We start from the raw sequence: 56481 nt of genomic DNA, 5'->3' as shown, positions 1-56481 counted from the left end.
GATCTGCCCGCCCGCGCCGAGGAGCGCGCGCGCGCCGCCCTCGACCTTGTCGTCGTCGATCACGCGGTACACCGAGCACTTGATGCTCGACGACCCCGCGTTGACGACGAGCACGACGTGGCCTTCTGCGGCGTGATGCGCCTCGTGGGCGCCGGGCGATGTGCTCACAGTGTCTCCGTGGTCTTGCGCGCGCGCCGCGCATGGGCGACGAGCACGGCGATCGCGCAACTGCCGATGCGCGAGCGCACGGTGTCGGCGCGGCTCGTGAGGATGATGGGCACGCGCGCGCCGAGGACGATGCCGGCCGCCTCCGCGCCCGCGAGGAAGGTGAGCTGCTTGGCGAGCATGTTGCCCGCCTCGAGGTCGGGCACGAGCAGGATGTCGGGGTCGCCCGCCACGGGCGAGACGATGCCCTTGATGCGCGCCGCCTCGGTGCTGATCGCGTTGTCGAACGCAAGCGGGCCGTCCAGCAGGCCGCCCGCGATCTGGCCGCGGTCGGCCATCTTGCAGAGCGCGGCGGCGTCGATGGTCGAGGGCATCTTGTCGGAGACCGTTTCCACCGCCGCGAGGATCGCCACCTTCGGGCGCTCGATGCCGAGCGCCTGCACGAGCTCGATCGCGTTGCGCACGATGTCGGCCTTGTCGGGCAGCTTCGGGTAGATGTTGACGGCCGCGTCGGTGATGAAGAGCGGCTTGTGATACGAGGGCACGTCCATCGCGAAGACGTGGGAAAGGCGCCGCTCGGTGCGCAGTCCCGTCGTGCCGGAGGCCACTTCGTGCAGCAGTTCGTCGGTGTGCAGGCTGCCCTTCATGAGCAGCTCCGCTTCGCCCGAGCGCACCGCGAGCACCGCGCGCGCGGCGGATGCGTGGCTGTGCGCGGCATCGATGATGGTGGCGCCCGCGAGCGGCAGTTGCGCTTCGTCGGCCACCGCGCGGATCTTCGCTTCCGGCCCGATGAGGAGCGGCACGATGAGGCCGAGACTCGCCGCGTCGAGCGCGCCCGTGAGCGAGGACACGTCGCACGGGTGCGCCACGGCCGTGGGCACCGGCGCGAGGCCGCTGCAGCGTTCGAGCAGGACTGAATACTTGTCGTGCGATGAAGCCATGACGATGCCCTTCCGTTTTGACTGGACCGGTATAGCTGCCCGCATGTTGCGGCGCGCAATGCGGTAACAGTGTAGTTCAGCGCGCGTATCGCCGTAGGAAAAGTGCGCCGCGACGCTGTGTCGCGGCGGGGAGGTCTGTCACGCTTCGTTCATGCCGCGGGCCGATCATGGTTCGCGCAGGCGGGCGCCGTGCCCTTGCCGTGCCCTCGCTGTGCCCTTTTTGCTGGTCTTGACTTTCGCCTGCGCGCTGCCTAGATTGAAATACTGCAATGCAGCATGACGCTGCACCACACTGGAGATTCGTCTCGTGGCTGTTCCCGCCCTTACGCCTCTCGCTGCTGCCCTCGTTCCGCCTCTTTCCGCGCCTTTCTCCGAGCCTCTTGCCGGTCTGCCCCCGCCGGCCGCCATCCAGCCGCTCTACGACTACCTGTTCGACGCCTGGCAGCGCGGCGTGCTGTTCCTCGACGTGCTGCGCGAGCGCGGCAACCAGACCTACGTGCACGAGCAGGAAGGCATGCCGCCCGTGCTGCGCTTCGACTACGAGGTCGTGGCGGACGGCCGCGAGCTCGACGATCCCTGCAATTACGCGCTCCTGCGCATCCTGCCCGAAGCGGGCGTGCCCACCGATGCGCGCATGCGGCCCTTCGTCGTGATCGACCCGCGCGCGGGCCACGGTCCCGGCATCGCGGGCTTCAAGATGGACAGCGAAGTGGGCATCGCGCTGCGCAAGGGCCATCCGTGCTACTTCGTGACGTTTTTCCCGGTGCCGTGCCCCACGCAGACGATCCAGTCGGTTGCGCAGGCGGAGGCCGTATTCATCCGCAAGGTGCGCGCGCTGCATCCCGATTCGGACGGCCTGCCCTTCATCATCGGCAACTGCCAGGGCGGCTGGGCCGCGGCGCTGCTCGCGGCTTCCGCGCCCGAGCTGGTCGGGCCGCTCATGCTGGCGGGCTCGCCGCTCTCGTACTGGGCCGGCGTCAAGGGCAAGAACCCCATGCGCTATTCGGGCGGCATGCTGGGCGGTTCGTGGATGTCCTCGCTCGCGGCCGATCTGGGCGACGGCCACTTCGACGGCGCGCATCTCGTGCAGAACTTCGAGAATCTCAATCCCGCGAATACGTTCTGGGGCAAGCTCTACGGCCTTTACTCGAAGGTCGATACGGAGCGCGAGCGCTTCCTCGAATTCGAGCGCTGGTGGGGCGGCCACTTCCAGCTGAACCGCGCTGAGATCGACTGGATCGTGCAGAACCTCTTCGTCGGCAATCACCTCACGCGCAACGAGGTGTATGCGAAGAACGCGCGCGCGCCGGTCGATCTGCGCAACATCCGCACGCCGATCATCGTGCTCGCCTCGTGGGGCGACAACATCACGCCGCCGCAGCAGGCGCTGAACTGGATCCCCGATCTGTATGCGAGCGTCGACGAGATCATCGCCAACGAGCAGGTGATCGTCTATTGCCTGCACGACAAGGTGGGGCACCTCGGCATCTTCGTTTCGGCAAGCGTGGCGAACAAGGAGCACACCGAACTATTTTCGGCGCTCGATCTGATCGACGTGCTGCCGCCGGGCCTCTACGAAGCGAAGATCACCGATACGACGCCGGACGCGGGGCGCCTCGAGTCGCTCGAAGGGCGCTACGAGATCCGCTTCGAGCGCCGCACGATCGACGACATTCTCGCGCTCGACGATGGACGCGAAGACGAGCAGCCGTTCGAAGTGGTGCGGCGCCTCGCCGAGAGCAATCAACGGCTCTACGACCTGCTCGTTTCGCCGTTCGTGCGCGCGTCGAGCAATGCGCTCACGGCGCATGTTCTGCGCGAGGCGCATCCGTCGCGCGTCGAGCGCAGCGTGCTGAGCGACGCCAATCCCGCGCTCGCCGTGCTGCCGGTCGTGGCCGACGCCGTGCGCAAGCACCGCAAGCCGGCCGCGCCCGACAATCCCTTCACGCAGATCGAGCAGCAGGTGTCGGCGAGCATCGAAGCCGCGTGGGACCTGTATCGCGACACGCGCGACGCCTGGGTCGAGAGCACGTTCTACAACGTCTATACGGCGCCGTGGGTGCAGGCGCTCGTGGGCGTGGCGCCGAACCAGCCGCTCGATCCGATCGCGCCGCCGATGATGGAGCTGCGCAAGGAACTCGCGCAGCTGCGCCTGCGCTCGGCGCGCGCGCACGTTCAGAAGGGCACGCTCCTCGATGCGTTCGTGCGCATCATGGCCTACCTCGTCGATGAAATGCACACGGTGCAGTACCGGCCGTTCCAGCGCATGCGCGAAATGGCGCGCGAGTATCTGGGCGACCGTCAGCCCACCATCGCGGAGCTGAAGGACGCCGCGCGGCGCCAGGGCGCGATCGTGGCGCTGGACCCGAAGGGCGCCATCGAAGCGCTCGCCGCCATCGTCCCCGACATGCCGACGCGCCGCGCCCTGCTCGCGGCCGTGTATCGGATCGCGACGGTGTCTTCGCCGCTGGAAGGCGAGCGGCGCGAGCGCTTTCGCGAGGTGCAGCGCGCGCTCGGCATCGAGCCGGGCAGCGAGAAGAGCGGTTTGCCGCCGGCGGGTGGACCGGCTTCGGGCGGTGCCGCGCCTGAAGGTGAGGGGGGCACGGCGGAGGGCGCAGTGCCGGGTGCCGTAGGGACCCAGGCGGCGGCGCAAGACGCCCCGGCGCCGAAGACCGTGACGGCGAACGAAGAAACGCCCAAACGCACGACGGCGAGAGCGACGAAGCGCACGGCCACCAGCAAGGCCGCAACGGGCAGCGACGCGCCGGTTGCGGCGGCTACCCAGGTTGCGGCAGCGAAGCCCAGGCGCACGCCTGCGAAGGCCAAGGCAGCGGCACCGCGCACGGCAACGGCCTCTGCCGGCACCAAGGCGCCGGCGGCCACGAAGACCGCGCGGCGCGCGAGTCCCGCCGCCTCCGCGGCGCCGACGCATGCCGCAGGCACGTCCGCCTCGCGCCGCCGCACGACGCGTGCGGCGGGCGAGTGAGGCCGCGCATGAACGCACCCGCGTACCCGGCAGCGAGGTAAGCCATGCAGACTCTTCCCGACCGCCCCCTGGCCAGCATGCGCGCGCTCGTCACGGGCATCGCGAACGCCGAATCGATTGCCTACGGCTGCGCGCGCGCCTTCGCCGAACTCGGCGCGGAACTCGCCGTCACGTATCTGAACGACAAGGCGAAGCCCTACGTCGAACCGCTTGCCAACGAACTCGGCGCGAAGCTGTTCCTCCCGCTCAACGTGGAGGAAGACGCGCAGATGGGGGCCGTGTTCGAGGCGGTCCGCGAGACGTGGGGCAAGCTCGATATCGTGCTGCACTCCATCGCCTACGCGCCGAAAGAGGATCTGCACGGCGGCTTGCTCGATTCGTCGGCGCGCGGCTTCGCGTATGCGATGGACGTGTCGTGCCATTCGTTCATTCGCATGGCCAAGCATGCTGCGCCGCTGATGCCGCACGGCGGCACGCTCTTCGCGATGAGCTACGACGGCGCCAACCGCGTCGTGCCGAACTACAACCTCATGGGCCCCGTGAAGGCCGCGCTCGAAGCTTCATGCCGCTATCTGGCCTACGAGCTTGGGCCGCTCGGCATTCGCGTGCACGCCATCTCGCCGGGGCCGCTCAAGACGCGCGCCGCCTCCGGGTTGCCCGACTTCGACCGCATGCTGGCCGATGCCGTCGACCGTGCGCCGCTCGGCGAGCTCGTGGACATCATGGACGTGGGGTATGCCACCGCGTTTCTCGCCACGCGCTATGCGCGCCGCATGAGCGGCAACACCGTCTATATCGACGGCGGCTCGCACATCATGGCGTGAGCCGGGCGTCGCGTTCCCCGCTTATCGGAAAACCAGAAAAGCAAAGCTCGCATCGTTATAAGGCGTGCGTTCCGCCCCGCTAGAATCGGGTGTCGGCTGTCTGTAATGCGGCGGCCGTCATGCCTTTCAACGACATACGGGGAACACCATGGCAGGTTGGGGACGCGCATTGCGCGGAGTGGGCGCGGGCATCGTCGCGCTGGCGGCAGCCGCCCAGACGGCGCACGCTCAAACGTCGCTGCTCAACGTCTCTTACGACGTGACGCGCGAACTGTACAAGGACATCAACGCGAGCTTTATCGCCGACTATCAGAAGAAGACCGGCGAAACCGTCTCGATCAGGCAGTCGCACGGCGCGTCGAGCGCGCAGGCGCTTTCGGTGCTGCAGGGCCTGCAGGCCGACGTCGTGACCATGAACCAGCCGAACGATATCGACCTGCTGGCCGAACGCGGCCATCTGGTGCCCGCGAACTGGCGCGCGCGCCTGCCCGACGACAGCGCCCCGTACACCACGACGATGGTGTTCCTCGTGCGCAAGGGCAACCCGAAGCACATCAAGGACTGGGACGACCTCGCGAAGCCGGGCGTGCAGGTGGTGATCGCCAATCCCAAGACGTCGGGCAACGGCCGTTATGCGTATCTGGCCGCATGGGGCTACCGCAAGCAGCAGGGCGCAACCGACGCGCAGGCGCTCGACTTCGAGCGCGCGCTGCTGAAGAACGTGCCGGTGCTCGACGCGGGCGGGCGCGGTGCGACGACCACGTTCACGCAGCGCGGCATCGGCGACGTGCTCGTCACCTTCGAAAACGAAGTGGCGCTGATCGACACGGGCGTGGGTGCGAAGGACTTCGAAGCGGTGTATCCCTCGGTGAGCCTCCTGGCGGAGCCGCCGGTGACGATCGTCGACAAGGTGGTGGACAAGCGCGGCTCGCGCAAGGTCGCGCAGGCGTATCTCGACTATCTCTACTCGCCCGCGGCGCAGGAGATCATCGCCGAACATCATCTGCGTCCGCGCGATGCCGGTGTGCTGGCGAAGCACGCCAGCGAGTTCAAGCCCGTCAAGACCTTCACCGTCGAGCAGGTGTTCGGCAGCTGGCAGAACGCGCAGGCGACGCACTTCGCCGACGGCGGCACGTTCGATCAGATCGTTTCCGATCGAAAGTAGCGCTGCTGAACGGTTGCGCTAACAACAAAACGCCTCGCAAATTGCGAGGCGTTTTCGTTTCTGGCGGCTGGCCTTCAGACGGCGCGATCAATAGTAGCGATGATGTGCGTACCAGTCGCGGCGGCCCCACCAGTGACGGCCGTCCCAGTAGCGGTCGCCGTGCCAGCCGATGACGATTGCGGGCGCAACCACTGCCACAGGCTGATACGCCGGCTGATAAGCGACCACCGGCGGCGGGGGCGGCGGTGCGTACACCGGGGCCGGTGCGACATAGACCGGTGCGGGCACACCGATGTTCAGGCCGATGGCCACACCCGCCATGGCGCTTTGCGATGCGGCCAGAATCAGTGCCCCGGCGCCGAGAGCAGCAAACAGTTTCGTCTTCATTAGAGCCCCCTTCGGTGGTGGAAGAACGATGGCATGGCTCCAATCTAGGGGATTGCGCCCCGCTTTGCGTTACGAATCTGCAACAATGTTGCGCCAAATATTCCAACCCGGCGGCCTGCGGACAGCGTGCGCAGGTCACGCAGGCCCGGGCGGCGTGCCCGTGCGCGGGGGCTCGCCACGGTGCGTGTAAGCAAGCGTAATAAAGCTGACCCGTCCCGTAACCCTTGTAACGGCTGTGAAACGTAGACTGGCCCTCCATTAAGGCACGAAGCCGCCGGCTTCGCCTCGATGCAAGGTATTGCGATGGTCACCGAAGGCACTGCCATGCGGTCCTCGTGCGCACACGGCGGGGTGGGCACGCAGGCGCGCGTATGGTCTACGCCGGCACAACGCGCCGGCAACACGTTTTTCAAGCTCCTTTACCGCTGGACGCATACGCGCGCGTTCCGCCACAACGAGCGGCTCGCGCATGGCGTCTCGATTCTTCGCGACGAGCTGGGCCGACTCGAAGGTATGAGCATTCGCGGCCGCAGCCTGCCCTTTGCGAACGGCATGCCGCTGGCCGCGGCCGATCCGCGGGAGTCCCGGCAGGCGTGCCACCTGATCGCCACCGGCCCGTCGGTGAACGAAATCGATTACCGTGCGTTACCGATCGGGCGCGCGCTGGGCGTGAACGGCGCCATCATGCTGCAGCAGCAGGGCGTGCGGTTCGACTACTACTGCATCGTCGATACCGGCTTCGTGCGCCAGCGGCCCGATCTCGTCGAGCGCATCATCGGCGAGCCGCTCGTGCTGTACACCACGCCGCTCGTGCTCTGGTACATCGCGCAGCATTTTGCGATCGACCGCATGCGCTGCCGCGTTTTCCTGCTCGACGACATGCTTTTTCCCGCGGGCGAGCGGGCCCGCACGCTCGACGAGTTGCGCGCCGCGCACGACCATGGCGCGCTCGCGCTCTTCGAGGCGCCGGAAGCGCTGGGCTTCAGCCTCGACATCCGCCGCGGCGTGTTCGATGGCCGTACCGTCGCTTATTCGGCGTTGCAGGTGCTGGCTTCGCTTGGCTTCGGGCGCATCTTCCTGCATGGCGTGGATCTCGTGGATACGGCGCGCACGCCGCGCTTTTACGAATCGCACGAGTCCATGCAGCCGAGTCATATCGACCGGCACTACCACGGCTTCATCGAACCGTCGTTCCGCCATGCCGCGGCGCTCCTGCGCAGCCGCTGCGTGCAGGTGATGAACCTCTCGATGAAGAGCGCGCTGGGCGAGGACGTGTTCCCCAAGATGCCCTGGCAGGCGCTGGCGCGCGACGCGCACGCGCTCGCCTGACGCGCCGCCGCATTTCACGCGAGGCACCATGCGCGTCGTCCATCTTTCGAATACGCCGGTGGCGGGTAGTCCCGGCAACATCGTTTCGGCGCTCAACCGCCACACCGACATCGAAGCCCGCCATGTGGTGTTCAACGCATCGGCTTACGGTGCGCGCACGTTCGCCGTGGACATCGACTGGCAGACGCAGCGCGAAGAGGCGCTCACCGCCGTCGATGCGGCCGATGTAATTCATATCCATCAGTACTTCGAATTTTCGGAAACCTTCGGCGACGACCTGCCGAAGCGCTTCGGCGAGCGCAAGCTCATCCGCCAGTATCATTCCGCGCCCGCGCTGTGGGCGAGGCGCGATCCCGCGCTGCTCACGCGCATCGTCACCGATCCCGTGCCGCAACTCGTGATCGCGCAGGGGCCCGAGCGTTATTATCCGTTCGCGCGCGTGGTGCCCAATCTCGTGCCGCTCTACGACTGGCGCTATTTGCCGGCGCAAGAAGCGGAGGGGCCGCCGGTTGTGGTCTATTCGCCGAGCGGGCGCGCCAGTGCCTGGAAGACGCGCTGGGAAACCAAGGGTGCCCCGCAGACGCTCGCGCTTCTGCGCAAGCTTGAACGCAAGGGCCTGTGCCGCGTACAGGTGATCGTCGATACGCCGCACGATGCGTGTCTGCGCATCAAGCAGGCCGCGGCGCTCGCGGTCGACGAATGCGTGACGGGCAACTATCACCTGAGCGGTCTGGAGGCGCTGTCACAAGGCAAGCCGACCATCGGCCATCTCGACGCCCGCGTGCAGTCGCAACTGCGTCACCTGACGGGCGCGGTCGAATTGCCGTGGGTCGACGTGCGGCTGGAGGAGGCGGAGCCGGTGTTGCGCGCGCTGCTTGCCGACCGGCGTTTGCGCGAAGAGGTGGGGGCGGCGTCGCGCCGCTGGATGGAGACGTATTACGACGAGGCCACGCTCGTCGGTCACTACCGGCGCGCCTATCTCGATCTGTTCGAGGCGCCGGAGCGTTTCGGCGTGCCGCGCTTCACCACGCATGCCCAGCAGTGGTCCGCCGTGGCGCTGCCCGATCATAGCTGGGCCCAGCGCAGGCGCGCCGGGCTGCCGTTCTGGCGTCACGCCGTGGAGGCGTTGAAGCACTTCACGCGCCCCGCGCCCGGCGCGGGCCGGGACTGAAGCCCGACCCTTCGTCGTCGTCGGCTGGCGCTTACTGCACCTTACTGCACCGACACGCTGCCGAAGTTCTGGCGGCCGAACGGGCTCACCTGGTAGCCGCTTACGTCCGTGCGCGTGATGGCGGCGGCGGTGGGATAGCCCAGCGGAATCCACAGCGCCTGATCGTGGATGATCTTCTGCGCGGCTTCGTAGAGCTTCACGCGCTTGGCCTGATCGGCGGTGGCCTTGCCGTCGGCGATCAGCTTGTCGAGCTGCGGGTCGCAGAAGCGCGCGAAGTTGATGCCCGACTGCACCGCGTTGCAGCTGAAGAGCGGCGAGAGGTAGTTGTCGGGGTCGCCGTTGTCGCCGGCCCAGCCCATGAACAGCGTGTCATGCTGGCCCTGCTTCGCTTCCTTGATGAGCTCGCCCCACTCGATCACCTTGATATCCGCCTTCACGCCGATCTTCGCGAAATCGGCCTGCAGCAGCTCGGCGCCCACGCGCGGGTTGGGATTGAGCACGCTGCCGTTCGGGCGCACCCAGATCGTGGTCGAGAAGCCGTTGGGCAGGCCCGCATCGGCGAGCAGCTGCTTCGCCCTGGCCGGATCGTACGGGTAAGGCTGGATCGACTTGTCGTAGCCCCAGGTGATGGGCGGCCACGGATTGGTCGCGGGCGTGGCCGTATTGTCGAACACCGTTTTCAGGTAGGTCGTGCGGTCGAACGCGAGGTTCAGCGCCTGGCGCACCTTCGGGTTGTCGAGCGGCTTCTTCTGCGTGTTCAGCGCGACGAATGCGGTCATGAACGCGGGCGTTTCGACGACCTTGAGCGACTTGTCGCCCTTGGCCGCGGCTACGTCCTGGGGTTTCGGCGACAGCGCAATCTGGCATTCGCCGGCCTTCACCTTCTGCGCGCGCACGGCCGCGTCGGGCGTGATGGCGTAGATCAGGCGGTCCACCTTTGGCTTCGGCCCCCAGTAGGACGGATTCACCTCGTAGCGGATCAGCGCGTCCTTCGTGTAGCTCTTCAGCTGGAACGGGCCCGTGCCCACCGGCTTCGCGTTGAGATCGACTTCCTTGCCGGCCTTTTGCAGCTGGTCGGCATACTCGGCCGAATAGATCGACGCGAAGCCCATCGTCAGGATGGAGAGGAAGGTGGCGTTCGGCTCGGTGAGTTCGAACTTCACCGTGTTGCCGTCCACCTTCGAAACGGACTTGATGAGCTTGGGCAGCCCCATCGACTGCGCATGCGGGAAGCCGCTCGCGCCCGCGATCTTGTGCCACGGATTGTTCGCGTCGAGCATGCGCTCGAAGGTGAAGACGACGTCGTCGGCGTTCAGCGCGCGCGTGGGCTTGAACCACTCGGTGGTCTGGAACGCCACGTTCGGGCGCAGATGGAACGTGTAGGTGAGGCCGTCGGGGCTCACTTCCCACTTGTCGGCGAGCGCGGGGACGACCTTCTTCGCGGCCTCGTCGTAGGACACGAGCGCGTTGAAGATCACGTCCGCGGAGGCATTGGTCGTGACGAGCGAGTTGAACTGCACGACGTCGAAACCGTCCGGGCTCGATTCGGTGCAGACCGTCAGCGGCTTCGCGAGCGCGCTCGTGCCGGTGAAGGCGAGTGCGGCGCCGAGGGCACACGCGGCGGCGGCGCGCAGGCCGACGAGCGCAGGGACAGGCGAGGTGAAACGCATGGGATCTCCGGTTGTCTGCGAGTGGATCCGCGGTACTGTGTCCGTGGAAGCGGGCGGCTTCCGGTTGCGTCTGGTTTTTGTGCGCGCGACGTGGCGTGCGGGGAGCAGCCCGATGCGGGAAAGCTTATCGAAGGGAAATTGACGAGACAACAAATTAATCCGCATACCCTTATGGGGGGCTTGATCGCCCCTGGACGCGGACCGGCGAGGTTTTGTCGGCCTTACTCGCCTGCCGCGGAGGCACGCGGCTTACGCGGCGCCTTCTCGAACGCGCGATCGTAGAGCCAGCGCGGGAGCGCGGAAAGGAGAGCCGCGACCACCCGCATGGGCCACGGAAACACCGCGAACGACGTGCCGCCCGCGATTGCATCGGCGCTCTTGCGGGCGAACCGGTCGGCGTCCATGAGAAACGGCATGCGATACGGATTCTTCGCCGTCATGGGCGTGCGGATGTAGCCCGGCGCGATCGTGACGACCTTCACGCCGAACGGCCGCATCTCCACCCGCAATGCCTCCAGGTAGGCGAACGCCGCGGCCTTGGACGCGCTATAGGCGCCCGAGCCCGGCAACCCGCGCACGCCCGCCACGCTCGCGATGCCCACGAGCGTGCCGCGCCGTGCCTCGCTCATCGCTGCGGCGAACGGCTCGAAGGTGGCGACCATGCCGAAGTAGTTGGTATCCATCACGTCGCGAAAGGCCGCGAGGTCGCCCTGGCCCGTCACGGCGCCGCGGCTCACGCCGGCGTTGGCGATCACGATGTCGGGCAGGCCGTGTTCGGCGATGAAGGCGCGCGCGGCGCTCGCGAGCGCTTCGGCATCGCGCACGTCGGCGGGGTAGATCGAGATGGGATGCTGCGGGTGAGCTTGCCGGAATCCGTCGAGGGCGTCGGCGCGGCGCGCGACGAGCCCGAGGACGGCGCCGCGCCGCGCGTATTCGGCGGCGAGCGCGGCACCGATGCCGCTCGATGCGCCGGTGATGAAGACCTTCAGCGGTTGACTCATACCGGCGCGCCGGGGCTTACAGCTTCTTCGCGCGAACCTGCGAAACGAGGAAATCGAGCACCTGGATCGTGCCCGGCAGGCTGTTGGTCGCGGCGGGGCCGGTTTCGTACTTGCCCTGCACGGCGAGCGTCGGCACGCCGTCGATCTTGTACGCGTCGAGGAGCGCCTTGTCGCGCTGGAGCGCGCTTTGCGTCGAGAACGAGTTGTACGCGTCCATGTACTTCTTCGGATCCACGCCCTGGGTGGCGAGGAACTTGGCCTGGTCTTGCGGCGTGAGCAGGTAGTTCTTGTTCACGTGGATTTCGTGGAACACGGCGGGCGTGAGCTTGTCCGCGAGGCCGAGCGCGTCGAGCGCGTAGTACATCTTCGAGTGCGGGATGAAGTCGTCGCGGAATGCCACCGGCACGCGCTTGAACACGACATCCGGGCCCTGCTTCTTGATCCAGGCTTCGAGGTACGGGTCGAACTCGTTGCAGTGTGGGCAGCCGTACCACATGAATTCGATCACCTCGATCTTGCCCGCGGGCACGTCGAGCGGCTGCTGCGCTATGACCGTGTAGTCCTTGCCGGCCACGGGCGCGGCGGGCGAAGCGTGCGCTGCGCCGGCAACCATCGAAAGGGAAAGCAAAAGCGTACCAAGAAGTCGTTTCATGTTCTTCTGACTCGTGTAGAGATTGCCGGCCGCGCGGCCGGTTCCATTACTGTTTCGTGAAGCGGATGACCGCCGTATCGATACCGGCGTCGGACAGGCGCTGACGCGTCGAGTTCATGTCTTCGAACTTCCCGAACGGGCCGATGCGGACTCGATAATACGTGACCCCGCCTGCGTCGCGCTGCGTGACCTTCGATTCGAACCCCTGGAAGGCGAGGCGCGCGCGCTGTTGCTCGGCGTCGGCCGAGGTCTTGTAGGCGCCTACCTGGAGGAAGTAGCCGGTGTTGGCGTCGCTGGCGGCGGGCGCGGCCGAGCCTGCCTGCGCGGGCTTCGCGCCCGGCGCCGGGATGGCCGTGGCGGGCTTTTGCGGCTGGTTGTTCGCGAGGATCTGCGCCGGGTTGCTCGACGACGGCGGCGTTTTCGAGGTGTTGGCAGTGTTGTTCGCGGCGTTGTTGCCGGCGGCGGGCGCCGGCGCGACGGCGACGCCGTTCGCGGCACCCGTGCCGTTATCGGTCGACGAACCCGAGGGCGGCACTTCCACGATCTGCGGCTCTTCGAGCATGCCCGGCGACTGCGACGGGTTGGTGCTCTGGCCCGGCGCCATGTTGGGCGGCGTGCTTTGCGCGGCCTGCGGCACGGGCTGGCCCGGCGACTTGCCCTGCAGCGCGCGGTTCGGGTCGTACTGGGCGTTTGCGTCGCTTGCGTCCGAGGCGGGCGGCGCGACCTTCGAGACGAACGGCGTTGGCGCGCGCGTGATGTAGAGCGCCACCACCACCGCGATCGCAAGGCCGACAATCAGGCCCAGCACGATGCCGAGGAAGGTGCCCCCGGACTGTTTGGACTGCTGCTTCGTAGTGCGGCGCGGTTGTGCCATCGTCTGAATCACCTGCAAACAAGAGAATCTGGAATGGCCGCCCGCGCCTTGCGTGTCAGGCGCGGGCGGCCCCATGCATGTTGCTTCGTGTGCGGTTTAAGCCGGAAGTTCGCTGCGCACGTTCGCCCGTCTCGCGTTACATGCGCTCCGGCGCCGAAACGCCGATCACCGCGAGGCCGTTCGCGAGCACCTGGCGCGTGGCGGCCAGCAGCGCAACGCGGGCGTCGCGCTCGGCCGCGTCGTCGACCAGAACGCGTTCGGCATTGTAGAACGAGTGAAACTCGGCGGCGAGTTCGCGCAGATAGAACGCCACGGCGTGCGGCGCGAGTTCGCCGGCGGCATGCGTGAGCATGTCGGGGAATTCGGCGAGCTTCGCCACGAGCGCGAGCGAGCGTTCGCTTGCGAGCGGCGCGAGGTCGACCTTGGGCAGCGCGGCGAGGTTGCCGCCGTGCTTCGCCTGCCAGTCGGAGAGGATCGTCGAGATCCGCGCGTGCGCGTACTGCACGTAGTACACGGGGTTCTCGTCGTTCTGCTTGAGCGCGAGGTCGATGTCGAACACGAATTCGGTATCGGCCTTGCGCGAGATCAGGAAAAAGCGCACGGCGTCGCGGCCGCGACGAATGGTCGCTTCGTCGAGCAGGTCGGGCGAGGCTTCGCTGCCGGCGGTCGCGCCGCCCGACCATTCGATCAGGTCGCGCACGGTCACGTAGCTGCCCGCGCGCTTGGAGATCTTCACTTCCTGGCCGTCGCGCATCACGGTGACCATCTTGTGCAGCACGTAGTCGGGATAGCCCTTCGGGATGCCGACGCCGAGCGCCTGCAGGCCCGCGCGCACGCGCGCGATGGTGCCGTGGTGGTCCGAGCCCTGGATGTTGATGACCTTGGTGAAGCCGCGCTCCCACTTCGTGACGTGGTAGGCCACGTCCGGCAGGAAGTACGTGTAGGTGCCGTCGGACTTGCGCATCACGCGGTCCTTGTCGTCGCCGTAGTCGGTGGTCTTGAGCCACAGCGCACCTTCCTGCTCGTAGGTCTCGCCCGAGGCGACGAGCGCCTCGACGGTCTTCTCCACGCGGCCTTCGGTGTAGAGCGACGATTCGAGGTAGTACTGGTCGAACTTCACGCCGAACGCGAGCAGGTCGAGATCCTGCTCGTGGCGCAGATAGGCCACGGCGAAGCGGCGGATCGCATCGAGATCTTCGGGGTCCTGTGCGCCCTTCACGGGCTCGCCGTCCTTCGCGCTGACCGTTTCGCCCGCCAGGTAGTCGCGCGCGATGTCGGCGATGTATTCGCCGTTGTAGGCGGCCTCGGGCCATTCGGCGTCGCCGGGTTTGAAGCCGCGCGCGCGCGCCTGGGTGGAGATGGCGAGGTTGCCGATCTGCACGCCCGCGTCGTTGTAGTAGAACTCGCGGTGCACGTCGTAGCCCTGCGAGGCCAGCACGTTCGAAATCGCGTCGCCGAGCGCGGCCTGGCGGCCGTGGCCGACGTGCAGCGGGCCCGTGGGGTTCGCGGAGACGAATTCGACCAGCACGTGCTTGCCCGCGTCGCGCTGCGAGCGGCCGAAGGCCTCGCCCTCGGCGAACACGGCGCCGATCACGGCGCGTTTGGCGTTCGCGGTGAGACGCAGGTTGATGAAGCCGGGGCCGGCCACTTCGGCCGACTCGACGAGGCCGGCGGCCGCGGGCAGCGCGAGCACGGCCTCGACGATCTGCTGGGCGAGCTGGCGCGGGTTGGCGCGCAGCGGTTTGGCGAGCTGCATGGCCACGTTGCAGGCGACGTCGCCGTGGGCTGCGACCTTCGGGCGCTCGAGCGTGATCGTGGGCGCGATGAACGCGGCTTCGGAGGCGCCTTCGAGGGCCTTGGCCACCTGGCCGACGGCGTCGGCGAACAGGGTCTCCAGGGTGAGTTTCTGTGCGGGCAGCATGCTTGTTGCAGGTCCTGTGCGGGTGATGGCGGGCGCTTCGGCCGGTTGGGCCCGCGCGTTGCCATCGGGTACTGGGTGGGGGCGGGCATCGTGCCCCAGGGCTTGCGGCGCCATGCCGGCCGGCCCGTGCGGGTAATTCCGTTCAGACGGATTTTAGCAGGGTGCTAATATGTTCCATGAGAAGCCCGCAAGGGTGGTTCCTTGCCGGGATGAACTCGCCGGCCGCAGGGTGTCTGGCGCCTGGGAGAGCCAGGCAAGCGTCAGCCGGGCGCGCGGACCTCAAAAAATCAAAAGGGAACTGTCATGCTGGTTACATTCAAATGCCACGCATCGCCTGATGTCTTGATGCTTGAAAATCTCGCTCAGTACCTGCTCGGTATCATCGGCAAGCGGCTCGGACCGCGCGGTGTGATCTCGCACGACGAACTCGAGGCTGCGATCGGCAAGCTCGAAGCGGCGATCGCCACCGACAAGCGCGAACGCGCCGAACACGAAGGCCATTTCCACGAGGGCGAAGAGGGCTATGAGCAGCGCCCTCATGAAGAGCCGGTGGGTCTCGCGCAGCGCGCGTTCCCGTTTCTCGACATGCTGCGCGCGGCGCACAAGGAACAGAGCGATATCGTGTGGGGGATTTGAGTGTGGGCGCGGGCGAAGGTGAAGCCCGCTGAGGCCTGTGTTTCCGGCTGAGTCCGATAACAGAACAGAAGAGCCCGCTTGAGCGGGCTCTTCTGTTTCATGCGCACCGCGTTCCGCGGTTTTCTGCTTACTGGCTCGCTGCTGCCGGTGCCGCGTCGGCCGCCGAAGCCGCACCCTTCTTCACCTTCTTCTTTTTCGGCTTCTTCACGTGCTTTTCGGTGGGCGCCGAATACGACGTCGCCGCACTCGCTTCCGGATGGGCGACTGCCGGCTGCGAGGCCGGCTGCGCGAACGAGGGCTCCGCGAGGGCTGCGATGCCGAATGCCGCCAACATCAACACCAGCTTCTTCATACGATTTCTCCGTCGATAGTTGCTTGATAGTTGCTTTTAAGGACCTGCTGATGAGCGAGCTTTCTGCCTTTTCCGACTCGCTTCGGGCACGGTTTGACCCATCCGGCCTTATCCGGCCGAGCCAATCTGGCCGAGGGTAGTGCCGGTCCATCTTACAAAGACGAAAAGTCGCACGCGCCAAATATTTAGTCTATGGAACGGCATATGTCGGGCTGCTGCAACGCAACGGTTGCAGCGCCCGGTTGAACACGCTGGAAGACGGCAACCCGCGCGCCGTAAAAGGGGGAAGGGCGGCGCAGGCTGCCCGCAGCCTCAGAGCTGCGGCGCGAGCGCGCGGCGGGCATCCTCGTCGGAGAGCGCCATGCGGCGGGCATAGTCGGCGAGCTGATCCTGGCCGATCTTGCCCAGGGTGAAGTACGTGCTGTCCGGATGCGCGAGATAGAAGCCCGAAACGCTCGCGGCCGGCAGCATTGCGAGCGATTCGGTCACGCTCATGCCGATCTCGCCCGCCTGCAGCACCTCGAACATGTCGCGCTTCACGAGGTGGTCGGGGCACGCGGGATAGCCCGGCGCCGGGCGGATGCCCGAGTACTTTTCGGCGATCAGGGCGTCGTTGTCGAGCGTTTCGCCGCTCGCGTAGCCCCACAGGTCGCGGCGCACGCGCGCGTGCATGGCTTCGGCAAAAGCTTCGGCGAAGCGGTCCGCGAGCGCCTTGAGCATGATCGCGCTGTAGTCGTCGTGGTCCTTTTCGAACTGCGCTTCCTTCACGTCCACGCCGATGCCGGCCGTCACCGCGAACATGCCGATGTAGTCGGCCACGCCCGAATCCTTCGGCGCGATGAAGTCGGCGAGCGACCGGTTCGGGCGCATCACGCCGTCCACCACGGGGCGCACCGACTGCTGGCGCAGATTGCGCCACGTGAGCGCGACCTCGCGGCGCGACTCGTCGGTATAGATCTCGATATCGTCGTCGTTCACGGTGTTCGCGGGCAGCAGCGCGATCACGCCGTTGGCCTGGAGCCAGCGGCCCTGGATCAGGCGCGCGAGCATCGACTTCGCGTCCGAGAACACCTTGCGCGCCGACTCGCCCACGATCTCGTCGTTGAGGATCTGCGGATAGGGACCGGCCAGGTCCCATGTCTGGAAGAACGGGCCCCAGTCGATATAGTGCGAAAGCTCGTTCAGATCGAAATTCTTGAACACGCGGCGGCCGATGAACTTCGGCTTCACCGGTTTGAAGTTCGCCCAGTCGATCTTCGTCTTGTTCGCGCGCGCCTCTTCGAGCGTGACCATGGGCTGCGCCTTCTTGTTCGCGTGCTGGTCGCGAATGCGCTCGTAATCGACCTTCAGTTCGTCGATGTACTTCGCCGCGCCTTCGTCGGAAAGCAGGCTCGACGCCACCGATACCGAGCGCGACGCATCGGGCACGTACACCACGGGCCCTTCGTAGTTGGGCGCGATCTTCACGGCGGTGTGCACGCGCGAGGTGGTGGCGCCGCCGATCAGGAGCGGAATCTTCTTCACGCGGAAGTAGTCGTCGCGCTGCATTTCCGAGGCGACATAGGCCATCTCTTCGAGCGACGGCGTAATGAGCCCGGAGAGCCCGATGATGTCCGCGCCTTCGACCTTCGCCTTCGCGAGAATCTCGTTGCACGGGACCATCACGCCCATGTTGACCACTTCGAAGTTATTGCACTGGAGCACCACCGACACGATGTTCTTGCCGATGTCGTGCACGTCGCCCTTCACGGTGGCGATCACGATCTTGCCCTTCGCGCGCACGTCGGCGCCCGCTTCGGCGAGCTGGCGCTTTTCTTCCTCGATGAACGGGATCAGGTGCGCGACCGCCTGCTTCATCACGCGAGCGGACTTCACCACTTGCGGCAGGAACATCTTGCCCTGGCCGAACAGGTCGCCGACGACGTTCATGCCGTCCATGAGCGGGCCTTCGATCACGTTGATCGGGCGACCGCCGCCGTCCATGATCTTCTGGCGCGCTTCTTCGGTGTCCTCGACGATGAAGTTCGTGATGCCATGCACGAGCGCGTGCGCGAGACGTTTCTCGACGGACTGGTTGCGCCACTCGAGGTTTTCTTCCTTCTTCGCGGCGCCGGTCTTGAACTTGTCGGCGATTTCGAGCAGGCGGTCGGTCGCGTCGGGGCGGCGGTTGAGCACCACGTCTTCCACGCGATCGCGCAGCTCGGCATCGAGATCGGCATACACGCCGAGCTGCCCCGCGTTGACGATGCCCATGTCCATGCCCGCCTGAATGGCGTAGTAGAGGAACACGGTGTGGATCGCCTCGCGCACGGGGTCGTTGCCGCGAAACGAGAACGACACGTTCGAGACGCCGCCGCTGATCTTCGCGTACGGCAGGTTCTGCTTGATCCAGCGCGTGGCTTCGATGAAGTCCACCGCGTAGTTGTTGTGCTCTTCGATGCCGGTTGCCACCGCGAAGATGTTCGGGTCGAAGATGATGTCTTCGGGCGCGAAGCCCACTTCGTTCACGAGCACCTCGTACGAGCGCCTGCAGATCTCGGTCTTGCGCTCGAAGGTGTCGGCCTGGCCCTTCTCGTCGAAGGCCATCACCACGGCGGCGGCGCCGTAGCGGCGGATCAGCTTCGCGTGATGGATGAAGGGCTCCTTGCCTTCCTTCAGCGAGATCGAGTTCACGATCGCCTTGCCCTGCACGCACTGCAGGCCCGCCTCGATCACGTCCCACTTCGAGGAGTCGATCATGATCGGCACGCGCGCGATGTCCGGCTCCGAGGCGATCAGGTTCATGAAGCGCACCATCGCCGCCTTCGAGTCGAGCATCGCCTCGTCCATGTTGACGTCGATGACCTGGGCGCCGTTCTCCACCTGCTGGCGCGCGACCGCGAGCGCCTCGTCGAACTGGCCGTTCAGGATCATCCGCGCGAACGCTTTCGAGCCCGTCACGTTGGTGCGCTCGCCCACGTTGATGAACAGCGTGCCTTCGCCCACGTTGAAGGGTTCGAGGCCGGAGAGTCGCAGGGTATGGTCAGTCATGGCGGAGGACCGGATCGTCAGGTTGTCTTGAGTGTCGGCGAAGCGAGGCATGCGTCAGGGGCGGCGCTGCGTGCGTCTTCAGGCGGCGTCGCGATACTGGCCGGGCCAGCGGCGCGGCTTGATTTCGGCGAGCGCCTTCGCGATCGCGGCGATATGGTCCGGCGTCGTGCCGCAGCAGCCGCCCGCCACGTTCACGAGGCCGGCCGCGGCGAATTCCTTCAGGAGCCCCGAGGTATCGGCGGGGGTTTCGTCGAAACCCGTGTCGCTCATCGGGTTCGGCAGGCCCGCGTTCGGGTAGCACGAAACGTACGTATCGCACAGCTTCGCGAGTTCGGCGATGTACGGGCGCATGAGCGCCGCGCCGAGCGCGCAGTTCAGGCCGAAGGTGAGCGGCTTCGCATGACGCAGCGAGTTCCAGAACGCCTCGACGGTCTGTCCCGAGAGAATGCGGCCCGAGGCGTCGGTGACGGTGCCCGAGATCATGATGGGCAAGAGCTCGCCCGTGTCTTCGAAGAGCTGGTCGAGCGCGAAGAGCGCGGCCTTGGCGTTGAGCGTGTCGAAGATCGTCTCGACGAGGAACAGGTCGCAGCCGCCGTCCATGAGCGCCTTCGCCTGCTCGTAGTACGCCACGCGCAGCTCTTCGAACGTGACGTTGCGCGCGCCCGGATCGTTCACGTCGGGCGAGATGCTCGCGGTCTTCGGCGTCGGCCCGATGGCGCCGGCGACGAAGCGCGGCTTGTCGGGCGTCGAATACTTGTCGCATGCGGCGCGCGCGAGCTTTGCCGACTCGACGTTCATTTCGATGGCCAGCTCGCCCATGCCGTAGTCGTCCTGGGCGACGGTGGTCGCGCCGAACGTGTTCGTTTCGATGATGTCCGCGCCCGCCGCGAGGTACTGCTCGTGAATCTCGCTGATGATCTGCGGCTGCGTGAGCGAGAGCAGTTCGTTGTTGCCCTTGATGTCGCGCGGATAGTCCTTGAAGCGTTCGCCACGATAGGCGGCTTCGTCGAGCTTGTAGCGCTGGATCATCGTGCCCATGGCGCCGTCGAGGATCAGGATGCGCGAGGCGAGCAGCGCCGGCAGGGCGGCGCCGCGCGTATAGGGCGCGCTCGCGGCCGGACGATGGGCGGCGGTGCGGGAGACGGTATCGGCGGACTGGTTCATGAGGGCGGATGGGCTTAGACGCCGGTTGAACGAGGAAACCCAATATTGTAGCCGCAGCCGGGCCGCCTCGCCGCGCGTGCTCGCGGCGCGCGAGGGCCTGGCTGCAATGCAGGGGCGCATAAAGAAAAACCCCGGCCGCCGAAGCGGACGGGGTTCCCTGAGCGTGAATCCTGAGCTTGATCCCTGAGCGTGATCCCTGAGCGTGAGTGCGAGTGCCGCTGTTACCGCCAGGTTGTCGCCGGCCGATGCGCGCTCAGTGGAGCACGACCGGTTGCTGCATGAGGCTGTCGAAGCGGCCGAGGAATTCGTCGACTTCGTCCAGCGACTGCTCTTCATCCATCAGCTTTTGCACGTGCTCGCGAAAGCTTGCCGCCATCATGCCGTCGATGAAGATCTCGCGGCGCGCGTTCTTGTCCACGATTTCGTAACCGCCAGCCCGCATCGCATTGTGACCGTCCTGCGGGGGGAATTCGACAACGCAATAGTTGGGACTGTTGTAGATCATTTGCATGGCGACACTCCTTTTTCCTGTGCTCCCTGGCATCTTCCTGGTATTGACCGAATTTATCCTTGGCCAATACATGGAGCGTTCGGTCCGGAATTCAAGGGCTCCCTCTTTACCGCCTGCTCACCTGCTTTCCCTTTTCGTTCCGCCTGTTACCGCCTTGGCTCTCTGTCCTCCCGGGTTCAAATGTTTAGACCGACTGATGGAGAAACGTTTCAAGCAACGCCGCGAACCGTTGCGATTCCTCTACGGGGGCCAGATGCGCGGCGTCGAGAATCTCGAGGCGCGCGCCGGCGATCGCCTGCGCAAGTCTTTGTGTGAGCGCAGCCGGCGTGCCGGTGTCGTAACGGCCGGCAACGGCAAGCGTCGGCACCTTCAGTGCGGCGAGGCGATCGTGCGCGTCGAAATCGCGCAGGGCCTCGCACGCCATCGCATAACCTTCCGAAGCTGTCCGTAATAAAACGTCACTTATTTTTTCGACTGTCTCGCGATGCGTGCGGCGAAAGTCGGGCGTGAACCAGCGCTCGATGGTGGCCGTCGCGAGTGCCGCCGTGCCTTCGCGGCGCACGAGCGCGGCCCGCTGGTTCCACATCTCGCGCGCTTCGGGCGCGGTGCGGCTCACGGTGTCGCAAAGCGCGAGCGAGCGCACGCGCGAGGGATAGTCGAGTGCGAACTGCTGCGCGATCATGCCGCCCATCGATACACCCACGAGATGGACGTTCGCGATGCCGGTTGCCTCCAGCATGGCGTTCAGATCGCTTGCCAACTGTGCGACGCCGAACGGCTCGCGCGAAAGCGCGCTCGCGCCGTGGCCGCGCACGTCGTAGCGCAGCACGCTGTAGCGATGACGGAAATGGCCGGCCAGTTGATCCCACACGGTGAGGTCGCCGCCCAGTTGATGCACGAACGCGAGCACGGGGCCGCCGCTGCGGTCGTCGAGGAGGTAGTGCGTATCGATGCCGTTGACAGTCACTTGCATGGTTTCCTCCTTCACGTTGCCGGGTCGGGAGTCAGGCCGTCTGCGAGGTGCTGTGTGCACGCGATGCCGGTTGCGCAACCCGCGCGCCCGAAGGTGCGCGGGACGTTGTTTGCTGTTGTCCTCGGTTCGTACGTTCAGGTCGCGAGCGGGGTTTTTCGTCTGCTTTTTGTTGCTCTTTGTTGCGTTTGGCTCAGTTCGCGATGGTTGTTGTTTTCGCTTCGATGCGCTTCGATCTTCGAAGCGTTGCGTCGTATCGAAGGGGCGGTGCCTGCGTGCTCCCGACCCTTCGGCGAACTCTGCTGCGACCGATTCCAGTATGCGCTATTTCGCCGCGTCTTGCCGCGAAGCGGGCCGATGCGGCAGGCGTTCTGGCGGGCGCGTGACGGAGCGCTTCGAGTGACGCGGCCAGGCGGCGTTCAGGGCTGTGCGGGCGCGTCGTGGGTGGAAACGTTGCCAGCGGGGGGCGACGCAGGGGAGGCCGTCGGCGTTTGCGGCGCCTCGGCGGCCGGTGTGGCCGGTTGCTGTGCGGGATCTTCGGACCCGGACGGCGCGGCGGGGGCTGTAGTGGCCGGTTGTTCCGCTGCGGGGGCAGCCGGCTCGTCGGGCTGGGGCGCGTTGCCGGGCTCGCCGGCGGGCGGGCTCGGCGGCGCCTCGCCGCCGCCGCTGTTGCCTGGCGCAGCTGTTTCTCCGGTGTCGTTCGCGGTCGAACGGTCGCCTGCCGCATTCGCCGCAGGAATCGCGAGCGGTCCGCGCCAGACGAGTTCGAACTGACTGCCGTTGGGCTCGGTCTGCACGAGCCGCACCGGCAGCCAGCCGAGCGACGGCGCGAGCCACACGTCGATGCGCCGCTTGTCGCCGTCGCGCCTCGGCAGTCGCATGAAGTGGCGCGCGGTGACATAGCCGTGATCGGTGCTCACGGTTTCGTCGCCGATGGTGGTCACGGGCCAGGTTTCGCCGCTGTCGTTGTCGGCCACGTAGAACTCGCGCGTGACGCCCGGCTTGTAGGCGGCGGGGTCGCCGCGCACGAGGCTCGCCAGCTGCATCACCATGCTGAAGCGATCCTGCGCGCCGTCGGGCAGCGCGAGCGAATTCGGCGTGCGCGTGAACACGATCTGCTTGTCGCTGCGGTTGAAGACGGTGAAATCCGCGGGGCGGTGGCCGCGTTTTTCGATGTACTGATCCGGCGCGATGCCGAACGCGTCCACGTGCCCGCGGCTCGTCCAGCTGAACGTGCCGACGAACGGCAGCGGCACCGAGACCACCATTTCGTAGCGCTGGCCGTCGCTTGCCCAATGGATCGTGCCCGGCTGGTTGCGCATGCCGTTATAGAACGTGTCGTACTGCAGTTCGCCCGAGGGCGGGATCGAGAACTTCACGCCATGCGAGGCTTGCGTGGCCGGCGCGGAAGGCGTGTTGCCGTTGCCTGCGCCGGCTTGCGCCGTGCCGCCGCGGGTGCCCGCGGCGGCTGCTGGGCTGCTGGCGGTTGCGTCGGAGGCGGCCGTCTCGGGGGCTGGCGGGCTCGATGCGGGCTCGGCGGCTGCGGCCTCGGGATGCGGTCTGGGCGGCGTCAGCGCGCGCAGTTCGTGCGGCGTGTGCGCTTCGCGATGCACCGGGCGCGGCGCGGCTTTCGGCGTGGCGGCTTTCGCGGCGGGCTGCGCCTCGCGTTCGACGCGCGCGGGTTTGAGCAGCGCGACCTGCACCGGCACGTGCACGTCGCGTGCGGGCGGCGGCACGCCGCGATGCCGCTCGATCCACCCCGCCGCCAGCCAGTGAAGCAGCGTCACGGCGACGAACACGGCCACCCAGCGCCACGCGCGCGAACGCGGCGCGGGGGCGGTGCGGGTAGGGTCGGGGCGGGCGGCGGCGCTCGGCATTTATTTATCGTGGGGTGAAGGTGAACCTCAGGCCATACTGTGGCACGGCAGGCCGCGCGCGTGCAGAACGCCGTGGCGAAGCCGCTTCGACTCGCCCGGAGTCACGGGTGTTCCTGCGCGGTGGGAATCGCGGCAGGGCTCGATCACGGCGTCGCCCCCTTCAGCGCGGGACCGGACTGTACCCCAATTCCCACGAAAGCTTCTGCGCGCACTCACGCAGCGGCGTATCCACGGCCCCGTTCCAGCCGATATCGAACGCGCCTTCGTGCCCCAGCGCGATCAGGCCGAGCGCGAGATCGCCCGTCGCATCGAATACCGGTGTGCAGAACGCGTGGATCGTCGGCAGCAGCATGCCCTCGACCCGCGCCGCGCCGTGCTCGCGCACCTCGGCGAGCGTGCGCTCGAGCTCCGCGGCCGTGCGCGGCGTCGAACCCGTATGGGACTGGCGCGCGCTCGCCAGCTCGCGCTCGATCATCGGGCCAGTCTTGCTGCGCGGCAGGTAGGCCGCAAACAGCAGGCCGGTGGCGGAACTCAGCATCGGCATCACGTCGCCGAGCCGCAGCGACGCCTTGGCCGGATGGCTCGACTCCATCCAGTGCACGACGGTCGGCCCCTGATTGCCCCATACGGCAATGCCCACGGTCACGTCCAGCCGGTCGTGCAGTTCCGCCAGCGCGATGCGCGCGAGCTTCACGCCGTCCACGCGCGCGAGCCGCGCGAGACCCAGTTGCAGCGCGAATCCGCCCAGTTCGTAGCGGCCCGAGAGCGGGTCTTGCGCCACCACGCCGAGCCGCAGAAAGCTCACCAGATAGCGGTGCGCCTTCGCCGGGCTCATGCCCGCGCGTTGGGCGAGGTCGCGCAGCATCATCGCGCGCGGTTCGCTCGTCAGCACGTCGAGCAGGCGAAACCCCACCTCGATCGACTGGATGCCCGAGCGCAGCTTTTCTTCGCCGGATTCGGCCGATTCAGCGGATTCTGCGTTCTCGGCGGCCTCGGCGAACGCGTCGGCGCCGGAGTCGTCCGCTTCAGCGGGATCGCCGGGATCGGCGCGGCGGGAGGACAGCGAGGGGGAGCGGGAAGATGGCGGCATGGATGTCGTTTTGATTCAAGCGAAGGCAGGCGGCGCGCGAGGCGGGCCGCGTGGCCTGCGAGCCCCCTTGGGCCGCGCCGATTCACCATCGTAGAATACATTTCCTCTATCGTCATCCGCACAACGCACGAGCCTCCATGAAACTTGCCACGCTGAAGGACGGCACCCGCGACGGTCAGCTGATCGTCGTTTCCCGCGACCTGCGTACGGCGGCGATCGCCGACACGATCGCGCCGACGCTGCAACGCGTGCTCGACGACTGGCGCTTCTATGCGCCGCAACTGCTCGATCTCTACGACACGCTCAACCACGGCCGCGCGCGCAACGCGTTCGGCTTCGACGCCCGCGACTGCATGGCGCCGCTGCCGCGCGCGTATCAATGGGCGGACGGCTCGTCCTACGTGAACCACGTCGAACTCGTGCGCCGCGCGCGCGGCGCCGACATGCCGCCCGAGTTCTGGACCGATCCGCTCATGTACCAGGGCGGCAGCGACGACTTCATCGGGCCGGCCGAAGACATCGTGTGCGCCTCCGAGGCCTTCGGCATCGACTTCGAGGCCGAGGTGGCGGTGATCACGGGCGACGTGTCGATGGGCGTCACCCCCGACGAGGCGCTTCGCGCGATCCGGCTCGTCACGCTCGTCAACGACGTCTCGCTGCGCAACCTGATTCCCGCGGAGCTCGCGAAGGGTTTCGGCTTCTTCCAGAGCAAGCCGGCCACGTCGTTTGCGCCCGTCGCCGTGACGCCCGACGAGCTCGGCGGCCACTGGCGCGAGGGCCGCGTGCATCTGCCGCTGGTGGTGCACTGGAACGGCCGGAAAGTGGGCCAGCCCGACGCGGGCACGGACATGGTGTTCCACTTCGGCCAGCTGATCGCCCACGCGGCGAAGACGCGCAATCTGCGCGCAGGCGCCATCGTGGGCTCGGGCACGGTCTCGAACAAGGATCCCAAACGCGGCTACTGCTGCATCGCGGAGAAGCGCTGCCTCGAAACGATCGAGCACGGCGCGGCGAGCACGGAGTTCATGAAGTTCGGCGACACCGTGAAGATCGAGATGCTCGACGAAACGGGCAAGTCGATCTTCGGCGCAATCGACCAGGCGGTGGCGCCCGCGGCCGACGCCGCCTGAAAGCCCGGTGGCGGTACGGAATGCGGCACGGAATGCGTCGACTCGAAAGGGTTTCGCCCGATGCCGCGGGCAAGACACGCGGCTACACTGGCGAACGCTCGCCGCCGCGCTCACGAGGCGCGGCGGCGAGCGCGCCCTGATGTGCCCTTATAGGCCCTGACATGCCCGGAGGTGCCGCAGGGCCGGAAGTCGTACGAAGAATACGTCACGCACGATAACGAGGAGACGCCATGCAGCACGCCCGCACCCGCCGTCCCGCCGCTTCGCTCTGGCTGGTGGCGCTCGCCAGCTTCCTTTGCCCCGCTCTCGCACTTGCCCAGGTCAAGATCGGCCTCGTGCTCTCGCTCACGGGCCCGGCCGCGTCGCTCGGCATCCCCGCGCGCGACACGGCCGCGATGTTCCCCACCGAGATCGCCGGCCAGAAAGTGCAGTACATCGTCCTCGACGATGCCTCGGACACCACTCAGGCCGTGCAGGACACGAAGAAGCTGATCGACGAAGACCACGTGGACGCGATCATCGGCTCGTCGATCACGCCGAACACGCTCGCGATGCTCGACGTGGTCGCCCAGGGCCAGACGCCTACGATCTCGCTCGCCTCGTCGGCGAAGATCATCGAGCCCGTGGACGAGAAGCGCCGCTGGATGTTCAAGACCCCGCAGACCGACGCCATGATGGCCGGCGCGATCGTCGAGCATGCGGTCGCGCACAACGTGAAGACGCTCGCCTACATCGGCCAGGCCGACGCGCTGGGCGAGACCTTCTACGCCGAAGTCGCGAAGGCCGCGCAGCAGCACGGCATCGGGATCGTCGCGAACGAGCGCTTCAATCGCACCGATCCCTCGGTCACGGGCCAGGTGCTGAAGATCGTGGCCGCGAACCCGGACGCGGTGGTGGTGGGCGCGGCCGGCACGCCCGCGGCGCTGCCGCCCCGAGCGCTCAAGGAGCGCGGCTACAAGGGCCTCATCTATCACAATCACGGCGTGGGCAACCGCGACTTCCTGCGCGTGTGCGGCGCGGACTGCAACGGCACCTTCCTGCCGGCGAGCCCCGTGCTCGTGGCCGCACAACTGCCCGAGGACTATCCGGGCCGGCGCCTCGCGCTCGACTATATTTCGAGGTACGAAACACGCTACGGCGCGGGCACCGTGTCGGCGTTCGGTGCCTATACGTGGGACGCGGGCCTGCTGCTGCAAGGCGCGATTCCCGTGGCGCTCAAGTCCGCCGCGCCCGGCACGCCCGCGTTTCGCGCGGCGCTGCGCGATGCGCTCGAATCCACGCGGGGTCTCGGCGACACCAACGGCGTGGTCAACATGAGCGCGACCGATCACCTGGGCCTCGATGCGCACGCACGCGTGATGGTCGAGATCCGCGACGGCAAGTGGCTCTATCAGCCGCGTTGACGCGTGCGTCGATGGGCTGTGCATCGACGCCTTAACCATTCAACATTCGAAGCCGGGAGGCAGCGCCATGAACGACTCTCCATACGCCCACTATCACGCCTTGCGCGTGCGGCGGCACGAACACGGCATCGTCGAGATCGTGATGAGCGGGGAAGGCGCGAACAAGAGCGGCCTCGCCACCGCCGACGCGAACATGCACCGCGAGCTCGCCGAAATCTGGCGCGACGTGGATCGCGATCCGGACGCGCGCGTAGCCGTGATACGCGGCGAAGGCAAGGGCTTTTCGGCGGGCGGCGACCTCGCGCTCGTCGAGGACATGGCCACCCACTTCGAGGTGCGCGCACGCGTCTGGCGCGAGGCGCGCGACCTCGTCTACAACGTGATCAACTGCGGCAAGCCCATCGTTTCGGCGATGCACGGCCCGGCGGTGGGCGCGGGGCTCGTCGCGGGACTTCTGGCCGACATCTCGATCGCGACGAAGACGGCGCGCATCATCGACGGTCATACGCGTCTCGGCGTGGCCGCCGGCGATCACGCGGCGATCGTGTGGCCGCTCCTGTGCGGCATGGCGAAGGCGAAGTACTACCTGCTGCTGTGCGAGCCCGTGAGCGGCGAGGAAGCCGAGCGCATCGGCCTCGTTTCGCTCGCCGTGGACGAAAACGATCTGCTGCCGAAGGCGTTCGAGGTGGCGAAGCGCCTCGCGACCGGCTCTCAAACGGCGGTGCGCTGGACCAAATACGCGCTCAACAACTGGCTGCGCATGGCAGGACCGAATTTCGATACCTCGCTCGCGCTCGAATTCATGGGCTTCTCCGGCCCCGACGTGCGCGAGGGCGTGCAGTCGCTGCGCGAGCGGCGCGCGCCGGACTTCCCCGGAGGCGATCCGTTCACGTTCTGATCGCGTTCCGATGTGCGCCGCGAGTCGCCTCGCGCGGTATGATCGGACAAGACACGCGAACGCCGCAGTTCTCGAACACTTATCGTGTCACTCAACCCCTGCGAGGAGATCCGCATGACTGACCCAGCCGGCTCCGTGCCGCCGTTCCCGGGCTTTCCCGGCTTCCCGCCCGCCGAGATGCTCGACCGCATGTGGGGGATGATGCGCCTCACGCCGTTCGGCAGCGCGTTCCCCGGCAGCGAGCCGGGCATCGCGCAGGGCTTCGGCCCCTCGCTTTCGATGATGTCGGACATGATGACGCCGCTCACCAACATCGAAGAGCTCGACAAGCGCATCACCGACCTGCGCGCCGTCGAGCAGTGGCTCAAGCTCAATCTGAGCATGCTGCAGTCGGCCATTCAGGCGCTCGAGGTGCAGCGGGCGACGCTTTCCACCTTGCGTGCGTTCGGCGCGTTCGCGCAGTCGCAGATGACGCCGCCGCCCGAGCCTTCGCATGGCAGTGCGCAGGCGCCGCGCGAGAAGGCGGCGGCTTCCGCATCGGCCGAGGCGGCAGGTCCGGCTGGCGGGGCCGATGCCGCGGAGAACGCGCCCCCGCCGGGCTTCGATACGTCGGCATGGTGGAACCTGCTGCAGTCCCAGTTCAACCAGCTCGCGCAGTTTGCGATGGCGCAGCCCGCGGCTGGGGCGCCAGGCGAAGCGGCCGCGGCGGGCGAGCCTGCCGGAGCGGGCGGGAAGCCCGCAGCGAGGCGCGCCGCGGGCAAATCGTCCGCCTCGCGCAGCACGAAAAAGGCGCCCGCGCAGCCCGAGTGACGCGCGCGGCGCACGCTTGAACCGCGCCCGCGAGGGCGCTTACGGGGAGCGTCTGCATCATGCGGCTTGCGCTCGTGATGATGGGCGGCGGAGCGCGCGCGGCCTACCAGGCCGGCGCGTTGCGCGCACTGGCGGAGCTGGCCGAGGAGGCCGAACCGGGCCGCCATGCCATGCCGTTCACGGTGATCTGCGGCACCTCGGCCGGCGCGATCAACGCCACCTCCATCGCCAGTCACGCCGATCACTTCGCGAAGGGCGCCGAGCAGCTCGTGAAAGTCTGGTCGAGCCTGAGCGCCGACCAGGTGTATCGCACCGACTGGCCCGGCGTGGCCGCCGCGGGCGCACGCTGGCTCGGCGCACTCGCGTTCGGCTGGGCCACCTTCGGGCTCGCCGCGCGGCGCACGCCCCGCACGCTGTTCGACAACGCGCCGCTTGCCCGCCTGCTCGCGCACACCCTGAGTTTTCACCGCATCGAACAGATGCTCGACGAGCGGCGTCTTCATGCCGTTTCCGTCACGGCGCTCAGCTACTCGTCGGGGCGGCATCTCACCTTTTATCAGGCGTGCGAACCCATCAGCGCCTGGCGCCGCGCGCAGCGCACGGCGCGCATGGTGGCGCTCACGCCCGAGCATCTGCTCGCCTCGGCGGCCATTCCCTATGTGTTCCCGGCGGTGCGCCTCGAACTCGACGGCCGCCACGAGTACTTCGGCGACGGCTCGATTCGCCAGATCGCGCCGCTCAGTCCCGCGATTCACTTCGGCGCGCAGCGCATCGTCGTGATCGGCGCGGCCGCGCCCGCACCCGAGGTGCCCGCCGCGCGTCCCGACATCGACACCTATCCGACGCTCGCGCAGATCGGCCAGCAGGTCATGGCGAGCGTTTTTCTCGATGCGCTCGGCGCCGACATCGAGCGCGTGGAGCACATCAACCGCATGGTCCGGCACCTGCCGGAAACGGTGGAGCCCGAGAGCGGCTGGCGGCTCGTGGAGGTGCTGGCGATTGCGCCCAGCGAGCGCATCGAGCTGATCGCGGCACGCCATCTGCAGGCGTTGCCCGCTTCGGTGCGCGTGCTGCTGGGGGCGATGGGCGGCAATCGCGCGTCGGGGGCCGCGTTCGCGAGCTACCTGCTGTTCGAAGAGGCGTTCACGCGCGAGCTGATCGAGCTCGGCTACCGCGATGCGCTCGCGCAGCGCGACGTCCTTTTGAGCTGGCTCAAAGCCCCGACCGCGGGCGCGGGCGAGCATCCGGAGAGGCGCCGGATCTGAAATGTCGGCGTGCTATCATGGTGTAAGGTTTTTTCGGCTGTGTGGCCGTGTTTTGACGTCGTTTGACCCGGTTCGGCGAGCTTTCCACGACGAAAGCGGCCTGGCCCGGGGAGAGGGATGACCGGCAGCGCTGCGGCAATCGGCTGCGGGGCCGCTACCGGCAACGGCTCGCCGGGTTCTTCCGATCCCGGTCGGGTCCGGCGTCGCGGGCATGGCCCGCATGAACACATCGGCGGGTTCGAGGCATGGAGCAGCTACCCAGAACCCGCAGGCCGCTCTCAAACGGGTACAAAACGGGTACAAGGATTGCCGCGCGGCAGACGCAAGTCGCTGCCGGATGGTTCTGGGCGGCCGATTACCGCGTAAAATTGAATGCTTTTCGCCTGCGTGTCGCGTTTTCCCCGCGCTCACGCGGCATGCAACATTCGTTAGGGGCGCGTCACGCGTGCGTCATGCGCAGATCAGGGGCGGGACTATGAACACGATGCTTTATCCGGAACTTTACAAATCGCTCGAATCGGTCCGTTGGGACATGGAAAAGGACATTCCCTGGGACCAGTTCGACGCGTCGCTCCTCACGGACGAGCAGGCGAAGACCATCAAGATGAATGCCATCACCGAATGGTCCGCGCTGCCGGCCACGGAGATGTTCCTGCGCGACAACCATCACGACAGCGACTTCTCCGCGTTCATGAGCGTGTGGTTCTTCGAAGAGCAGAAGCACTCGCTCGTGCTCATGGAGTATCTGCGCCGCTTCAAGCCGGAACTCGTGCCGACCGAAGAGGAACTGCACGCGGTGCGCTTCGAATTCGATCCGGCGCCGCCGCTCGAAACGCTGATGCTGCACTTCTGTGGTGAGATCCGCCTGAACCACTGGTACCGCCGCGCGGCCGAATGGCACACGGAACCCGTCATCAAGGCGATCTACGAAACCATCTCGCGCGACGAGGCGCGCCACGGGGGCGCCTACCTGCGCTACATGAAGAAGGCGCTCACGAACTGCGGCGACGTCGCGCGCGCGGCGTTCGCGAAGATCGGCGTGCTGATGGCTTCGGCGCGCCGCACCGAAAAGCCGCTGCACCCGACGAACCTGCACGTGAATCAGGCGCTGTTCCCGCGCGACACCGTGCAGTCGCGCCTGCCCGATCCGGAATGGCTCGAGCGCTGGCTCGACGAGCAGATCCGCTTCGACGACGGCTGGGAAAAGAAGGTGGTCGAGCGCATTCTGCACAACCTCTCGATCCTGTTCGAGCGCACGTTCACCACGGCGCAGGAACTGAACCGCTACCGCAAAGAAGTGGTCTCGCGCCTGCAGGCCGATCAGGGCTCGCAGCAGCAACCCGCCTGAGCGGTACGCGTGCGCGTGGGCAACTGGTCCGCGCGCCGCACCGCACAGCACAGACGGCCCGGGCGCTCGCGTTGCCGGGCCGTTGTTTTTGGCTTTACCGTTTGACCTTTCCCGTCACGACCCGATTTCAGCCGATGCCCGTTTCCTTCGAACGCAAGATCACGACCCGCGAAGCGCTCGCGCAACTGCGGCCCACGCTCGCCGGCCCGGTGGTGTTCACCAACGGCGTCTTCGACATCCTGCACCGCGGGCACGTCACCTATCTCGCCGATGCGAAGGCGCTCGGCGCGACGCTGATCGTCGGGGTGAACAGCGATGCGTCGGTGCGCATGCTGGGCAAGGGCGACGACCGCCCCATCAATACCGAAGCGGACCGCATGGCGCTGCTCGCGGCGCTGGAAAGCGTGGACTGGGTGGTGGGCTTCGGCGAGCGCACCCCGATCGAGCTGATCGAGGCGGTGCATCCGGACGTGCTGGTGAAAGGCGGCGACTACGACATGGACGCGCTGCCCGAGTCGGCGCTCGTGCGCAGCTGGGGCGGGCGGGCGCTGGCGATTGCGTTCGAGCACGATCGCTCGACCACGAAGCTGCTGAAGAAGGTACGCGGCGACGCGGCCTGAGCGGCTTTCGTTGCCCGTTGTTGCATTAAGCCGAACGAAGGCTTGACTACTGCGTCAGCGCCGAGGCCTGCACTGCGGGATCGGCCACCGGGCCGCCCACCACGGGCACATCGGCCGATTCGGAAGCCGGGATCGGCCGCACGGCTAGGCGCTCCGGATGGATCTGCCGGTTCAGCGGCAGGCTGTCGCGCGAGCCCGAGGCGGGCGTCGGGCCGAAGACGCCGCGGATCGCCGAAAAGGCGACCAGGTTGGCGAGAATCAGAATGGCGATCAGCCAGCGCAGCATCGTATGAAGCTCCGTCGATATCGATTTCGTTAGTCCGCCGCTACTCACCGCTACTCATCGCTTCCCGCCGCTATCCGGCGCGAGGCGCGTATGCGGCGCGTTTGTGCGTGCGGCAAGCTCGCGCTCAGGCCTCGGCCGCGATCAGTGCAAGTCCGGCGAGCACCAGCGCGTCGTGGCGAGTATGCGGCACCTTGAGTGCGGCTGTCACTTCCGCGGCGGCGCCGCCGCTCACCACCAGCCGCACCGTCTCCTTCCATTCGTCCTGCAGATCCGCCCACGCGCGCTCGATCAGCGCCGCCTGTGCCAGCGCGCAGCCCGCGGAGATGGCGCGCTTCGTATCCGTGGCAAAACGCGGGCCCGTCTGGGCGTTGCCTGCTTCACCGGCGCCTCGCGCCGCCCCGCCGATCAGGCCGCGCGCCGCGGGCGCGTCGAGCACCGGCAACTGCGCCGTGTGTTCGCCGAGCGAGCGCATCATCAGCGTCCAGCCCGGCGCAATCAGGCCGCCGACGAACGTGCCGTCCGCGCGCAGCGCCTCGAGCGTCGTGGCCGTGCCGAAGGTCGCGATCAGGAGCGGCTCGCCCGGAAAGGCCGCGTGCGCGCCGATCATGCCGGCCCAGCGGTCGCTGCCGAGCGCGTCGGGCGTCGTGTAGCCGTTGGTCACGCCGCATTGCTGCGCGCACGCGCGGATCACGGTGCGCGGCAGGCCCGGCCAGCGCGCCTCCACGAGTGCGGCAAGGCGTTCTGCGACCGCTTCGCCCGCCACGTTCGAGATCCACGCGCTCGCGGGCGCGGGCAGATCGGCCCAACCCGGCAGTTCTAGCGTGCCTGCCAGCACCGCCGCGAGGCTCTCGTGATTCGCCGCACCCGCATGGGCGAGCGTGCCGGCCGCGTCGGCGATTGCCCATTTGATCCGGCTGTTGCCGGCGTCGATGAGCAGGAAAGGCGGCTTCGCAGCGGGCCGGGGCGCCGCGCTCATGCGCCGCCGTCCGTGATGCGCAACGAAACGTCGCCGGTCGTGACCGTTTCGCGGCCGTTCGCCGTATCGACCAGCAGTTGACCGCGTTCGTCCACGCCCACCGCCGTGCCGCGCATGATCTCCTTGCCTTGCTCGAACAGCGTCACCTGGCGGCCCGCATAGGCGTGACACGCGTTCCAGCGTGCCTGGAACGGCGCGAAGCCTGCCGCGCCGAAGCGCTTGAGCGCGGCTTCGAGCGCGTTGAGCTCGGCGGCGAGGGTATCGGTGAGATTCGCGTTCGGCCACGCGCGCGAGAGCGCCGTGGGCGTCGTGCCCGGCACCGCCGGGGCGTCGGCGCCCGCGTTGAGCGCGTCGATCTTCGCGGCCAGCGCGTCGGCGCCGCGCACATTGGTGCCGATGCCGATCACGACGGCCGTGGCGTCGGGCGTGCTCCACGCGGTCTCGACGAGGATGCCCACCAGCTTGTCGCCTTCGAGCAGCACGTCGTTGGGCCACTTGAGCGCGATCTGGCCGGGCGCGGCGACGGGCAGCGTGCGCAGGCCGTCCACGAGCGCCGAGCCGATCGCGAGGGAGAGGCCCGCGAGGCCGTCGATCGGGCGCGGCAGCACGCAGGCAAGCGAGAACAGCAACGCGTCGCCGGGCTGCGCAACCCAGCTGCGCCCGCGCCGGCCCCGGCCCGCGGTCTGCAGGTAGGCCACGCGCACGAGCGGCCGCGCGAGCGCGTCGGCGCGCTGGGGCAGGGTCTTCATGCGTGCCATCAGGTCGGCGTTGGTCGAGCCGGTTTCCTCGACGATCTCGATGGGCCAGTCGTGGGCCGCCGGCCCGAACAGCGTGATCGCGCGGTCGCGGTCGATGCGCCAGTCGCCGGCGGGCGGAGTAGCGGAGGAAGAAGAGGTCGCGTTCATGTGCCGTATTGTAGTGGCTGGCGGCGCAGCGGCAGCCCGGCCGGGCGCAGTGCGCGCGTTGCGCCCAAATGAACGCCAAAAGGGGGCGCGTTCGCTACAATGACTGCTCCCCTCCTGCCCGAGCGCCCAGCCTTGACTCAAGAGACGCCACCCGGCCTCGACATTACGGCCGGCTCCAAAGGAAAGATCGTCCGCCTCTCGGGGCAATGGACCGCGCTTGCCCTCGCGCGCGACCGCGAGCGCGGCAAGGCGGCGCTGCGCCTGCGCGCGCTCGCGAGCGAGCCTGTCGGCGAGTGGGACCTGTCGGGCATCCAGCGCATGGACCACGTGGGCGGCCAGGCACTGTGGCGCGTCTGGGGCCACAAGCTGCCGACCAACCTGATCGCGCTCACCGATACGCAGCGCGACATCTTCCAGCGCATCGCGCTGCTCGACTCGGTGCGCGAACCCGTCGAGCAGGTGGTGCGCATCGATCCGGTCACGAAGCTCGGGCTCGCGATCTTCTCGTTCTTCGAACACCTGTACGGCGGCATCGGCATGCTCGGCCGCGTGATCCTCGATCTGCTGCGGATCCTGCGCCAGCCGAGGCTCACGCCCTGGATCGAGATCTCCGCGAACATCTACAACGCCGGCGCGCGGGCGCTGCCCATCACGGCGCTGGTGGCGTTCCTGATCGGCATCGTGCTCTCGTATCTTTCCGCGCAGCAGTTGCGGCTATTCGGCGCGAACCAGTACATCGTCAATATTCTCGGCCTCGCGGTGATCCGCGAACTCGGGCCGGTGCTCTCGGCGATTCTCGTGGCCGGGCGTTCGGGCTCGGCCATCACGGCGCAGATCGGCGTGATGCGCGTGACCGAGGAGCTCGACGCCATGCGCGTGATGGGCATCTCGCACGGCCTGCGCCTCATTCTGCCGCGCGTGATCGCGCTCGGCATCGCCATGCCGCTCCTCGTCACCTGGACCGACATCATCGCGCTCCTCGGCGGCGCGCTCGCGGCCAAGCTCGTGCTCGGCATCGACATTTCGTACTTCGTGCGTTCGCTGCCCAGCGTGGTGCCGATCGCGAACCTGTGGATCGGCCTCGGCAAGGGCGTGGCCTTCGGCATGCTGGTCGCCATCGTGGGCTGCCACTTCGGCTTTCGCATCAAGGCGAATTCGCGGAGTCTCGGCGAAGGCACGACCACCTCGGTCGTGACCTCGATCACGATCGTGATCCTCGCCGACGCCGTGTTCGCGATCCTGTTCCAGAACGTGGGGTTGTCATGAGCACGCCCGGCGCGAGGAACACGACGAACACGACGGGCACCCGCAGCACGCCGCTGAAGGAAGTCGTGCGCGATCTGCCGCTGCCGCAGATCGGCGAGCCCGTGGTGGAGGTGCGCAATCTCACGAAGCGCTATGGCCGCAATATCGTGCACCAGCATCTGGATCTCGATATCCGCAGCGGCGAGATCGTGACGATCGTGGGCGGATCGGGCTCCGGCAAGACCACGCTCGTGCGGCAGATTCTCGGGCTCGAGCGGCCCACCTCGGGCACGATCAAGCTGTTCGGCGAGGACCTCACGAAGATCGACGCCGAAGCCGCCCGCCTGATGCGCACGCGCACCGGCATGCTGTTCCAGCAAGGCGCGCTCTTTTCGTCGCTCACGGTGTTCGACAACATCGCGCAGCCCGTGCGGGAGCTGGGCAAGGTGCCGGAGGATCTGCTGCGCGACATCGTGATGCTCAAGCTCGAAATGGTGGGGCTGCCGTGCAAGCATGCTTCGAAGATGCCGGCGGCGCTCTCGGGCGGCATGGTCAAGCGCGTGGGTCTCGCGCGCGCGATCGTGCTGGAGCCCGAACTGCTCTTTCTCGACGAACCGACGGCGGGGCTCGATCCGCGCTCGTCGGACGAAGTGGTGGAACTCATCAGCACGCTGCATCGCGCGCTCGGGCTCACCGTCGTGCTGGTGACGCACGATCTCGACGCGATGGTCGCGCTGTCCACGCGCGTGGCCGTGCTGGCGGAGCGCCGCGTGCTGGTGGCGGCGCCGGTGGAGGAAGTGGCGGGCGTGGACGATCCGTTCATCCGCGAATATTTTCTGGGTATGCGAGGACGGCGCGCGTTGCAGGCGCTGCCGCCCGAGCGGCGCGCGAAGCTGCCGCCGGCGGCGCTCGCGCCGGCGTTCGGCATATCGGGAAGCTGATCGGGAAACTGACGGGCGCATTGCGGCGCCGGGGACCAAGGCTGCCGCCAACGAGGGAATCTGACGATGGAAAACAAACCGCATGCGTTCTGGGCCGGCCTCTTCACGATCGGCCTGTTGGTCGTGATCGCGCTGGTGGTGCTCTTCTTCAGCGCCGACCACGCCGTGCGCGTGCCCTACGACCTGATCTCGCGCACGAGCGTGACGGGCCTCTATCCGGACGCGGCCGTGCGCTATCGCGGCCTCGACGTCGGCAAGGTGGACACGATCCGCTTCGACCCGAACCGCCCCGGCGAGATCCGCATTCGCATTCTCGTGGACCAGAAGGCCCCCATGACGCGCTCCACCTACGGCACGCTCGCGCTGCAGGGCGTGACGGGGATCGCCTTCGTGCAGCTCGACGACAACGGCCAGGATCTCTCGCCGCTGTCGTCGTCGGAGGCGCACGTGGCCGAGCTGCCGCTGCGCCCGGGCCTGCTCGACCAGCTGCAGCGGCGCGGCGACGCGCTTCTGCGCAAGCTCGACAACATCGCCAGCGACATCGACGACCTGCTCTCCAACGATAACCGCAAGCAGCTGATGGCCACCGTCACGAGCCTGCAACAGGCCGCGGACAGCGCGAACACGCTCGCGAAGCAACTGGAGCCGACCACGAGCCGCCTGCCCGGCGCGGTGAGCGACCTGCAGCGCACGCTGCAATCGACGAACCAGCTGATCCAGAACGTGAACCGCCCGGACGGCCCGTTCCAGACCAACCTGAACAAGGCCGGCACGGCGGCGGCGCAGGCGGGCGCGGCGCTCGCCTCGATGGACGCGTCGATCCAGGATCTCTCCGGGCGGCTGGGTTACGACACGCTGCCGCGCGTCGATTCGCTGACCGAAGACGTGCGCTCGGCCATGCGCTCGGTGGACCGCGCGGCCGGTACGTTCAGCGTGAGCCCGAGCAGCGTGCTGTTCGGCGGCGCGCCGCGGCCCGCGCCGGGGCCGGGCGAGCCCGGCTTCACCTGGCCCGCGGCCGGGGCCGGGGCCTCGGGTGGTCAATGAGGTGGCCAATCAGGTGCCCATTCAGATGCCCATTCAGATGCCCAATCAGATGCCCAATCAGATGCCCAATCAGATGCCCATTAAGGCGAGCAATCCGCTGCGCCGGAGACCGGCCGCGCCGCGAACCGGGCGGCGCACGGCGCATCCGCAATACGTTCGACGCATGAAGCGCGGCGCGATCAGGGCGCCGCACGACCCAGAAGGAACTGCAATGTCACGCTCGACTTCCCACCTCGGCCGCGCCGCTTCCACGGCGCTGGCAGCGCTCGCGGCCCTCGCCGCCGCCACGCTCCTTGCGGCGTGCGCGGGCAACTCCGCAGCGCTCTCCGACATCCGCTACGACCTGGGACCGCCGGCGCAGGCGAGCGCGGCGGGCCCGCTGCCGCCGCTCAAGGTGCTCGAGGTGAGCGCGCCGCCGCCGCTCGACAACGACGGCATCCTCTACCGCCTGAGCGCCGACTCGCAGCGCTCGGCGCGCTATGCGAACAGCCGCTGGACGATGTCGCCGGCGCGCCTGCTCACGCTGCGCCTGCGCAACGTGCTCGGCACGCGTGCGACGGTGCTCTCGGGCGCCGACGCCGTGCAGGCGCCGATGCTCAAGGTCGAACTCGATCAGTTCGAGCAGGTGTTCGACAACCCGAACCAGAGCTCGGGCGTGCTCACCGCCCGCGCGACGCTGATGCAAGGCGGCAAGGTGATCGCGCAACGCGAGTTCGTCGCGCGCGCGCCGGCCGGCACGCCCGATGCGGCGGGCGGCGTGCATGCACTGGCCGCGGCCAGCGATGACTTCGTGAGCCAGGTGGGGGTGTGGCTCTCCTCGCAGCAGCGCGCGGGCACGCCCTGACCGGAGTGCCCGGGCGCCGGCCGCGTTCGACAGCAGGCCTTGAGCGCGAAGACGGCGCGGCGGCATGGTGAGGAAAGGGCGCATGAAGCGCCGTTCGCCGCGAAACGAGGGCGCCCGCCGCGCGACACCGGGCGGCGGCCTTGGTGAGCACGAGTGAGTGGCGGGAGCGTTCGCGCGGCGCTCGCTATAATCGACCGGTCCCTATGACGCATCGCGCGCCTGTCCCCTCGCGTGACAGGCACACGACGCGAACCACAAACGCATCGCACCGCGCGCGGCGCCCCGCTGGCTGCCGGGCGCGCGACCTGCACAGGTAGCTCCTGCCATGACCGACTCGTTCTACAAGTACCACGTCTTCTTTTGCCTGAACCAGCGCGAACCCGGCGCCGAGCGCCCGAGCTGCGCGAACTGCAACGCCCAGGCCATGCAGGAGTACGCGAAGAAGCGCGTGAAGCAACTGGGCCTCGCGGGCCCGGGCCAGGTGCGCATCAACAAGGCGGGCTGTCTCGACCGCTGCGAGGAAGGGCCGACTGTCGTCGTGTATCCCGAGGGCACCTGGTACACCTACGTCGACGAAGCCGACATCGACGAGATCGTCGTCTCGCATCTGCAGAACGGCCAGGTGGTCGAACGTCTGAAGATTTGACCTCCCGCTGACCGTTGATTGACCGATAAGGACTGCCGCGCGATGAACGCCCAGACCCAGAAATTCCAGATCGACGGCCCCGTCGGCAAGATCGAGTGCGCGCTCGACGTGCCCGACGCGGGTGCGCCCGCGCGCGGCATCGCGCTCGTGGCGCATCCGCATCCGCTCTTTGGCGGGACGATGGACAACAAGGTTGCGCAGACCCTCGCGCGCACGCTCGTGCAGCTCGGCTACACCACCTATCGCTCGAATTTTCGCGGCGTGGGCGAAACGGCCGGCACGCACGACAACGGCATCGGCGAACAGGACGACCTGCTCGAACTGCTCGCGTACATGCGCGCGCAGCCGGGCCAGGCCGACGTGCCGCTCGTGCTCGCGGGCTTCTCGTTCGGGACTTTCGTGCTCTCGCACGTCGCGAAGCGCTACCTCGAGGCGGGCGGCGCGATCGAGCGCATGGTGTTCGTCGGCACGGCCGCGAGCCGCTGGGAGGTCGCGCCGGTGCCCGAAAACACGCTCGTCGTGCACGGCGAGCTCGACGACACGGTGCCCATCCTCTCGGTGTACGAGTGGGCCCGGCCGCAGGAACTGCCGGTGGTCGTGATTCCGGGGGCGGAACACTTCCTGCATCGCAAGCTGCATATCCTCAAGCGCATCATCGTCGATGCCTGGCGCTGAGCGGGCCTGATCGTCTCCAGTCGTCCCTGGTCGTCCTTAATCGTCCCCCGTTTTATCGGCGCCACAACCTGCGGCGACCCATCGCGGCGCCGCAGGCCCGTGTGCGAAAAATGCACGACAGGTCCGCATAAAAGCGGCGTTAGCGAAAAAACGCCGCAACGCGGCGCGTATAATGGCCGTTCTTTTTGTGGACGCCGCAGCCCGCGGTTCGCGGCGCGAGGCGCCGTTTGACCGGCCGGTGCGCCCATGGCGCCGCGCGCGAACCTGTCGCTGCGCCGCCGGTCCAACGCTCGCCGCTTGCGCCGCCGCCCGCGCCGGAATTCGCCGAATTTCGCCGGGTCAGCGCGGTCACGCGTCCTCACCGGCTCTCTCAGACCGTGCGCCGCATGGCGCGCAACGTTCACTCTGCCCGACTCGAACCTATGCGTTTTCTCTCCTCCGGCCTTCCGTCTTCCTCCGCTTTCGTTTCCCCTGCACTCGTTCGCAAAGTCACGCTCGGCGCGCTTCTCCCGGCCACGCTGCTCGCATCGGCCAGCGCTTTCGCGCAGGTGCCGCCGCCCGCGGTGAGCGCGCGTTCGTGGGTGCTCGTCGATGCGACGGCGAACCAGGTGCTCGCGTCGGGCAATGCCGACGAGCGCGTCGAGCCGGCTTCGCTCACAAAGCTGATGACGGCCTACCTCGTGTTCGAGGCGCTGCAGACCAGGAAGATTTCGATGGACCAGATCGTCACGCCGAGCGACGCCGTGCGCCGCGTGAAGAACGACGAATCGCGCATGTTCATCGAGGCGAACAAGCCCGTGTCCGTGCACGACCTCGTGTACGGCATGATCATCCAGTCGGGTAACGACGCGGCCATCGCGCTCGCGGAACTTGTGGGCGGCAGCGAGGCGAACTTCGTCAACATGATGAATGCCGAAGCGCAGAAGCTCGGCATGACGCACACGCACTTCGCCGACGTGAACGGCATGCCCGACCCGAATCACTACACGACGGCGGGCGACCTCGCCACGCTCTCGACGCACCTGATCCGCGACTATCCCGAGTACTACAGCATCTTCTCGGTCAAGGAATTCAAGTACAACAACATCAAGCAGCCGAACCGCAACCGCCTGCTGTGGATCGACCCGACCGTCGACGGCCTGAAGACCGGCCACACCGAGGCTGCCGGCTACTGCCTGATCGCTTCGGCCAGGCGCCCGATCGCGGGCGGCGGCGAGCGCCGTCTCGTCTCGGTGGTGATGGGCGAGCAGAAGGAGCACGACCGGGTGCAGGACAGCATGAAGATGCTGAACTACGGCTATAGCGCCTACGACACCACGCGCATCTACCAGGCGGGCCAGGTGGTGGCGACGCCGCGCGTCTACAAGGGCGCCGACGATACGGTGAAGGTCGGCGTGAAGAAGGACCAGTACGTGACGCTGCCCAAGGGCGCGGCCGACAAGGCCAGGCCGCAGGTCGAACTCACGAGCCCGCTCATCGCGCCGCTCGCAGACGGCCAGCAGGTCGGCTCGGCGAAGTTCGTGGGCGCGGACGGCAAGGTACTCGCGCAGTTCCCGATCGTCGCGCTGCAGACGGTGCCGCAGGCCGGCGTCGTGGGCCGCGTGTGGGATTCGCTGATGCTCATGTTCAACAAGAAGAAATGAGCGTCGCGGCCCCTTCGTCTCCCGAGGCTGCCGGGGCGGCGCCGGAGCCGCTCGTCTGGCTCAACGGCGAGCTCACGCCGCTTTCCGAAGCGCGCGTGCCGGTGCTGGATCGCGGTTTCATCTTCGGCGACGGCATCTACGAAGTGGTGCCGGTCTATGCGCTCGCCGCCGAGGGCGCGAGCGAGACGGTGCGCGTGCCGTTTCGCATCGCGCAGCATCTGGCGCGCCTCGCGCGTTCGCTCGACAAGGTCGCGATTGCGAATCCGTTCGACGAGGCGGGCTGGCGCGAGCTGATCGCCCAGGTGATCGAAGCGAACGAAGCCGCGGGGGCAATCGCGCGCGACGAGCACGCGAACCTTTACGTGCAGGTGACGCGCGGCGTCGCGAAGCGCGGCCATGCGTTTCCCGCGGGCATCCGGCCCACGGTGCTCGTGATGGCGAACCCGATGCGCCTGCCGGGCGACGCGCAGCGCGCGAGCGGCGTGGCTTGCGTCACCGCCGAGGACCGCCGGTGGCTGAACTGCGACATCAAATCGACGTCGCTGCTCGGCAACGTGCTGATGGCGCAATACGCCGTGGAACATGGGGTGTTCGAGACGATCCAGCTGCGTGACGGGCTTCTGACCGAAGCGTCGTCGTCGAACGTGTGGGTGGTGAAGGATGGCGCGCTCTACGCGCCGCCAAAGAGCAACCTGCTGCTCGAAGGCATTCGCTACGGCTTCGTCGAGGAGCTCGCGCGCGAATGCGGCATCCGCTTCGAAGCCCGCCAGATCGACGAAGCCGAACTGCGTTCGGCCGACGAGATTCTCGTCACTTCGGCGACCAAGGAAGTGCTGCCGGTGACGTCGCTCGACGGCGCGGCCGTGGGCAGCGGCAAGCCCGGGCCCGTGTATGCGGCGCTCTACGCGGCGTATCAGCGCGTGAAGGCGCGCTCGGCTGCCGAAATCGCGCAGGCGCAGGCACTGCACAATCAGACTATCGCGGCTATGTCGCTGCAAGGCACGCCGCAAGGAGTAGAAAAATGAGCGAAACGCTGAACACCGCGAAGGAATCGCTGATCGAGTTCCCGTGCGACTTCCCGATCAAGGTGATGGGCAAGACGCACCCGGAATTCACGCAGACCATCGCTGCCGTGATCCGCACGTTCGACGGCGCCTTCGACGAGCACGCGATCGAAACGCGTCCGTCGAGCGGCGGCAACTACACGGGCCTCACCGTGACCGTGCGCGCCACGAGCCAGGCGCATCTCGACGACATCTATCGCGCACTCACCGGGCATCCGATGGTGAAGATCGTGCTGTAAGCGCGCGTCGCGCGCTGTGCGCTTTAGTGCTTTAGCCGGGTAAGGGGCCGCTTCGTGCGGCCCTTGTCTTTTTTGCGGCGCGCGGATTGCCCGCTCAGGGGCCTTCTCCGGCCCGCTCGCGCAATGCGGCGGCCGCTGCCGTCATCAGCGGGCCGGCCTCGCACGCATCCTCGTAGAGCTTCCTGAAGCGCGCGACCTCGTCGAACACCCACGCGCGAAACGCCTGCACGCGCTCGGTCTCCAGCCGCTGCGGCGTGCAGATGAAGTAGTAGCGCCAGGGGCTCGGACCGTCGATGTCCTTGAAGAGCCGCACGAGGCGTCCGAGCGTGATCTCGGGCACCGCGAGCGAGCGGCGCACGAGCGCGATGCCCTGGCCGTCCATGGTCGCCTGCAGCAGGTTCGACGAATCCTGATAGAGCACGCCGCGCTTGGGCTCGGGAAAGTCCGTGAGGCCGGCCGCATCGAACCACGGGCGCCAGAGTTCGTCGTCCGAGCGCAGCAGCGGGAAGCCGGCGAGCTCGCGCGGCTCGGTGGGCAACCGGCCGCCGTTGAAGTTCGGCGAGCAGGCGGGAAAGAAGATCTCGTCGAGCAGCAGTTCGGCGTGCAGGCCCGGATAGTGGCCGTAGCCGAAGCGGATCGCGATGTCGACGTCGTCGCGCGTGAGGTCGACGAGCTGGTTCGTCGATTGCAGTTCGACGTCCCATTGCGGATGCGCCTCGATGAAGCGGCCGATGCGCGGCGTGATCCAGCGCGCCGCGAACGACGAGAGGATCGTTACCACGAGCCGCCGGTCGCGGTCGCCGGCGCGGATTTCCTGGGTGGCGTGGATCAGCTGCGTGAGGGCGTCGCGCACCTGGAGCGCGTAGCGGCGCCCCGTGTCGGTGAGGCGCACGCGCTTGCCGTCGCGTGCGAAGAGGGCGACGCCCAGCTCGCCTTCGAGCGCCCGGATCTGGTGGCTGACGGCGCCGTGGGTGACGAAGAGTTCGTCGGCGGCGCGCGAAAAGCTTTCGTGGCGGGCGGCGGCTTCGAACGCCTTGAGCGCATTCAGTGCAGGGAGTTGGCGAAGGTCCATCGTAATTTTTCTCACATAGCCGTGAAAATTGATCGTTTTCCCTAAGTCCTTGCTGCGCCTACGATTGTAGCCATGGAAACAGCTTTGGCGGAGGCGGAAATGAGAGAAATTTCTTCGGATATCACGTTTGAGGTGCTCGCAGATCAAGTCGCTTCGGTGCGCGTGACGCGCAGCACGCGGGTGACGGTGCGCTGCGGCGCAGTGTGGCTCACGCGTAGCGACGACACGGCCGATTACTGGCTCGAACCCGGCCACACGCTCAGGCTGCGGCGCGGCGAGCGTCTGTGGATCGGCGCGGAAGGCGGCGGGGCCGCGTGGGTGGCGTTCGAATCGCCGGTCCGGCTGGGCGAGCGCATGTTCGACGCACTCGCGCGCTACGCGACGCGCTTCGGCATTCACAAGGGCGACGGGTGGTATTCCGTTTGAGGCCGCAGTCCGGCGGTTCGGGTTGGCTTCGAGGGGCGGGCGATCAGACGATACGCCCGCCCTTTTCCCATCCGGCGGGCTCGCGCCGATTTCGGTAAACTTCCGAAAATCATGTGCGCCACCCCGGTATCACCCCCGCAAATTTCACCCGACCCCGCATTGGCGGAGCCGGCTTCCCCGTCGAATCTCGCGCCGGCTGCGCCGATCGTGCTGTGCTGGCGCGGCCTCGAGCCTTACGAGGCGAGCTTCGACGCGATGCGCGCATTCACCGCCGCCCGCACCGCCGACACGCTGGACGAGATCTGGCTGGTCGAGCATCCGCCCGTCTTCACGCTGGGGCAGGCGGGCAAGCCGGAACACCTGCTCGTGGCCGACAGCGGCATTCCGCTCGTGCAGATCGACCGCGGCGGCCAGATCACCTATCACGGTCCCGGCCAGGTGGTGGCCTATCTGCTGCTCGACCTCCGGCGCCGCAAGCTGATGGTGCGCGAACTGGTCGAGCTCATCGAGGAGGCCGTGATCGAAACGCTGGCGGCGTATAATCTCGCGGGTGCGCGCAAAGCCGGCGCGCCCGGAATTTACGTGCCAGAAGGTACAGCCGCGGGTGCAGTAGCGGGTACAGCAGCGAGCGCCGCCCACGTGGGCGCCAAAGTCGCCGCGCTTGGCCTCAAGATCCGCAACGGCTGCAGCTATCACGGCGTGAGCCTGAACGTGTCGATGGATCTGAACCCGTTCCTCGCGATCAATCCGTGTGGCTACGCGGGCCTCGAAACCGTCGATATGGCTACGCTCGGCGTCAGCGCGAGCTGGCAGGACGTGGCCGCCACGCTCGCCGCGCGGCTCGAGGCGAACCTCGCGGCGCACGCTGCTCGCCATGCGGCGCAGCAGGCAAAGGACACAGGCGCGAGTCTCGCGCCCACGCTTTCGGTGGCCGAAGCGGCCGCCGCAGACCCGGCAGCCGAAGCGGCTCCACCGGACCCGGCCGCAGCGCGGCCAGAAGGCGGGCAACCGCCGCAACCGCAGGCCGACGCCGTACTGACGGCCGGCGGCCTGACTGGATCGACAGAATGAGTGACGCAATCACGAACGCAGGCGCCCCCGAGGCCGTCCCCTACGACGCCACCGCGAAGCAGAAAGCACAGGCCAAGACCTCGCGCATTCCGATCAAGGTCATTCCGATCGAGAAGCTCAAGAAGCCGGAATGGATCCGCGTGAAGGCGGCCACCGGCAATTCGCGCTTCTACGAAATCAAGAACATCCTGCGCGAGCACAACCTGCATACGGTGTGCGAAGAAGCGAGCTGCCCGAACATCGGCGAATGCTTCGGCAAGGGCACCGCCACGTTCATGATCATGGGCGACAAGTGCACGCGCCGCTGCCCGTTCTGCGACGTGGGCCACGGCCGCCCCGATCCGCTCGACCCGAACGAGCCCGCGAACCTCGCGCGCACCATCGGCGCACTCAAGCTCAAATACGTCGTGATCACGAGCGTGGACCGCGACGATCTGCGTGACGGCGGCGCCGGCCATTTCGTGGAGTGCATCCGCCAGGTGCGCGAGCAGTCGCCGGACACGCGCATCGAGATCCTCACGCCCGACTTCCGCGGCCGTCTGGACCGCGCGCTGGAGATTCTCAACGCCGCGCCGCCCGACGTGATGAACCACAACCTCGAAACGGTGCCGCGCCTCTACAAGGAAGCGCGCCCGGGTTCGGACTACGCGCACTCGCTCAAGCTGCTCAAGGACTTCAAGGCGCTGCATCCCGAGGTCGCGACGAAATCGGGCCTGATGGTGGGCCTCGGCGAAACCGAGGAAGAGATTCTCCAGGTGATGCGCGACCTGCGCGCGCACGACGTGGACATGCTGACCATCGGCCAGTATCTCCAGCCTTCGGAGCACCACCTGCCGGTGCGCGCCTACGTGCATCCCGACACCTTCAAGATGTACGAGGAAGAGGCCTACAAGATGGGCTTCACGCATGCCGCCGTCGGCGCCATGGTGCGCTCGAGCTACCACGCCGATCTGCAGGCGCACGGCGCAGGCGTGGTCTGATCGAAAGGGGCGGCGTAAGCCGCCCGGAGCGGCATTGAAAGCCCGCTTGAAGCTTCGGGTCGGACACCGGCCGCCAATGCGGTTCATCCCGCGAAAAGCCCGCTAAATGCGGGCTTTTTTGCGCCTATGCACGAGGCGTTTGCGGTGCACGATACGGGCATCCGCCTGCCGCGCCCGCTTTTCCACTGCAGCGCAAAAAGCAATGCCCGAGCGGCCTCATTAGCTATCGCGGATAAATTAGAACCGGTTGCCGCCAGACTCCCTATAGTCGGGTTCTTCTTCTTTCCATCGAACATCCTTCGGAGTCTGTACAGATGAAACGCGCCTTTGCCTCGTCGCCGATCAAGCGTTCTTTCGCGCGACCCCTCGCGACCTCGCTGGCGCTTGCCGCCGCGCTGGCGTGCGCGTTCGGCGCGAACGCCGCGCAGGCCGCCGACAGCGATCAGCACGAAGTCGTGATCGCCTATCAGGACATGGTGGTGCCGTGGCGCTACGCGCAGGCGACGGGAGAAGTGGAGAAGGAAACCGGCTACAAGGTCACCTACCGCAAGCTCGCGGGCGGCGCCGACGTGATCCGCGCGCTCGCCTCGGGCTCGGTGCAACTGGGCGAAGCGGGATCGAGCCCGATTGCTGCGGGCCTCTCCCAGGGGCTCGACATCTCGCTCTTCTGGATTCTCGACAACATCAACGACGCCGAAGCCCTCGTGGCGCGCGACGGTTCGGGCGTGACGAGCGTGGCGGGCCTGAAGGGCAAGACGATCGGCGTGCCCTACGTTTCGACCTCGCACTTCCATACGCTGGTGGCGCTCCAGAACGCGGGCGTCAATCCCGCCGACGTGAAGATCGTGAATCTGCGTCCGCCTGAAGTCGCGGCGGCCTGGCAGCGCGGCGACATCGACGCCACCTACATCTGGGATCCGGTGCTCGCGCAGGTGAAGAAGAACGGCCACGTGCTGATTACCTCGGGGCAGGTGGCGAAGGCCACGGGTAAGGCGACCTTCGACGGCTTCGTGGTCGATCGCCGCTTCGCGAAGGACAACGCCGACTTCGTCGAGAAGTTCGTGAAGGTGCTGGCTGCCGCCGACGCCGACTACAGCGCGCATCGCAGCGCGTGGAACGCCGCTTCGCCGCAGGTGCAGGCGGTGGCGAAGGAGTCGGGCGCGAATGCCGGGGACGTGCCCGCGAGCCTCGCGCTCTACGCGTTCCCGACGCCCGCCGAGCAGGCCTCGAAGACGTGGCTGGGCGGCGGCGCCCAGTCGGGTGCGGCGCAGTCGCTGCTCGCCACCGCGACCTTCCTCAAGGCGCAGGGGACGATCCAGAACGTGCTGCCCGACTATTCGGTGGGCGTCGATCCGCAGTACGTTCAGCGTGCTTCTCCGCATTGAAGCGGCGCACTGAACCGGCGAATCTAACCGGCTAACCGGCGCATCGAATCCCCGCACTGAGCCGCATCGCTTGACCCTTGCAGGAAGGCCGCACCATGAGCACGCTTGAAATCCGCAACCTGAGCGTCGTCTATGAAGGCGCGACGCGCGGCGCGCCCGCCAACGTCGCGCTCGCCAACGTCGATCTCGACGTGGCGAGCGGCGAGTTCGTCGTGGCGCTGGGCGCGTCGGGCTGCGGCAAGACCACGCTGCTCAACTGCATCGCGGGCTTCATCCAGCCCGCCCAGGGCGAAGTGCGCGTGAATGGGGCGCGCGTGACGGAACCGGGCGCCGACCGCGGCGTGGTGTTCCAGAAGCATGCGCTGATGCCGTGGCTCGACGTGCTCGAAAACGTCGCGCTCGGGTTGCGCTTTCAGGGCGTGCCGAAGGCCGAACGCGAGCGCGTGGCGCGCGAGCAGCTCGCGCTGGTGGGGCTCGAGCAGCACGCGCGCTCGCGCGTGTATGCGCTCTCGGGCGGCATGCAGCAGCGCGTGGGCCTCGCACGCGCGCTCGCGAGCGATCCGCAGATGCTGCTGATGGACGAGCCGATGGGCGCGCTCGACGCCATGACGCGCGAATCGATTCAGGAGCTCGTGCTCGACGTCTGGGGCCGCACGAAGAAGACGGTGTTCTTCATCACGCACGATGTGGAGGAGGCGCTTTTTCTCGCCACCCGCGTGGTGGTGATGACGCCGGGCCCGGGTCGCATCGAGCACGAATACGCGCTGCCGTTCGCGCGGCGCTATCTGCAGACGCGCGATGCGCGGGCGGTGAAGTCTTCGCCGGAATTCATCGCGTGGCGCGAGCGGCTGATTCATCTGCTGCATGCGCGCGCGAGCGAGCCGGCGGTGTCGCATGCATTGGAGGAGGTCGCGGCAAGCGCCGAAGCGCCCACTGCGATCGGGAGGGGGATGCCATGAGCGTTCCGCAGGAATCGTTGCACGAGGTCGCGCTGAAGGCGCATGTTTCCCCCGCGGAGGGCGCGCGCGGCGTGTCCCAGGTGCCCGAGGCGCCCGACGTGTCGTCGAGCGCCAAGGTCTGGCGCATGCCCGGCGAAGGGCCCACGGCGGCGCTTTCCGCGACGTCGGTCGCGGGTCTCGCCTTGCTCTGGTGGCTCGCCACCCATCTGCACTGGCTGCCGCCGCTTTTTCTGCCGACACCCGAAGCCGTCTGGCAAGCTTTCGTCGATGCGTGCCACGGGCGCATTCAGGGCGGCCTGCCGCTCTCCGAGCATCTCGCCTGGAGCGCGCTGCGCGTGTTCGGCGCGTTTGCGCTCGCGGCCGTGACCGCGATTCCGGTCGGCATCCTGATGGGCGTTTCGCGCGTCGCGCGCGGGCTGCTCGATCCGCCGCTGGAGTTCTACCGGCCGCTGCCGCCGCTCGCGTACCTGCCGCTCGTCGTGATCTGGTTCGGCATCGACGAGACCGCGAAGATCGTCGTGATCTGGCTGGCCTGCTTCGCCCCCATCGCCATGGCGGCGCGCGCAGGGGCGCGCAGCGCCACGGTCGAGCAGATTCGCGCCGCGAGTTCGCTCGGCGGCAGCTTCTGGCAGATCGTGCGCTTCGTCGTGCTGCCGGCCGCGCTGCCCGAGATTCTCACCGGCCTGCGCATCGCCATCGGCTTCGGCTGGACCACGCTCGTCGCCGCCGAAATGGTCGCGGCCACGGCGGGTCTCGGCCAGATGGTGCTCAACGCGTCGAGCTTCCTGCGCACCGACGTCGTCGTGATGGGCATCGTGCTGATCGGCCTCATCGCCTGGGGCTTCGATCTCGGCATGCGCGCGCTGGAGCGGCGGCTCGTGCCGTGGAAGGGGCGCGGCTAAGGCGCTGCTCTTCGCTTTGTCCTTCCTGCCAGGGGCGCTTTCCGGCGCTCTCTTTTCCAGGGCCACGGCTAACCCGTGGCCCTGGTTATTCCGGAAACCCGGACGCCCGCCGTCGCGCTTTCTGGAAATCCAGACTTCCTCACCGTTCGAAAACCCGAAAATCCTTGTAAATCAAGGCTTCCGGCACACGATGCCGCTGGCATCAACCTTGCAAAAAGGGGTTCACGGCCACCCAGGTCCGACAACTACAGCAAGGAGACAGCCGATGTCCATTACCCCCTCCCGGTTTCGCTGATTCCCCCGTTCTGTCGCGGCCCGCGCCGCGCGGCGGTTGCCCGGATCGTGCATCCGCGCCGCCTGCCTGCGCCCGGCCATCGTCTTACTTTCAGATTCAGGAAAGATCGTGAAGAAACCCCTCCACAAAGTCCTCTACGTCCAGGTGATCGTCGCGATCGTCGTGGGCGTCATCCTCGGCCACTACTCGCCGGCGCTCGCCATCGACATGAAGCCGCTCGGCGACGGCTTCATCAAGCTCATCAAGATGGTGATCGGCCCCATCATCTTCTGTACCGTCGTGACCGGCATCGCCGGCATGGAGGACATGAAGAAGGTGGGCCGCGTGGGCGGCAAGGCGCTGCTCTACTTCGAGATCGTCTCGACCTTCGCGCTGGTGTTCGGCCTGATCGCCACCCATGTGCTCAAACCGGGCGCGGGCTTTAACGTCGACGTGAAGACGCTCGACGCGAAAGCGGTCGCTTCGTTCGCGGAGAAGGCGCACGGCCAGAGCACGGTGGACTTCTTCATGCACATCATTCCGGACACGCTGTTCTCGGCCTTCGCGCAAGGCGAGATCCTGCAGATCCTGCTGATCGCGATGCTGTTCGGCGCCGTGCTCGCACAGATCGGCGAGCGTGGGCGGGTGGTGACGGAGTTCATCGAAGGCGTTTCGGGCGTGCTGTTCGGCATCGTCAAGATCATCACGAAGCTCGCGCCCATCGGCGCGTTCGGCGCGATGGCGTTCACCATCGGCAAGTACGGCGTGGGCTCGCTCATCCCCATGCTCAAGCTGATCGGCACGTTCTATCTGACCTCGGTGCTGTTCGTGCTGATCGTGCTCGGTGCGATTGCGCGCTACGTGGGCTTCTCAATCGTGCGCTTCGTGTCGTACATCAAGGAAGAGCTGCTGATCGTGCTCGGCACGAGTTCGTCGGAGTCGGCGTTGCCGCAGTTGATGCAGAAGCTCGAGCGTCTCGGCTGCTCGCGTTCGGTGGTCGGCCTCGTGGTCCCGACGGGCTACTCGTTCAACCTCGACGGCACCAACATCTACATGACGATGGCAGTGCTCTTCATCGCCCAGGCCACCAACACCGACCTCACGCTCGCCCAGCAGCTCACGCTGCTCGCGGTGACGATGCTCACCTCGAAGGGTGCGAGCGGCGTGACAGGCGCGGGTTTCATCACCCTCGCGGCGACGCTTGCCGTGGTGCCCACGATTCCGCTCTCGGGCATGGTGCTGATTCTTGGCATCGACCGCTTCATGAGCGAGTGCCGGGCGCTCACCAACATCGTCGGCAACGGCGTGGCCACGGTGGTCGTTTCCGCCTGGGAGAAGGAACTCGACCGCGAGAAGCTGCGCGCCGTGCTGGCGGGCGAGGTCGAAGTAAAGGAAGGCGCGGGCGCTTGAGCGAGTGCCCGGCTGCGCGCGGGATGCCTCCTGTGCCCCGCGCGCCGTCCCCGCTTGTTGCGGCTTCCCTCCGCCGCCCGGCAGTGCGTCGTTCCCCTGCGGCGCGCTGCTTTTTTTCTCCGGCGTTTTGCCCGCTACGGGTGGCGCCATGCGCTGCCGCCGCGGCCGAAGCCGCGGCGCGCCGGGCGTGTGCCACAATCACTCCATCCCGTTCGATTTACCGGAAGCCGCTCTCGTGACGCGCCGCCTGCTCATCCTCCTCGTGCTCGCCGCCGGGCTTGCTGCGGTTTGCGCACTCACGTGGACGCTCGCCTGGAAGAGCGGCATCGACTCGCTGCGCCGCGACGCGGCCGTGCGCGGCGACCGCACCACGGCCGCGCTCAAGAGCACGCTGGAGCGCTACGAATCGCTGCCCTATATCGTGGGCGAACATCCGCTCGTGCAGGACGTGCTCGCGAACCCGAAGCGCGAGTGGGTGCTGGCGGCCAACCGCTACCTCGAAGACGTCAACCGCCACGCGCGCGCGACCACGACCTACATCATCGGCGCAGACGGCGAATGCATCGCAGCCAGCAACTGGCGCGACCCGGACAGCTTTGTCGGCGTGCAGTACCGTTTCCGGCCTTATTTCATCGATGCGGCGAGGGGCGGCGTCGGCCGCTTCTTCGCCATCGGTACCATTTCGCACGATCCCGGCTACTACCTCTCGCAGCCGGTGCGTCGCGACGGCAAGATCGTCGGCGTGGTGGTGGTCAAGCTCAATCTCGAATGGTTTCCGGGCACCGATTCCACCGAGCCGCTTCTCGTCACCGACGATCACGGCGTGATCTTCCTTTCCTCGGTGCCGGCCTGGAAGTACCGCACCGTGCGCCCGCTGCCCGCCGATATCCTCGCCTCGATCGACCAGACCCAGCAGTACGCGCGCCAGACCATCGCGCCGTTGCCCACGCACGTCGAGCGCGTGCTGGAGGGCGACGCCGACATCGTGCGCATCGGCAGCGGCATTCGCGCGCCGCGCTATCTGGAAACGCGCCGCGCGCTGGGCGAGCCGGACTGGCAGCTCGTGACGATGTCGCCGGTGGGCCCCGTGGTCGGCGCGGCGCGCAGCGTGACGGTCATGACGGGGTTCGGCTATGTCTCGCTGTGCCTGCTCGGCTTCTACTGGCGGCAGCGCCGCGCGCGCGTGAACGAGGTGATGAAGAGCCGCGCGATGCTGCAGAAGGCCTATGCGATGCTCAACGAACGCGTGGCCGAGCGCACCGCCGATCTCTCGCAGGCCAACGAACAGTTGCAGCGCGAAGTGCACGAGCGCGCGCGTGCCGAAGCCGAATTGCGCGCCGCGCAGGACGAACTGATCCAGGCCAGCAAGCTGGCCGCGCTCGGCCAGATGGCGGCGGGCATCACGCACGAACTCAACCAGCCGCTCGCGGCGCTGCGCAGCTTCTCGGACAACACGCGCGTGTTTCTGGAGCGCGGCCAGTACGAGGTCGCGCACGAGAACCTGGAGGCGATCGGCTCGCTCACCGAGCGCATGGGCAAAATCGTCAACCAGCTCAAGCTCTTCGTGGGACGGGCGCGACCGCGCAGCCTGCGTTCGCCGGTGGCGGGCGCCTTGCGCAATGCGCTCGCGCTGCTCGGCAAGCGGCTTGCGGGCGTGAGCGTGACGCTCACGCTCACCGACCGCATTGACGATCCCGATACCGCCGACACGGTCAGCATCGCCTTCGATCCGCAGCGCGCCTATGCCGATCTGGTGGCGCAATGCGACGACCTGCGGCTCGAACAGGTGCTCATCAACCTGATCGGCAACGCGCTCGATGCCGTCGCCGACGTGCCGGCGCCGGGCATTGCGATCGACATCGAGGTGCAGGCCGCGACGCTTGCGATCAGCGTGCGCGACAACGGCCCCGGCATTCCCGATGACGTGATGCCGCGCCTCTTCGAGCCGTTCTTCACCACGAAGGAGATGGGGCAGGGAATGGGGCTCGGGCTGGCGATCTCGTCGTCGATCGCGCGCGACTGCGGCGGCTCGCTCGCCGCGCAAAACGAACCCGGCGGCGGCGCCCGCTTCGTGCTGACACTGCGCCGCGCGCAGGTGAGCGCGGCGCGCGTGCCGGCCGCCGATGTCTGAACCGATGAATCAGGATAGCGAACCAACATGGTGACTCAACACGCCGGCCGGGTGTTCTATATCGAGGACGACGAACTGGTGCGGCGCGCGGGCGTGCAGAGCCTGCAACTGGCCGGCTTCGACGCCGCCGGCTTCGCCACGGCCGAAGCCGCGCTGCCCTTGATCGGCGCCGAATTCGCGGGCGTCGTGGTGAGCGACATCCGCCTGCCGGGCGCAAGCGGCCTCGAACTGCTCGCGCAATGCCACGAACGCGCGCCCGACGTGCCCGTGATTCTCGTCACCGGCCACGGCGACATTTCGATGGCCGTGCAGGCGATGCGCGACGGCGCCTACGACTTCATCGAAAAGCCCTTCGCCGCGGAACGCCTGACCGAAACCGTGCGCCGCGCGCTGGAGCGCCGCATGCTGGTGCTCGAAAACCTCGCGCTGCGCCGCGAGCTGGCGGGCCAGAATCCGCTCGCGCCGCGCATCATCGGCCGGAGCCCGGCCATCGAGCAGGTGCGCCGCCTGATTGCGAACGTCGCGCCCACGGACGCCGCCGTGCTCATCAACGGCGACACGGGCGCGGGCAAGGAGCTGATCGCGCGCAGCCTGCATGAACTTTCGCCGCGCCGCGACCGGCCGTTCGTCGCCGTGAACTGCGGGGCGCTGCCGGAGCCGATGTTCGAATCGGAGATGTTCGGCTTCGAGGCGGGCGCTTTCACGGGGGCCACCAAACGCCGGATCGGCAAGCTCGAACACGCCGCGGGCGGCACGCTCTTTCTCGACGAAATCGAGAGCATGCCGCTCTCGCTCCAGGTGAAGCTTTTGCGCGTGCTGCAGGACGGCGTGCTCGAGCGGCTGGGATCGAACCAGCCGGTGCGCGTGGATTTGCGCGTGGTGGCGGCGGCCAAGGGCGACATGAGCGAGCACGTGGCGGCCGGCACGTTCCGGCGCGATCTGCTGTACCGGCTCAACGTGGTGACGATCGCGCTGCCGCCGCTCGCCGAGCGCCGCGAAGATATCGTGCCGCTCTTCGAGCATTTCCTGCTCGACGCGGCCGTGCGCTACCAGCGTCCCGCGCCGCTCCTCACCGAGCGCGACCGCATGCGTCTTGCGCAGCGCGACTGGCCGGGCAACGTGCGCGAATTGCGCAATGCGGCCGACCGCTACGTGCTCGGGATTCCCGACGATGCCGCCGCGCCCGCGGACGGCAGCGGAGCGGCGCCGCAGCCGCTCAAGGAACGCGTGGAGCAATACGAGCGCGCGCTGATCGCGGACGCGCTCGCGCAGACGGGCGGCGCCGTCGCGCAGGCCGCCGAGCAGTTGCAGATGGCGAAGGCGACGCTCTACGAAAAGATCCGCCGCTATGGGCTTGTCGTGCGCGCGGATCAGGATGCGCGCGGCTGAAAAGCAAAACGGCAGCGGGTCATTCCGCTGCCGTTTCGTGGGGGCGCCGCGCTGCGATCAGGTCGCGAGCGCTTTTTGCAGCAACTGATCGAGTTCGGCGAACTGCGGCTCGCCCACATAACGCTTGAGGATCTTGCCGTTGCGATCGACGACGAAAGTGGTGGGCGTGAGCTGCACGTTGCCGAACTGCTTCGCGGCCGATCCGTCGTCCATGGCCACCTTGAACGGCAGCTGACGCGTTTGCGCGTAGTTCGCGACGTACATGGGCGCGTCGTAGTTCATCGCCACCGCTACGAATTCGAGCCCGTCGCCCTTGAAGCGGTTATACGTCTGGACCATTTGCGGCATCTCCTGCATGCAGGTGGTGCAGCTCGTCGCCCAGAAGTTGATGAGATAGACCTTGCCCTTCAGGTCGGCGGTCGAGATCTTCTGGCCCGAGAGCAGCGTGAAGGTCGCGTCCGGGACGCGCTGCTGGCTGCCGAAGAAGGCGAAGTAGCCGGCCACGGCCAGCGCGACGACCACGATCGCCGCGGCGATGCGGGGGATCGGGCCCTTGCGGGGCGCTTTCGGGGGAGTTTGGGATGCAGCGGTCATGGGCAGAACCTCGGACGCCAGGCGGCGAATCGGAAGTATTCTAGCGCCGAATGTCCCGGCATAGCGTTTGGCGGGCGCTATGTCCGGAACTGGCGGCGGATAATGTCGCGTTCCTTTCACCGAGGCTGCCGCGCTTCATGCTCCCGACCGCTTTTCGAAAGCTTCGCGTTTCGCCCGTCCGCATGTTCCGTCCCCGTTCTGCTCGCGGGCTGCTGCCGCGCGCCGTTGCGTCGGCTGGGTTCGTGGCCTTGCTGGCGGCGGCGTTGTCCGCCTGTTCGCCGGACTACAACTGGCGCACGGTCACGAACAACACGAGCGGCTACAGCGTCGATCTGCCGGCGAAACCGGGTTCCGACCAGCGCGACGTCGACGTGGACGGCACGCCCATGCGCATGCGCATGCAGACGGTTGAAGTGGACGGCGCCGTGTTCGTGGTCGGCACGCTCGACTTGCCGGACGCCCAGCCCGCGACGCAGCGGGCCGCGATCGCTTTTCTGCGCGATGGCCTTGCTCGCAATGTCGGCGTGCCGCCCGAGACGCATGAGGTCGCCGTGCCGCTCGTGGGAGGCGGCTCGGTCGATGGTATCGAGATGCAGCTCACGGGCAAGGCAGGATCGTCCGCAGAGAGGGCGGAGCCGCGCACGATCCACGCGCGTCTCGTCGCGAAGGGCGCACACGCTTACCAGGTGGCGATCGTCGGACGCTCGGAGCCGCCGGTCGAGCAGGTCGACCAGTTCTTCCAGTCGTTTCGGCTCTATTGAGGATCCGTGTTGAATGCCTTGTTTGGCGGGAGGCTGCGGGCAGGACTGAAGGTTCCACTCCAGGTTTTTGCGCTAATGCCCGGATTTGATTGAGGGTTTACGGGTTACCCACAGATGCTGTGGGTAACTTTGTGGAAAAAGCAGGAGAACTGGCCGGGCAGGGCCGCGCTGTGGGCTTTTTGTTAGTTTGCACGGGTTCCTGGCAGTTTATAAAATTCAATTGAATCAATGGCTTGAAAAAATTCGTTCGCGTGGATGCCGGTTGTTCACAGTTCGCGCGCCAATACGGAGCAGTGTGCATAAGTCAAGTCTTGACGTCTCAATTTTGACGCGGTGGTGACTTGCGAGCGAGACCCTAGCGGTCCGCGAATACCCGCCGGTACTGAATGGCTTCCGCGATATGGGCGGCGGCGGGCATCGCCGAGCCGG

The 56481-nt window shown here is 67.3% G+C and carries 52 protein-coding genes and 1 pseudogene (2 of these 53 running past the window's edge); 32 read left to right on the top strand and 21 right to left on the bottom strand.

What is annotated here, in order from left to right; all coding sequences use genetic code 11:
• Positions 1 to 168: the 5' portion of an acetate/propionate family kinase gene (locus U5760_RS06485; protein WP_322010482.1), read on the bottom strand. The gene continues 1089 nt to the left of window position 1, outside the view; only the first 168 of its 1257 coding nucleotides appear in the window; the start codon lies at positions 166 to 168; its stop codon lies off the left edge, out of view.
• Positions 165 to 1106: a phosphate acetyltransferase gene (locus U5760_RS06480; protein WP_322010480.1), complete on the bottom strand. Its 942-nt coding sequence runs from the start codon at positions 1104 to 1106 to the stop codon at positions 165 to 167. The genes U5760_RS06485 and U5760_RS06480 overlap by 4 nt, the downstream gene beginning before the upstream one ends.
• A 307-nt stretch (positions 1107 to 1413) precedes the next feature.
• Here U5760_RS06480 and U5760_RS06475 point away from each other — a divergent pair, with 307 nt between their 5' ends.
• The 3 genes from U5760_RS06475 (at position 1414) to U5760_RS06465 (ending at position 6081) form a co-directional block, all read left to right on the top strand.
• Positions 1414 to 4092, top strand: coding sequence for a DUF3141 domain-containing protein (locus U5760_RS06475; RefSeq protein ID WP_322010479.1), 2679 nt, complete (start codon positions 1414 to 1416; stop codon positions 4090 to 4092).
• A gap of 44 nt (positions 4093 to 4136) precedes the next feature.
• A complete protein-coding gene (gene fabI / locus U5760_RS06470) occupies positions 4137 to 4916 on the top strand; it encodes an enoyl-ACP reductase FabI (protein WP_322010477.1) in 780 nt (259 codons plus the stop codon).
• A gap of 148 nt (positions 4917 to 5064) precedes the next feature.
• Positions 5065 to 6081: a sulfate ABC transporter substrate-binding protein gene (locus tag U5760_RS06465; protein WP_322010476.1), complete on the top strand. Its 1017-nt coding sequence runs from the start codon at positions 5065 to 5067 to the stop codon at positions 6079 to 6081.
• Between the two features lie 87 nt (positions 6082 to 6168).
• Here U5760_RS06465 and U5760_RS06460 read toward each other — a convergent pair whose 3' ends face one another.
• The gene (locus U5760_RS06460) at positions 6169 to 6468 is read right to left on the bottom strand and encodes a hypothetical protein (protein WP_322010475.1); all 300 of its coding nucleotides are present in this window, start codon (positions 6466 to 6468) and stop codon (positions 6169 to 6171) included.
• Positions 6469 to 6792: 324 nt separating this feature from the next.
• On the opposite strand from U5760_RS06460, the gene U5760_RS06455 reads away from it, so the two are divergent.
• Together U5760_RS06455 and U5760_RS06450 are read left to right on the top strand one after the other, a co-directional pair.
• Positions 6793 to 7797 carry a hypothetical protein gene (locus tag U5760_RS06455; protein ID WP_322010474.1) on the top strand — a complete coding sequence of 335 codons (1005 nt, stop codon included), beginning with the start codon at positions 6793 to 6795 and terminating at the stop codon, positions 7795 to 7797.
• Between the two features lie 28 nt (positions 7798 to 7825).
• Positions 7826 to 8968, top strand: coding sequence for a hypothetical protein (locus U5760_RS06450; protein ID WP_322010473.1), 1143 nt, complete (start codon positions 7826 to 7828; stop codon positions 8966 to 8968).
• Between the two features lie 41 nt (positions 8969 to 9009).
• Here the strand turns inward: U5760_RS06450 and U5760_RS06445 are convergent, their stop codons facing one another.
• From U5760_RS06445 to argS, 5 genes are all read right to left on the bottom strand, one after another.
• Positions 9010 to 10638: an ABC transporter substrate-binding protein gene (locus U5760_RS06445; protein ID WP_322010472.1), complete on the bottom strand. Its 1629-nt coding sequence runs from the start codon at positions 10636 to 10638 to the stop codon at positions 9010 to 9012.
• 221 nt (positions 10639 to 10859) lie between these two features.
• Complete coding sequence (locus tag U5760_RS06440; RefSeq protein WP_322010470.1) at positions 10860 to 11639, bottom strand: SDR family oxidoreductase; 780 nt, start codon at positions 11637 to 11639, stop codon at positions 10860 to 10862.
• Positions 11640 to 11655: 16 nt separating this feature from the next.
• Positions 11656 to 12291 (bottom strand): thiol:disulfide interchange protein DsbA/DsbL, encoded by a 636-nt coding sequence (locus U5760_RS06435; protein WP_322010469.1) that lies wholly within the window; start codon positions 12289 to 12291, stop codon positions 11656 to 11658.
• 46 nt (positions 12292 to 12337) lie between these two features.
• Positions 12338 to 13165 (bottom strand): SPOR domain-containing protein, encoded by an 828-nt coding sequence (locus tag U5760_RS06430; protein WP_322010468.1) that lies wholly within the window; start codon positions 13163 to 13165, stop codon positions 12338 to 12340.
• Positions 13166 to 13301: 136 nt separating this feature from the next.
• Positions 13302 to 15086, bottom strand: coding sequence for an arginine--tRNA ligase (gene argS / locus U5760_RS06425; RefSeq protein WP_322010467.1), 1785 nt, complete (start codon positions 15084 to 15086; stop codon positions 13302 to 13304).
• 303 nt (positions 15087 to 15389) lie between these two features.
• Here argS and U5760_RS06420 point away from each other — a divergent pair, with 303 nt between their 5' ends.
• A complete protein-coding gene (locus tag U5760_RS06420) occupies positions 15390 to 15722 on the top strand; it encodes a DUF1840 domain-containing protein (protein ID WP_322010466.1) in 333 nt (110 codons plus the stop codon).
• A gap of 127 nt (positions 15723 to 15849) precedes the next feature.
• Here the strand turns inward: U5760_RS06420 and U5760_RS06415 are convergent, their stop codons facing one another.
• From U5760_RS06415 to U5760_RS06385, 7 genes are all read right to left on the bottom strand, one after another.
• Positions 15850 to 16074 carry an acid-shock protein gene (locus tag U5760_RS06415; RefSeq protein WP_322010465.1) on the bottom strand — a complete coding sequence of 75 codons (225 nt, stop codon included), beginning with the start codon at positions 16072 to 16074 and terminating at the stop codon, positions 15850 to 15852.
• 312 nt (positions 16075 to 16386) lie between these two features.
• Complete coding sequence (gene metH / locus U5760_RS06410) at positions 16387 to 19155, bottom strand: methionine synthase (protein WP_322010464.1); 2769 nt, start codon at positions 19153 to 19155, stop codon at positions 16387 to 16389.
• 27 nt (positions 19156 to 19182) lie between these two features.
• Positions 19183 to 20268 (bottom strand): homocysteine S-methyltransferase family protein, encoded by a 1086-nt coding sequence (locus U5760_RS06405; protein WP_322010463.1) that lies wholly within the window; start codon positions 20266 to 20268, stop codon positions 19183 to 19185.
• Positions 20269 to 20521: 253 nt separating this feature from the next.
• Positions 20522 to 20779 carry a DUF3567 domain-containing protein gene (locus U5760_RS06400; protein WP_322010462.1) on the bottom strand — a complete coding sequence of 86 codons (258 nt, stop codon included), beginning with the start codon at positions 20777 to 20779 and terminating at the stop codon, positions 20522 to 20524.
• A 184-nt stretch (positions 20780 to 20963) separates the two neighbouring features.
• Positions 20964 to 21752: a 3-oxoadipate enol-lactonase gene (gene pcaD / locus U5760_RS06395; protein WP_322010461.1), complete on the bottom strand. Its 789-nt coding sequence runs from the start codon at positions 21750 to 21752 to the stop codon at positions 20964 to 20966.
• 416 nt (positions 21753 to 22168) lie between these two features.
• On the bottom strand, positions 22169 to 23626 hold the full coding sequence (locus U5760_RS06390) for a DUF3108 domain-containing protein (protein WP_322010460.1): 1458 nt from the start codon (positions 23624 to 23626) through the stop codon (positions 22169 to 22171).
• A gap of 160 nt (positions 23627 to 23786) precedes the next feature.
• Positions 23787 to 24716: an IclR family transcriptional regulator gene (locus U5760_RS06385; protein ID WP_322010459.1), complete on the bottom strand. Its 930-nt coding sequence runs from the start codon at positions 24714 to 24716 to the stop codon at positions 23787 to 23789.
• Between the two features lie 137 nt (positions 24717 to 24853).
• Between U5760_RS06385 and U5760_RS06380 the strand changes: the two genes are divergently transcribed.
• The 7 genes from U5760_RS06380 to rfaE2 all read left to right on the top strand — a co-directional run bounded on the left by U5760_RS06380 (position 24854) and on the right by rfaE2 (position 32190).
• Complete coding sequence (locus U5760_RS06380; RefSeq protein WP_322010457.1) at positions 24854 to 25846, top strand: fumarylacetoacetate hydrolase family protein; 993 nt, start codon at positions 24854 to 24856, stop codon at positions 25844 to 25846.
• A 230-nt stretch (positions 25847 to 26076) separates the two neighbouring features.
• On the top strand, positions 26077 to 27249 hold the full coding sequence (locus U5760_RS06375; RefSeq protein WP_322010456.1) for an ABC transporter substrate-binding protein: 1173 nt from the start codon (positions 26077 to 26079) through the stop codon (positions 27247 to 27249).
• Positions 27250 to 27316: 67 nt separating this feature from the next.
• Positions 27317 to 28147 carry an enoyl-CoA hydratase/isomerase family protein gene (locus tag U5760_RS06370; protein WP_322010455.1) on the top strand — a complete coding sequence of 277 codons (831 nt, stop codon included), beginning with the start codon at positions 27317 to 27319 and terminating at the stop codon, positions 28145 to 28147.
• 114 nt (positions 28148 to 28261) lie between these two features.
• Positions 28262 to 28957, top strand: coding sequence for a PhaM family polyhydroxyalkanoate granule multifunctional regulatory protein (locus tag U5760_RS06365; RefSeq protein WP_322010453.1), 696 nt, complete (start codon positions 28262 to 28264; stop codon positions 28955 to 28957).
• Positions 28958 to 29016: 59 nt separating this feature from the next.
• On the top strand, positions 29017 to 30222 hold the full coding sequence (locus tag U5760_RS06360) for a patatin-like phospholipase family protein (RefSeq protein ID WP_322010451.1): 1206 nt from the start codon (positions 29017 to 29019) through the stop codon (positions 30220 to 30222).
• A gap of 475 nt (positions 30223 to 30697) precedes the next feature.
• Positions 30698 to 31570, top strand: coding sequence for a ferritin-like domain-containing protein (locus tag U5760_RS06355; protein ID WP_322010450.1), 873 nt, complete (start codon positions 30698 to 30700; stop codon positions 31568 to 31570).
• A 134-nt stretch (positions 31571 to 31704) separates the two neighbouring features.
• A complete protein-coding gene (gene rfaE2, locus U5760_RS06350; protein ID WP_322010449.1) occupies positions 31705 to 32190 on the top strand; it encodes a D-glycero-beta-D-manno-heptose 1-phosphate adenylyltransferase in 486 nt (161 codons plus the stop codon).
• 46 nt (positions 32191 to 32236) lie between these two features.
• On the opposite strand, the gene U5760_RS06345 is transcribed toward rfaE2, so the two are convergent.
• From U5760_RS06345 to U5760_RS06335, 3 genes are all read right to left on the bottom strand, one after another.
• Positions 32237 to 32476: a hypothetical protein gene (locus U5760_RS06345; protein ID WP_322010448.1), complete on the bottom strand. Its 240-nt coding sequence runs from the start codon at positions 32474 to 32476 to the stop codon at positions 32237 to 32239.
• 124 nt (positions 32477 to 32600) lie between these two features.
• Positions 32601 to 33452, bottom strand: coding sequence for a type III pantothenate kinase (locus U5760_RS06340; RefSeq protein ID WP_322010447.1), 852 nt, complete (start codon positions 33450 to 33452; stop codon positions 32601 to 32603).
• Positions 33449 to 34357, bottom strand: a complete 909-nt coding sequence (locus tag U5760_RS06335) for a biotin--[acetyl-CoA-carboxylase] ligase (protein ID WP_322010446.1) — start codon at positions 34355 to 34357, stop codon at positions 33449 to 33451. Before U5760_RS06335 ends, U5760_RS06340 begins: the two co-directional genes overlap by 4 nt.
• A 132-nt stretch (positions 34358 to 34489) precedes the next feature.
• Between U5760_RS06335 and U5760_RS06330 the strand changes: the two genes are divergently transcribed.
• The 9 genes from U5760_RS06330 to U5760_RS06290 all read left to right on the top strand — a co-directional run bounded on the left by U5760_RS06330 (position 34490) and on the right by U5760_RS06290 (position 42698).
• The gene (locus tag U5760_RS06330; RefSeq protein WP_322010444.1) at positions 34490 to 35623 is read left to right on the top strand and encodes an ABC transporter permease; all 1134 of its coding nucleotides are present in this window, start codon (positions 34490 to 34492) and stop codon (positions 35621 to 35623) included.
• Entirely contained in the window at positions 35620 to 36543 is a 924-nt protein-coding gene (locus U5760_RS06325) for an ABC transporter ATP-binding protein (protein WP_322010442.1), read from the top strand. Before U5760_RS06330 ends, U5760_RS06325 begins: the two co-directional genes overlap by 4 nt.
• A gap of 66 nt (positions 36544 to 36609) precedes the next feature.
• The gene (locus U5760_RS06320) at positions 36610 to 37587 is read left to right on the top strand and encodes an MlaD family protein (RefSeq protein ID WP_322010440.1); all 978 of its coding nucleotides are present in this window, start codon (positions 36610 to 36612) and stop codon (positions 37585 to 37587) included.
• A 211-nt stretch (positions 37588 to 37798) separates the two neighbouring features.
• A complete protein-coding gene (locus U5760_RS06315) occupies positions 37799 to 38431 on the top strand; it encodes an ABC-type transport auxiliary lipoprotein family protein (RefSeq protein ID WP_322010439.1) in 633 nt (210 codons plus the stop codon).
• A gap of 325 nt (positions 38432 to 38756) precedes the next feature.
• Positions 38757 to 39077, top strand: a complete 321-nt coding sequence (locus U5760_RS06310) for a (2Fe-2S) ferredoxin domain-containing protein (RefSeq protein ID WP_028227749.1) — start codon at positions 38757 to 38759, stop codon at positions 39075 to 39077.
• A 42-nt stretch (positions 39078 to 39119) separates the two neighbouring features.
• On the top strand, positions 39120 to 39752 hold the full coding sequence (locus U5760_RS06305; RefSeq protein WP_322010437.1) for an alpha/beta hydrolase: 633 nt from the start codon (positions 39120 to 39122) through the stop codon (positions 39750 to 39752).
• 422 nt (positions 39753 to 40174) lie between these two features.
• A complete protein-coding gene (locus U5760_RS06300; RefSeq protein ID WP_322010436.1) occupies positions 40175 to 41395 on the top strand; it encodes a D-alanyl-D-alanine carboxypeptidase family protein in 1221 nt (406 codons plus the stop codon).
• A complete protein-coding gene (locus U5760_RS06295; protein WP_322010435.1) occupies positions 41392 to 42420 on the top strand; it encodes a D-amino acid aminotransferase in 1029 nt (342 codons plus the stop codon). The genes U5760_RS06300 and U5760_RS06295 overlap by 4 nt, the downstream gene beginning before the upstream one ends.
• On the top strand, positions 42417 to 42698 hold the full coding sequence (locus U5760_RS06290; protein WP_415914050.1) for a DUF493 family protein: 282 nt from the start codon (positions 42417 to 42419) through the stop codon (positions 42696 to 42698). Before U5760_RS06295 ends, U5760_RS06290 begins: the two co-directional genes overlap by 4 nt.
• A gap of 94 nt (positions 42699 to 42792) precedes the next feature.
• Here U5760_RS06290 and U5760_RS06285 read toward each other — a convergent pair whose 3' ends face one another.
• Positions 42793 to 43770, bottom strand: a complete 978-nt coding sequence (locus U5760_RS06285; RefSeq protein WP_322010434.1) for a transcriptional regulator GcvA — start codon at positions 43768 to 43770, stop codon at positions 42793 to 42795.
• A 99-nt stretch (positions 43771 to 43869) separates the two neighbouring features.
• Here U5760_RS06285 and U5760_RS06280 point away from each other — a divergent pair, with 99 nt between their 5' ends.
• The 9 genes and pseudogenes from U5760_RS06280 (at position 43870) to U5760_RS06240 (ending at position 54697) form a co-directional block, all read left to right on the top strand.
• On the top strand, positions 43870 to 44196 hold the full coding sequence (locus U5760_RS06280; RefSeq protein ID WP_322010432.1) for a DUF2917 domain-containing protein: 327 nt from the start codon (positions 43870 to 43872) through the stop codon (positions 44194 to 44196).
• Between the two features lie 111 nt (positions 44197 to 44307).
• A pseudogene (gene lipB / locus U5760_RS06275) lies at positions 44308 to 45093 on the top strand (lipoyl(octanoyl) transferase LipB); the annotation flags it as partial.
• A 170-nt stretch (positions 45094 to 45263) separates the two neighbouring features.
• Positions 45264 to 46247 carry a lipoyl synthase gene (gene lipA / locus U5760_RS06270; protein WP_322010430.1) on the top strand — a complete coding sequence of 328 codons (984 nt, stop codon included), beginning with the start codon at positions 45264 to 45266 and terminating at the stop codon, positions 46245 to 46247.
• 314 nt (positions 46248 to 46561) lie between these two features.
• Positions 46562 to 47632 (top strand): taurine ABC transporter substrate-binding protein, encoded by a 1071-nt coding sequence (gene tauA / locus U5760_RS06265; RefSeq protein ID WP_322010429.1) that lies wholly within the window; start codon positions 46562 to 46564, stop codon positions 47630 to 47632.
• 95 nt (positions 47633 to 47727) lie between these two features.
• Positions 47728 to 48591, top strand: coding sequence for a taurine ABC transporter ATP-binding protein (locus U5760_RS06260; protein ID WP_322010427.1), 864 nt, complete (start codon positions 47728 to 47730; stop codon positions 48589 to 48591).
• Complete coding sequence (locus tag U5760_RS06255) at positions 48588 to 49493, top strand: ABC transporter permease subunit (RefSeq protein ID WP_322010425.1); 906 nt, start codon at positions 48588 to 48590, stop codon at positions 49491 to 49493. Before U5760_RS06260 ends, U5760_RS06255 begins: the two co-directional genes overlap by 4 nt.
• Positions 49494 to 49896: 403 nt before the next feature.
• Complete coding sequence (locus U5760_RS06250) at positions 49897 to 51177, top strand: dicarboxylate/amino acid:cation symporter (protein ID WP_322010424.1); 1281 nt, start codon at positions 49897 to 49899, stop codon at positions 51175 to 51177.
• Positions 51178 to 51325: 148 nt separating this feature from the next.
• Positions 51326 to 53308, top strand: coding sequence for a sensor histidine kinase (locus U5760_RS06245; RefSeq protein WP_322010422.1), 1983 nt, complete (start codon positions 51326 to 51328; stop codon positions 53306 to 53308).
• A 27-nt stretch (positions 53309 to 53335) separates the two neighbouring features.
• Positions 53336 to 54697: a sigma-54 dependent transcriptional regulator gene (locus U5760_RS06240; protein ID WP_322010420.1), complete on the top strand. Its 1362-nt coding sequence runs from the start codon at positions 53336 to 53338 to the stop codon at positions 54695 to 54697.
• A gap of 57 nt (positions 54698 to 54754) precedes the next feature.
• Here the strand turns inward: U5760_RS06240 and U5760_RS06235 are convergent, their stop codons facing one another.
• Positions 54755 to 55291, bottom strand: coding sequence for a TlpA disulfide reductase family protein (locus U5760_RS06235; protein ID WP_322010419.1), 537 nt, complete (start codon positions 55289 to 55291; stop codon positions 54755 to 54757).
• A gap of 182 nt (positions 55292 to 55473) precedes the next feature.
• Here U5760_RS06235 and U5760_RS06230 point away from each other — a divergent pair, with 182 nt between their 5' ends.
• Entirely contained in the window at positions 55474 to 56052 is a 579-nt protein-coding gene (locus tag U5760_RS06230; protein WP_322010418.1) for a hypothetical protein, read from the top strand.
• A 355-nt stretch (positions 56053 to 56407) separates the two neighbouring features.
• On the opposite strand, the gene U5760_RS06225 is transcribed toward U5760_RS06230, so the two are convergent.
• Positions 56408 to 56481, bottom strand: partial view of a YifB family Mg chelatase-like AAA ATPase gene (locus U5760_RS06225; RefSeq protein ID WP_322010417.1) — the end only. 1483 nt of this gene lie beyond the right edge of the window; the window shows 74 of its 1557 coding nt (coding positions 1484-1557); the start codon falls outside the window, past its right edge; it ends in the stop codon at positions 56408 to 56410.

The sequence above is a fragment of the Paraburkholderia sp. J12 genome (assembly GCF_905220215.1).
GTDB lineage: Bacteria > Pseudomonadota > Gammaproteobacteria > Burkholderiales > Burkholderiaceae > Paraburkholderia.
This window is presented reverse-complemented; position numbering and strand designations above follow the sequence as displayed.

Bases quoted from the DNA above. Each gene is read 5' to 3' on its own strand.
- U5760_RS06480 (WP_322010480.1), bottom strand. From the start codon at position 1,106: ATGGCTTCATCGCACGACAAGTATTCAGTCCTGCTCGAACGCTGCAGC.
- fabI (WP_322010477.1), top strand. From the start codon at position 4,137: ATGCAGACTCTTCCCGACCGCCCCCTGGCCAGCATGCGCGCGCTCGTC.
- U5760_RS06465 (WP_322010476.1), top strand. From the start codon at position 5,065: ATGGCAGGTTGGGGACGCGCATTGCGCGGAGTGGGCGCGGGCATCGTC.
- U5760_RS06460 (WP_322010475.1), bottom strand. From the start codon at position 6,468: ATGAAGACGAAACTGTTTGCTGCTCTCGGCGCCGGGGCACTGATTCTG.
- U5760_RS06455 (WP_322010474.1), top strand. From the start codon at position 6,793: ATGCGGTCCTCGTGCGCACACGGCGGGGTGGGCACGCAGGCGCGCGTA.
- U5760_RS06450 (WP_322010473.1), top strand. From the start codon at position 7,826: ATGCGCGTCGTCCATCTTTCGAATACGCCGGTGGCGGGTAGTCCCGGC.
- U5760_RS06445 (WP_322010472.1), bottom strand. From the start codon at position 10,638: ATGCGTTTCACCTCGCCTGTCCCTGCGCTCGTCGGCCTGCGCGCCGCC.
- U5760_RS06440 (WP_322010470.1), bottom strand. From the start codon at position 11,639: ATGAGTCAACCGCTGAAGGTCTTCATCACCGGCGCATCGAGCGGCATC.
- U5760_RS06435 (WP_322010469.1), bottom strand. From the start codon at position 12,291: ATGAAACGACTTCTTGGTACGCTTTTGCTTTCCCTTTCGATGGTTGCC.
- U5760_RS06430 (WP_322010468.1), bottom strand. From the start codon at position 13,165: ATGGCACAACCGCGCCGCACTACGAAGCAGCAGTCCAAACAGTCCGGG.
- argS (WP_322010467.1), bottom strand. From the start codon at position 15,086: ATGCTGCCCGCACAGAAACTCACCCTGGAGACCCTGTTCGCCGACGCC.
- U5760_RS06420 (WP_322010466.1), top strand. From the start codon at position 15,390: ATGCTGGTTACATTCAAATGCCACGCATCGCCTGATGTCTTGATGCTT.
- U5760_RS06415 (WP_322010465.1), bottom strand. From the start codon at position 16,074: ATGAAGAAGCTGGTGTTGATGTTGGCGGCATTCGGCATCGCAGCCCTC.
- metH (WP_322010464.1), bottom strand. From the start codon at position 19,155: ATGCCTCGCTTCGCCGACACTCAAGACAACCTGACGATCCGGTCCTCC.
- U5760_RS06405 (WP_322010463.1), bottom strand. From the start codon at position 20,268: ATGAACCAGTCCGCCGATACCGTCTCCCGCACCGCCGCCCATCGTCCG.
- U5760_RS06400 (WP_322010462.1), bottom strand. From the start codon at position 20,779: ATGCAAATGATCTACAACAGTCCCAACTATTGCGTTGTCGAATTCCCC.
- pcaD (WP_322010461.1), bottom strand. From the start codon at position 21,752: ATGCAAGTGACTGTCAACGGCATCGATACGCACTACCTCCTCGACGAC.
- U5760_RS06390 (WP_322010460.1), bottom strand. From the start codon at position 23,626: ATGCCGAGCGCCGCCGCCCGCCCCGACCCTACCCGCACCGCCCCCGCG.
- U5760_RS06385 (WP_322010459.1), bottom strand. From the start codon at position 24,716: ATGCCGCCATCTTCCCGCTCCCCCTCGCTGTCCTCCCGCCGCGCCGAT.
- U5760_RS06380 (WP_322010457.1), top strand. From the start codon at position 24,854: ATGAAACTTGCCACGCTGAAGGACGGCACCCGCGACGGTCAGCTGATC.
- U5760_RS06375 (WP_322010456.1), top strand. From the start codon at position 26,077: ATGCAGCACGCCCGCACCCGCCGTCCCGCCGCTTCGCTCTGGCTGGTG.
- U5760_RS06370 (WP_322010455.1), top strand. From the start codon at position 27,317: ATGAACGACTCTCCATACGCCCACTATCACGCCTTGCGCGTGCGGCGG.
- U5760_RS06365 (WP_322010453.1), top strand. From the start codon at position 28,262: ATGACTGACCCAGCCGGCTCCGTGCCGCCGTTCCCGGGCTTTCCCGGC.
- U5760_RS06360 (WP_322010451.1), top strand. From the start codon at position 29,017: ATGCGGCTTGCGCTCGTGATGATGGGCGGCGGAGCGCGCGCGGCCTAC.
- U5760_RS06355 (WP_322010450.1), top strand. From the start codon at position 30,698: ATGAACACGATGCTTTATCCGGAACTTTACAAATCGCTCGAATCGGTC.
- rfaE2 (WP_322010449.1), top strand. From the start codon at position 31,705: ATGCCCGTTTCCTTCGAACGCAAGATCACGACCCGCGAAGCGCTCGCG.
- U5760_RS06345 (WP_322010448.1), bottom strand. From the start codon at position 32,476: ATGCTGCGCTGGCTGATCGCCATTCTGATTCTCGCCAACCTGGTCGCC.
- U5760_RS06340 (WP_322010447.1), bottom strand. From the start codon at position 33,452: ATGAGCGCGGCGCCCCGGCCCGCTGCGAAGCCGCCTTTCCTGCTCATC.
- U5760_RS06335 (WP_322010446.1), bottom strand. From the start codon at position 34,357: ATGAACGCGACCTCTTCTTCCTCCGCTACTCCGCCCGCCGGCGACTGG.
- U5760_RS06325 (WP_322010442.1), top strand. From the start codon at position 35,620: ATGAGCACGCCCGGCGCGAGGAACACGACGAACACGACGGGCACCCGC.
- U5760_RS06320 (WP_322010440.1), top strand. From the start codon at position 36,610: ATGGAAAACAAACCGCATGCGTTCTGGGCCGGCCTCTTCACGATCGGC.
- U5760_RS06315 (WP_322010439.1), top strand. From the start codon at position 37,799: ATGTCACGCTCGACTTCCCACCTCGGCCGCGCCGCTTCCACGGCGCTG.
- U5760_RS06310 (WP_028227749.1), top strand. From the start codon at position 38,757: ATGACCGACTCGTTCTACAAGTACCACGTCTTCTTTTGCCTGAACCAG.
- U5760_RS06305 (WP_322010437.1), top strand. From the start codon at position 39,120: ATGAACGCCCAGACCCAGAAATTCCAGATCGACGGCCCCGTCGGCAAG.
- U5760_RS06300 (WP_322010436.1), top strand. From the start codon at position 40,175: ATGCGTTTTCTCTCCTCCGGCCTTCCGTCTTCCTCCGCTTTCGTTTCC.
- U5760_RS06295 (WP_322010435.1), top strand. From the start codon at position 41,392: ATGAGCGTCGCGGCCCCTTCGTCTCCCGAGGCTGCCGGGGCGGCGCCG.
- U5760_RS06290 (WP_415914050.1), top strand. From the start codon at position 42,417: ATGAGCGAAACGCTGAACACCGCGAAGGAATCGCTGATCGAGTTCCCG.
- U5760_RS06285 (WP_322010434.1), bottom strand. From the start codon at position 43,770: ATGGACCTTCGCCAACTCCCTGCACTGAATGCGCTCAAGGCGTTCGAA.
- U5760_RS06280 (WP_322010432.1), top strand. From the start codon at position 43,870: ATGAGAGAAATTTCTTCGGATATCACGTTTGAGGTGCTCGCAGATCAA.
- lipA (WP_322010430.1), top strand. From the start codon at position 45,264: ATGAGTGACGCAATCACGAACGCAGGCGCCCCCGAGGCCGTCCCCTAC.
- tauA (WP_322010429.1), top strand. From the start codon at position 46,562: ATGAAACGCGCCTTTGCCTCGTCGCCGATCAAGCGTTCTTTCGCGCGA.
- U5760_RS06260 (WP_322010427.1), top strand. From the start codon at position 47,728: ATGAGCACGCTTGAAATCCGCAACCTGAGCGTCGTCTATGAAGGCGCG.
- U5760_RS06255 (WP_322010425.1), top strand. From the start codon at position 48,588: ATGAGCGTTCCGCAGGAATCGTTGCACGAGGTCGCGCTGAAGGCGCAT.
- U5760_RS06245 (WP_322010422.1), top strand. From the start codon at position 51,326: ATGCGCTGCCGCCGCGGCCGAAGCCGCGGCGCGCCGGGCGTGTGCCAC.
- U5760_RS06240 (WP_322010420.1), top strand. From the start codon at position 53,336: ATGGTGACTCAACACGCCGGCCGGGTGTTCTATATCGAGGACGACGAA.
- U5760_RS06235 (WP_322010419.1), bottom strand. From the start codon at position 55,291: ATGACCGCTGCATCCCAAACTCCCCCGAAAGCGCCCCGCAAGGGCCCG.
- U5760_RS06230 (WP_322010418.1), top strand. From the start codon at position 55,474: ATGTTCCGTCCCCGTTCTGCTCGCGGGCTGCTGCCGCGCGCCGTTGCG.